Source organism: Salinicoccus siamensis, from assembly GCF_042429615.1.
GTDB classification, from domain to species: domain Bacteria; phylum Bacillota; class Bacilli; order Staphylococcales; family Salinicoccaceae; genus Salinicoccus; species Salinicoccus siamensis.
In genome coordinates this window covers 252,718-309,242 of sequence record NZ_JBHMAH010000031.1, presented here as the reverse complement: position 1 = coordinate 309,242, position 56,525 = coordinate 252,718, and the positions used below count along the sequence as shown (strand labels likewise).

The 56,525-nt window shown below is 50.4% G+C and carries 58 protein-coding genes, 2 pseudogenes and 1 riboswitch; of the genes and pseudogenes, 41 read left to right on the top strand and 19 right to left on the bottom strand.

The features are described 5' to 3' along the window. Positions 1 to 216 precede the first annotated feature (216 nt). Genes ACFFLE_RS10940 through ACFFLE_RS10915 form a run of 6 tightly spaced genes read left to right on the top strand, consistent with a single transcriptional unit; the run spans position 217 to position 5,777 of the window. Positions 217 to 1,164, top strand: coding sequence for a LacI family DNA-binding transcriptional regulator (locus ACFFLE_RS10940; protein ID WP_380572105.1), 948 nt, complete (start codon positions 217 to 219; stop codon positions 1,162 to 1,164). Between the two features lie 13 nt (positions 1,165 to 1,177). Next, positions 1,178 to 2,059, top strand: coding sequence for a ribokinase (gene rbsK / locus ACFFLE_RS10935; protein ID WP_380572103.1), 882 nt, complete (start codon positions 1,178 to 1,180; stop codon positions 2,057 to 2,059). Further along, entirely contained in the window at positions 2,052 to 2,432 is a 381-nt protein-coding gene (gene rbsD / locus ACFFLE_RS10930; RefSeq protein ID WP_380572101.1) for a D-ribose pyranase, read from the top strand. The genes rbsK and rbsD overlap by 8 nt, the downstream gene beginning before the upstream one ends. 8 nt (positions 2,433 to 2,440) lie before the next feature. Further along, on the top strand, positions 2,441 to 3,928 hold the full coding sequence (locus ACFFLE_RS10925) for a sugar ABC transporter ATP-binding protein (RefSeq protein ID WP_380572099.1): 1,488 nt from the start codon (positions 2,441 to 2,443) through the stop codon (positions 3,926 to 3,928). Further along, positions 3,921 to 4,862 (top strand): ABC transporter permease, encoded by a 942-nt coding sequence (locus ACFFLE_RS10920; RefSeq protein WP_380572097.1) that lies wholly within the window; start codon positions 3,921 to 3,923, stop codon positions 4,860 to 4,862. The genes ACFFLE_RS10925 and ACFFLE_RS10920 overlap by 8 nt, the downstream gene beginning before the upstream one ends. Positions 4,863 to 4,874: 12 nt before the next feature. Next, complete coding sequence (locus ACFFLE_RS10915; protein WP_380572095.1) at positions 4,875 to 5,777, top strand: D-ribose ABC transporter substrate-binding protein; 903 nt, start codon at positions 4,875 to 4,877, stop codon at positions 5,775 to 5,777. A gap of 231 nt (positions 5,778 to 6,008) precedes the next feature. Here ACFFLE_RS10915 and ACFFLE_RS10910 read toward each other — a convergent pair whose 3' ends face one another. Next, a complete protein-coding gene (locus ACFFLE_RS10910; RefSeq protein WP_380572141.1) occupies positions 6,009 to 6,599 on the bottom strand; it encodes a Na+/H+ antiporter NhaC family protein in 591 nt (196 codons plus the stop codon). A 38-nt stretch (positions 6,600 to 6,637) separates the two neighbouring features. Between ACFFLE_RS10910 and ACFFLE_RS10905 the strand changes: the two are divergent. After that, positions 6,638 to 6,823: pseudogene (locus tag ACFFLE_RS10905) on the top strand (M24 family metallopeptidase); the annotation flags it as partial. A 176-nt stretch (positions 6,824 to 6,999) separates the two neighbouring features. Then, entirely contained in the window at positions 7,000 to 8,934 is a 1,935-nt protein-coding gene (locus ACFFLE_RS10900) for an aconitate hydratase (protein ID WP_380572093.1), read from the top strand. 138 nt (positions 8,935 to 9,072) lie between these two features. Here the strand turns inward: ACFFLE_RS10900 and ACFFLE_RS10895 are convergent, their stop codons facing one another. After that, positions 9,073 to 10,386 carry a S8 family peptidase gene (locus ACFFLE_RS10895; protein ID WP_380572091.1) on the bottom strand — a complete coding sequence of 438 codons (1,314 nt, stop codon included), beginning with the start codon at positions 10,384 to 10,386 and terminating at the stop codon, positions 9,073 to 9,075. Between the two features lie 209 nt (positions 10,387 to 10,595). On the opposite strand from ACFFLE_RS10895, the gene ACFFLE_RS10890 reads away from it, so the two are divergent. Further along, positions 10,596 to 11,021, top strand: a complete 426-nt coding sequence (locus tag ACFFLE_RS10890) for a CBS domain-containing protein (protein WP_380572089.1) — start codon at positions 10,596 to 10,598, stop codon at positions 11,019 to 11,021. 50 nt (positions 11,022 to 11,071) lie between these two features. Here the strand turns inward: ACFFLE_RS10890 and ACFFLE_RS10885 are convergent, their stop codons facing one another. Further along, positions 11,072 to 11,521 carry a hypothetical protein gene (locus tag ACFFLE_RS10885; protein ID WP_380572087.1) on the bottom strand — a complete coding sequence of 150 codons (450 nt, stop codon included), beginning with the start codon at positions 11,519 to 11,521 and terminating at the stop codon, positions 11,072 to 11,074. A 120-nt stretch (positions 11,522 to 11,641) separates the two neighbouring features. Between ACFFLE_RS10885 and ACFFLE_RS10880 the strand changes: the two genes are divergently transcribed. The 3 genes from ACFFLE_RS10880 to ACFFLE_RS10870 all read left to right on the top strand — a co-directional run bounded on the left by ACFFLE_RS10880 (position 11,642) and on the right by ACFFLE_RS10870 (position 13,569). Next, positions 11,642 to 12,586, top strand: a complete 945-nt coding sequence (locus ACFFLE_RS10880) for a nucleoside hydrolase (RefSeq protein WP_380572085.1) — start codon at positions 11,642 to 11,644, stop codon at positions 12,584 to 12,586. A 39-nt stretch (positions 12,587 to 12,625) separates the two neighbouring features. Further along, positions 12,626 to 12,889 (top strand): hypothetical protein, encoded by a 264-nt coding sequence (locus ACFFLE_RS10875; RefSeq protein WP_380572083.1) that lies wholly within the window; start codon positions 12,626 to 12,628, stop codon positions 12,887 to 12,889. Between the two features lie 218 nt (positions 12,890 to 13,107). Further along, positions 13,108 to 13,569: a hypothetical protein gene (locus ACFFLE_RS10870; protein ID WP_380572081.1), complete on the top strand. Its 462-nt coding sequence runs from the start codon at positions 13,108 to 13,110 to the stop codon at positions 13,567 to 13,569. Positions 13,570 to 13,598: 29 nt separating this feature from the next. Here the strand turns inward: ACFFLE_RS10870 and ACFFLE_RS10865 are convergent, their stop codons facing one another. Next, positions 13,599 to 13,907, bottom strand: coding sequence for a monooxygenase (locus tag ACFFLE_RS10865; RefSeq protein WP_380572079.1), 309 nt, complete (start codon positions 13,905 to 13,907; stop codon positions 13,599 to 13,601). Positions 13,908 to 13,969: 62 nt separating this feature from the next. After that, positions 13,970 to 14,221, bottom strand: a complete 252-nt coding sequence (locus tag ACFFLE_RS10860) for a hypothetical protein (protein ID WP_380572077.1) — start codon at positions 14,219 to 14,221, stop codon at positions 13,970 to 13,972. Positions 14,222 to 14,444: 223 nt separating this feature from the next. Here ACFFLE_RS10860 and ACFFLE_RS10855 point away from each other — a divergent pair, with 223 nt between their 5' ends. From ACFFLE_RS10855 to ACFFLE_RS10830, 6 genes are all read left to right on the top strand, one after another. Beyond that, the gene (locus ACFFLE_RS10855; RefSeq protein WP_380572075.1) at positions 14,445 to 14,876 is read left to right on the top strand and encodes an RDD family protein; all 432 of its coding nucleotides are present in this window, start codon (positions 14,445 to 14,447) and stop codon (positions 14,874 to 14,876) included. A gap of 123 nt (positions 14,877 to 14,999) precedes the next feature. After that, positions 15,000 to 15,878, top strand: coding sequence for a LysR family transcriptional regulator (locus ACFFLE_RS10850; RefSeq protein ID WP_380572073.1), 879 nt, complete (start codon positions 15,000 to 15,002; stop codon positions 15,876 to 15,878). A 119-nt stretch (positions 15,879 to 15,997) separates the two neighbouring features. Then, positions 15,998 to 16,531, top strand: a complete 534-nt coding sequence (locus ACFFLE_RS10845; protein WP_380572071.1) for an acyl-CoA thioesterase — start codon at positions 15,998 to 16,000, stop codon at positions 16,529 to 16,531. Then, positions 16,531 to 16,893, top strand: a complete 363-nt coding sequence (locus ACFFLE_RS10840) for a hypothetical protein (RefSeq protein WP_380572069.1) — start codon at positions 16,531 to 16,533, stop codon at positions 16,891 to 16,893. The genes ACFFLE_RS10845 and ACFFLE_RS10840 overlap by 1 nt, the downstream gene beginning before the upstream one ends. Positions 16,894 to 17,092: 199 nt before the next feature. Next, a complete protein-coding gene (locus ACFFLE_RS10835; protein ID WP_380572067.1) occupies positions 17,093 to 17,605 on the top strand; it encodes a hypothetical protein in 513 nt (170 codons plus the stop codon). An 86-nt stretch (positions 17,606 to 17,691) separates the two neighbouring features. Next, a complete protein-coding gene (locus tag ACFFLE_RS10830) occupies positions 17,692 to 18,210 on the top strand; it encodes a hypothetical protein (protein ID WP_380572065.1) in 519 nt (172 codons plus the stop codon). A gap of 36 nt (positions 18,211 to 18,246) precedes the next feature. Here ACFFLE_RS10830 and ACFFLE_RS10825 read toward each other — a convergent pair whose 3' ends face one another. Then, positions 18,247 to 19,116 (bottom strand): YsnF/AvaK domain-containing protein, encoded by an 870-nt coding sequence (locus ACFFLE_RS10825; protein WP_380572063.1) that lies wholly within the window; start codon positions 19,114 to 19,116, stop codon positions 18,247 to 18,249. A gap of 164 nt (positions 19,117 to 19,280) precedes the next feature. Between ACFFLE_RS10825 and ACFFLE_RS10820 the strand changes: the two genes are divergently transcribed. The 5 genes from ACFFLE_RS10820 (at position 19,281) to ACFFLE_RS10800 (ending at position 26,446) form a co-directional block, all read left to right on the top strand. Then, positions 19,281 to 20,900: a glycosyltransferase gene (locus ACFFLE_RS10820; RefSeq protein WP_380572061.1), complete on the top strand. Its 1,620-nt coding sequence runs from the start codon at positions 19,281 to 19,283 to the stop codon at positions 20,898 to 20,900. After that, positions 20,887 to 23,022, top strand: a complete 2,136-nt coding sequence (locus tag ACFFLE_RS10815) for a bifunctional glycosyltransferase/CDP-glycerol:glycerophosphate glycerophosphotransferase (protein ID WP_380572059.1) — start codon at positions 20,887 to 20,889, stop codon at positions 23,020 to 23,022. The genes ACFFLE_RS10820 and ACFFLE_RS10815 overlap by 14 nt, the downstream gene beginning before the upstream one ends. 214 nt (positions 23,023 to 23,236) lie before the next feature. Then, positions 23,237 to 23,488 (top strand): GlsB/YeaQ/YmgE family stress response membrane protein, encoded by a 252-nt coding sequence (locus ACFFLE_RS10810; protein WP_380572057.1) that lies wholly within the window; start codon positions 23,237 to 23,239, stop codon positions 23,486 to 23,488. 129 nt (positions 23,489 to 23,617) lie between these two features. Continuing rightward, entirely contained in the window at positions 23,618 to 24,301 is a 684-nt protein-coding gene (locus ACFFLE_RS10805) for a copper homeostasis protein CutC (protein WP_380572056.1), read from the top strand. 264 nt (positions 24,302 to 24,565) lie between these two features. After that, positions 24,566 to 26,446, top strand: a complete 1,881-nt coding sequence (locus tag ACFFLE_RS10800) for a glycosyltransferase (RefSeq protein ID WP_380572055.1) — start codon at positions 24,566 to 24,568, stop codon at positions 26,444 to 26,446. Between the two features lie 94 nt (positions 26,447 to 26,540). Here ACFFLE_RS10800 and ACFFLE_RS10795 read toward each other — a convergent pair whose 3' ends face one another. The 4 genes from ACFFLE_RS10795 to ACFFLE_RS10780 form a co-directional block, all read right to left on the bottom strand. Continuing rightward, a complete protein-coding gene (locus tag ACFFLE_RS10795; RefSeq protein WP_380572054.1) occupies positions 26,541 to 27,713 on the bottom strand; it encodes an NAD(P)/FAD-dependent oxidoreductase in 1,173 nt (390 codons plus the stop codon). Further along, a complete protein-coding gene (locus ACFFLE_RS10790) occupies positions 27,706 to 28,038 on the bottom strand; it encodes a (2Fe-2S)-binding protein (RefSeq protein ID WP_380572052.1) in 333 nt (110 codons plus the stop codon). The genes ACFFLE_RS10795 and ACFFLE_RS10790 overlap by 8 nt, the downstream gene beginning before the upstream one ends. Next, positions 28,035 to 28,301, bottom strand: coding sequence for a (2Fe-2S)-binding protein (locus ACFFLE_RS10785; RefSeq protein ID WP_380572050.1), 267 nt, complete (start codon positions 28,299 to 28,301; stop codon positions 28,035 to 28,037). The genes ACFFLE_RS10790 and ACFFLE_RS10785 overlap by 4 nt, the downstream gene beginning before the upstream one ends. A gap of 93 nt (positions 28,302 to 28,394) precedes the next feature. Then, entirely contained in the window at positions 28,395 to 29,759 is a 1,365-nt protein-coding gene (locus ACFFLE_RS10780) for a sigma-54 interaction domain-containing protein (RefSeq protein WP_380572048.1), read from the bottom strand. A gap of 134 nt (positions 29,760 to 29,893) precedes the next feature. Between ACFFLE_RS10780 and ACFFLE_RS10775 the strand changes: the two genes are divergently transcribed. The 5 genes from ACFFLE_RS10775 to dapA are packed head-to-tail and all read left to right on the top strand — an operon-like array spanning position 29,894 to position 35,128. Further along, entirely contained in the window at positions 29,894 to 31,072 is a 1,179-nt protein-coding gene (locus tag ACFFLE_RS10775; RefSeq protein WP_380572046.1) for an NAD(P)/FAD-dependent oxidoreductase, read from the top strand. Continuing rightward, positions 31,069 to 32,070: a proline racemase family protein gene (locus ACFFLE_RS10770; protein WP_380572044.1), complete on the top strand. Its 1,002-nt coding sequence runs from the start codon at positions 31,069 to 31,071 to the stop codon at positions 32,068 to 32,070. Before ACFFLE_RS10775 ends, ACFFLE_RS10770 begins: the two co-directional genes overlap by 4 nt. 13 nt (positions 32,071 to 32,083) lie before the next feature. Beyond that, entirely contained in the window at positions 32,084 to 32,809 is a 726-nt protein-coding gene (locus tag ACFFLE_RS10765; protein WP_380572042.1) for a hypothetical protein, read from the top strand. A 17-nt stretch (positions 32,810 to 32,826) separates the two neighbouring features. After that, a complete protein-coding gene (gene nhaC, locus ACFFLE_RS10760) occupies positions 32,827 to 34,263 on the top strand; it encodes a Na+/H+ antiporter NhaC (protein ID WP_380572040.1) in 1,437 nt (478 codons plus the stop codon). Next, on the top strand, positions 34,241 to 35,128 hold the full coding sequence (dapA, locus tag ACFFLE_RS10755; RefSeq protein WP_380572038.1) for a 4-hydroxy-tetrahydrodipicolinate synthase: 888 nt from the start codon (positions 34,241 to 34,243) through the stop codon (positions 35,126 to 35,128). Before nhaC ends, dapA begins: the two co-directional genes overlap by 23 nt. 12 nt (positions 35,129 to 35,140) lie before the next feature. Here the strand turns inward: dapA and ACFFLE_RS10750 are convergent, their stop codons facing one another. Next, the gene (locus tag ACFFLE_RS10750) at positions 35,141 to 36,346 is read right to left on the bottom strand and encodes an RNA polymerase factor sigma-54 (RefSeq protein WP_380572036.1); all 1,206 of its coding nucleotides are present in this window, start codon (positions 36,344 to 36,346) and stop codon (positions 35,141 to 35,143) included. A gap of 113 nt (positions 36,347 to 36,459) precedes the next feature. On the opposite strand from ACFFLE_RS10750, the gene ACFFLE_RS10745 reads away from it, so the two are divergent. Beyond that, positions 36,460 to 37,938, top strand: coding sequence for an aldehyde dehydrogenase family protein (locus ACFFLE_RS10745; protein ID WP_380572034.1), 1,479 nt, complete (start codon positions 36,460 to 36,462; stop codon positions 37,936 to 37,938). 33 nt (positions 37,939 to 37,971) lie between these two features. Here ACFFLE_RS10745 and ACFFLE_RS10740 read toward each other — a convergent pair whose 3' ends face one another. Then, positions 37,972 to 38,160 carry a hypothetical protein gene (locus ACFFLE_RS10740; protein ID WP_380572032.1) on the bottom strand — a complete coding sequence of 63 codons (189 nt, stop codon included), beginning with the start codon at positions 38,158 to 38,160 and terminating at the stop codon, positions 37,972 to 37,974. 174 nt (positions 38,161 to 38,334) lie between these two features. On the opposite strand from ACFFLE_RS10740, the gene ACFFLE_RS10735 reads away from it, so the two are divergent. Further along, complete coding sequence (locus ACFFLE_RS10735; protein ID WP_380572030.1) at positions 38,335 to 38,538, top strand: hypothetical protein; 204 nt, start codon at positions 38,335 to 38,337, stop codon at positions 38,536 to 38,538. A gap of 44 nt (positions 38,539 to 38,582) precedes the next feature. Here the strand turns inward: ACFFLE_RS10735 and ACFFLE_RS10730 are convergent, their stop codons facing one another. Then, a complete protein-coding gene (locus ACFFLE_RS10730; RefSeq protein WP_380571984.1) occupies positions 38,583 to 39,656 on the bottom strand; it encodes a YkvI family membrane protein in 1,074 nt (357 codons plus the stop codon). 473 nt (positions 39,657 to 40,129) lie between these two features. On the opposite strand from ACFFLE_RS10730, the gene ric reads away from it, so the two are divergent. Beyond that, on the top strand, positions 40,130 to 40,822 hold the full coding sequence (gene ric / locus ACFFLE_RS10725) for an iron-sulfur cluster repair di-iron protein (protein WP_380571962.1): 693 nt from the start codon (positions 40,130 to 40,132) through the stop codon (positions 40,820 to 40,822). A gap of 90 nt (positions 40,823 to 40,912) precedes the next feature. Here the strand turns inward: ric and ACFFLE_RS10720 are convergent. Continuing rightward, positions 40,913 to 41,829 (bottom strand): annotated as a pseudogene (locus tag ACFFLE_RS10720) (DUF7916 family protein). 191 nt (positions 41,830 to 42,020) lie between these two features. Here ACFFLE_RS10720 and ACFFLE_RS10715 point away from each other — a divergent pair. Next, the gene (locus ACFFLE_RS10715; RefSeq protein WP_380571960.1) at positions 42,021 to 42,452 is read left to right on the top strand and encodes a VOC family protein; all 432 of its coding nucleotides are present in this window, start codon (positions 42,021 to 42,023) and stop codon (positions 42,450 to 42,452) included. Between the two features lie 37 nt (positions 42,453 to 42,489). Here the strand turns inward: ACFFLE_RS10715 and ACFFLE_RS10710 are convergent, their stop codons facing one another. Continuing rightward, entirely contained in the window at positions 42,490 to 43,068 is a 579-nt protein-coding gene (locus tag ACFFLE_RS10710; protein WP_380571958.1) for a YkoF family thiamine/hydroxymethylpyrimidine-binding protein, read from the bottom strand. Positions 43,069 to 43,130: 62 nt separating this feature from the next. After that, positions 43,131 to 43,229, bottom strand: a riboswitch (TPP riboswitch). A 153-nt stretch (positions 43,230 to 43,382) separates the two neighbouring features. On the opposite strand from ACFFLE_RS10710, the gene ACFFLE_RS10705 reads away from it, so the two are divergent. From ACFFLE_RS10705 to ACFFLE_RS10695, 3 genes are all read left to right on the top strand, one after another. Continuing rightward, positions 43,383 to 43,820 (top strand): SDR family oxidoreductase, encoded by a 438-nt coding sequence (locus ACFFLE_RS10705; RefSeq protein WP_380571956.1) that lies wholly within the window; start codon positions 43,383 to 43,385, stop codon positions 43,818 to 43,820. Next, a complete protein-coding gene (locus ACFFLE_RS10700; protein ID WP_380571954.1) occupies positions 43,814 to 43,984 on the top strand; it encodes an SDR family oxidoreductase in 171 nt (56 codons plus the stop codon). Before ACFFLE_RS10705 ends, ACFFLE_RS10700 begins: the two co-directional genes overlap by 7 nt. A gap of 179 nt (positions 43,985 to 44,163) precedes the next feature. Beyond that, a complete protein-coding gene (locus ACFFLE_RS10695; protein WP_380571952.1) occupies positions 44,164 to 45,615 on the top strand; it encodes a protein adenylyltransferase SelO in 1,452 nt (483 codons plus the stop codon). Positions 45,616 to 45,655: 40 nt separating this feature from the next. Here ACFFLE_RS10695 and ACFFLE_RS10690 read toward each other — a convergent pair whose 3' ends face one another. The 3 genes from ACFFLE_RS10690 to ACFFLE_RS10680 form a co-directional block, all read right to left on the bottom strand. Next, positions 45,656 to 46,234, bottom strand: a complete 579-nt coding sequence (locus ACFFLE_RS10690) for a pyridoxamine 5'-phosphate oxidase family protein (RefSeq protein WP_380571949.1) — start codon at positions 46,232 to 46,234, stop codon at positions 45,656 to 45,658. Positions 46,235 to 46,296: 62 nt separating this feature from the next. Continuing rightward, entirely contained in the window at positions 46,297 to 46,770 is a 474-nt protein-coding gene (locus ACFFLE_RS10685) for a glutathione peroxidase (protein ID WP_380571947.1), read from the bottom strand. A gap of 86 nt (positions 46,771 to 46,856) precedes the next feature. Continuing rightward, a complete protein-coding gene (locus ACFFLE_RS10680; RefSeq protein WP_380571945.1) occupies positions 46,857 to 47,072 on the bottom strand; it encodes a hypothetical protein in 216 nt (71 codons plus the stop codon). 256 nt (positions 47,073 to 47,328) lie between these two features. Between ACFFLE_RS10680 and ACFFLE_RS10675 the strand changes: the two genes are divergently transcribed. The 4 genes from ACFFLE_RS10675 to ACFFLE_RS10660 all read left to right on the top strand — a co-directional run bounded on the left by ACFFLE_RS10675 (position 47,329) and on the right by ACFFLE_RS10660 (position 52,043). Beyond that, positions 47,329 to 49,107 carry an SLC13 family permease gene (locus ACFFLE_RS10675; protein WP_380571943.1) on the top strand — a complete coding sequence of 593 codons (1,779 nt, stop codon included), beginning with the start codon at positions 47,329 to 47,331 and terminating at the stop codon, positions 49,105 to 49,107. Between the two features lie 26 nt (positions 49,108 to 49,133). Beyond that, positions 49,134 to 50,108: an LLM class flavin-dependent oxidoreductase gene (locus tag ACFFLE_RS10670; RefSeq protein WP_380571941.1), complete on the top strand. Its 975-nt coding sequence runs from the start codon at positions 49,134 to 49,136 to the stop codon at positions 50,106 to 50,108. Positions 50,109 to 50,209: 101 nt separating this feature from the next. After that, positions 50,210 to 51,547 (top strand): sodium/glutamate symporter, encoded by a 1,338-nt coding sequence (locus ACFFLE_RS10665; RefSeq protein WP_380571939.1) that lies wholly within the window; start codon positions 50,210 to 50,212, stop codon positions 51,545 to 51,547. A gap of 130 nt (positions 51,548 to 51,677) precedes the next feature. Continuing rightward, entirely contained in the window at positions 51,678 to 52,043 is a 366-nt protein-coding gene (locus tag ACFFLE_RS10660; RefSeq protein WP_380571937.1) for a PH domain-containing protein, read from the top strand. A 32-nt stretch (positions 52,044 to 52,075) separates the two neighbouring features. Here ACFFLE_RS10660 and ACFFLE_RS10655 read toward each other — a convergent pair whose 3' ends face one another. After that, a complete protein-coding gene (locus ACFFLE_RS10655; RefSeq protein ID WP_380571935.1) occupies positions 52,076 to 53,377 on the bottom strand; it encodes an acetamidase/formamidase family protein in 1,302 nt (433 codons plus the stop codon). 180 nt (positions 53,378 to 53,557) lie between these two features. Here ACFFLE_RS10655 and ACFFLE_RS10650 point away from each other — a divergent pair, with 180 nt between their 5' ends. Next, complete coding sequence (locus ACFFLE_RS10650; protein WP_380571933.1) at positions 53,558 to 54,745, top strand: amidohydrolase; 1,188 nt, start codon at positions 53,558 to 53,560, stop codon at positions 54,743 to 54,745. A gap of 127 nt (positions 54,746 to 54,872) precedes the next feature. Then, positions 54,873 to 56,486 carry an SLC13 family permease gene (locus tag ACFFLE_RS10645; protein ID WP_380571931.1) on the top strand — a complete coding sequence of 538 codons (1,614 nt, stop codon included), beginning with the start codon at positions 54,873 to 54,875 and terminating at the stop codon, positions 56,484 to 56,486. The last annotated feature ends 39 nt before the right edge of the window (positions 56,487 to 56,525 follow it).

Below are 56,525 nucleotides of genomic sequence, written 5' to 3'. Positions count from 1 at the left end.
TTCAGGCTGTTGAGACAGCGTATGCTTTATCGTCCACTATAAATTTAAAATTTTGGCTATGTTCATCACAATCTATATATAAGCATTCCCCAACTTAGCGTAAGAGCCATTTTAATACTGCCACTTACATAAGTGATAAGCATTCATTAATTCTTCATTGCATCCCATCCATTCTATGTTAAGATATGTGTAAACGTTTACACAGGTGATGCAGAAATGGTTACAATCAAAGACTTGGCTAAAGAGGTGGGGGTATCGGTGGCGACGGTGTCACGTGCGTTGACTGGATCGGGGTATGCGAGTCCGGATGTACGGCGGCGGGTGCTTGAGGCGGCGGAGCGTCTGGACTACAAACCAAATGAGGTGGCGCGTGCTTTGAACACGAGCCGCTCGAACGTTGTGGGCGTTTTAGTACCTGATATTACGAATCCTTATTTCCCAAAAGTGATCCGGGGGATTGAAGATGAGGCGATCAGAAATGATTATCGCGTCATCATCGGCAATACGGATAATGATCAGAAAAAAGAATCGAAGTATCTGGAGATCTTCCGCCAAAACAACTGTGCAGGCATCATTTCTGCGACATGGTCGATTGAACATAAAGCATATTCAGGAGAGCGGCCGTTGATTCTTTTGGACCGGGTGGCTGAAAACCTGCCTTCCATCGAAGCGGATAATTTGAAAGGCGGGCGGCTTCAGGCGATGCATCTGATTGAGCGGGGGGCGGATAAAGTCCTTGTCATAAAGGGGCACGAAGGGTATAGTTCGTTCGATGATCGCGCTGTTGGGGCACTCGAGACACTAGAGACACAAGGCATTGAATATGAAACGTTGGCGTATCGGCAGTTGGATAGCTTGCTTTCTAACGATAAGTTGGACGATTTCACCAGATTCAACGGCATCATCTGCCCAAATGATGTGACGGCCTACAAAGTGTTGAATGGCTTGCGGGCACTTGATATAGCGGTGCCTGATGCTGTCAAGGTCATCGGCTACGACAACTTGGATTTTTCGGAATACGTCCATCCAAGCCTGACGACCATCGGACAGCCGATCTACGAGCTTGGCAGGAACGCCTTCAGGATGCTGATGGATCTTGCGGCAGGCAAACCGGCGCCGAGTCAGGTGTTGAATGTGGCATTGGTCAGAAGGCAAAGTACATAAAGGAGTGGAAAGAATGGATATCGTAGTGGTCGGCAGCTTGTCGACGGATTTCATCGTTGAGGCTGAGCGGATGCCCTATAAAGGGGAGACGATTTTAGGCACGAATTTCAGTACTGCATTCGGCGGTAAGGGCGCCAACCAGGCGGTGGCGGCAGCGCGGCTTGAAGCTGAAACGGCGTTTGTCGGTGCCATCGGTGATGATGGCTTCGGGGAGAAACTGAAGACGAATCTGGAACAGAACGGTATTTTTTGCGGCAATGTGGAAACGTTTACAGGTGAAGCGAGCGGTACGGCACATATCAACATCTACGACAACGACAACTCGATCATTGTCGTACCGGGCACGAATCGCCTGCTGACGCCAGAAGTGGTGGCATCGGCGCATCCGCTTCTGGAAGAAGCTGACTATGTCATGCTGCAGAATGAAATACCGGTCGAGACCATCAAGCATGTCATCGACTTCTGCCATGAAAAGGGAATAAAGCTCATCTACAACCCGGCACCTTTCATCCCAATTGAGATTGAATACCTTGAGAAATGTACACTCATCACCCCGAACGAACTGGAATGCAATGCCCTTTTCGGGGATGATGTCTCCAGTGCGGTCATGAAGCACCCGAATCAGCTGATTGTCACAAGAGGCGAGCAGGGGTGTCTCTATCACGACGGAGAGACGGAAGTGCATGTGCCTTCCTTTAAAACCACACCTGTGGATACGACCGGTGCCGGGGATACATTCAACGGCGCATTGGCTGCATTCCTGGTCAAGGGCCTGGATCTTGGTGAGGCCATACGCAGTGCGAACATGGCGGCATCATTATCGATCCGTGCAATGGGCGCCCAAGGTGGCATCCCGACGTTGAAAGAATGGCAGGAGGCGATGGACCATGTATAAGTCGGTGGTTTTGAACAGTGAAATTTCGAAAGTGCTCAGTACACTTGGACATGGGGACGCCATCGTCATCGCAGACTGTGGATTGCCGATTCCTGACGGGGTGAAACGGATCGATATCGCCCTTAAAGCGGGTACACCATCGTTCGAAGAAACATATAACCTGTTGACCGACAGCATGTATGTGGAGCGACAAGTGTTTGCAGATGAGGTTTCGGATGCGGGAGTGAAGCAGGTACTCAGTAACGGCATTCCATCGGAACAGGTGTCGCATGAAACGCTGAAAGCCATGTGTGCAGACGCCAAGGCAGTGATCCGCACGGGTGAAACGACGCCGTTCGCCAATGTCATACTCTACAGCAATGTTTTCTTCTAGGAGGTTTGATGATGATCGAGATGAAAGATGTACACAAGGCCTTTGGGGCCAACAAAGTGCTCCTCGGGGTGGACTTTGAGCTGAAGGATGCGACGGTCCATGCCCTTATGGGGGAGAATGGCGCCGGCAAATCGACGTTGATGAAGATCTTATCAGGCGTGCATACGTATGACCAGGGCAGCATCATCCGTGACGGTACGGAAGTGAAGTACAGCAACCTAAAGGATGCGGAGAAGGCGGGCATCGTCTTCATCCATCAGGAACTGAACATCTGGCCTGAACTGACGGTATTGGAGAATCTGTTCATCGGCAATGAACATACGAAGTTCGGCTTGCTTGATAATAAGTTGATGCGGCGCAAGGCGGAAGCGGTCTTCGAACGGCTGAAGTTCAATATCAACCTCAATAGACGCGCGGGTGATTGCTCCGTCGGTCAGCAGCAGATGATCGAAATCGCCAAAGCCCTGATGATGGACACGAAAGTGCTGATCATGGATGAGCCGACGGCGGCGTTGACGGACAGGGAGATTGACGTGCTCTTTGACATCATCAGGAGCCTTAAGGAAAGTGGGGTCTCCATCGTCTACATCTCCCACAGGATGGAGGAGATATCGAAGATTTCCGATGAAATCACCGTGCTGCGTGATGGCCGGAGTGTGCTGTACAGCCGGACGGAAGAGACGAACTACAACGAAATCGTCCGGGCGATGGTCGGCAGGGACTTGAATGACCAGTTTCCGGAGCGTTCGCATGATCTGTCGGATGACGTAGTACTCACCGTCAGGCAGCTCGAAAACAAGGCACACCCGGTCCGGGACATTAATTTCGATCTGCATAGAGGAGAGATACTCGGGTTCGCCGGTCTGATGGGGGCGGGGCGCACTGAAGTCATGCGCACGCTGTTCGGCGCGGACCCGGGGACGAAGGAAATTGAAGTCGAAGGCAAGCGGGTGAAGATCGACAAGCCGTCCGACGCGATTGGACACGGCTTCGGTTTCATTACGGAAAACCGCAAGAGTGAGGGGCTGATACTGGACTTCAGCCTGGTCGACAACATGACGATGCCCTCCATGCAGAGTTTTTCAAAGGGTGGCTTCATGAAGCAGAAGGACGAGGATGATTTTTCAGACCTGATGATCAGGCGGATGAACATCAAGTCCGAAAAGCAATCGATCGTCGGGGACCTCTCCGGCGGCAACCAGCAGAAGGTCGTCATCGGCAAGTGGATCGGCAGCCAGCCGAAAATTCTGATACTCGATGAACCCACGCGGGGCATCGATGTCGGGGCGAAGCGCGAGATTTATCACCTGATCAACGAATTGACGGAGCGCGGCGTGTCGATCCTCCTCATTTCGTCGGAGATGCCTGAAGTCATCGGCCTGTCCGACCGGGTGGCGGTGATGCAGGAAGGCCGGCTCCGCGGCATTTTGGATAAAAGTAGAATCAACCAGGAAAATATCATGACACTGGCTACAGGGGGACAATTGGATGAATAGCAAACTCACATTGAACACTATGATAGATCGGTTTCTGCCGATCGTCGGCCTGACGCTGCTTGTCGTCGTCATCACCATCATGAACCAGCAGTTCCTGTCACCGGATAACCTACTGAATCTGTTGCGTCAAGTATCGATCAATGGCCTGATCGCCTTCGGCATGACGTTCGTCATCCTGACGGGCGGCATCGACTTGAGTGTCGGCTCGATACTGGCATTCTCAAGCGCGATGACGGCACTGATCATCACTTCTGGCGTCGATCCGATATTTGCGATGCTGCTCGGCAGTGTGGTCGGTCTCGTTGCCGGCGCTGTCAACGGCCTGCTGGTTACCGCGGGCGGCATGGCACCCTTCATTGCGACATTGGCGACGATGACGATATATCGGGGCGCGACTCTGGTCGTGACGGACGGCAACCCGATTACGGGCCTTGGCGACAGCCTGCTGTTCCAGCTGTTCGGTAAAGGCTACTTCTTCGGCATTCCGGTGCCGGCGGTGACGATGCTCATCACCTTCGTCATCTTGTATATCATTCTGAACAAGACGGTCTTCGGCAGGGAGACATACGCCATCGGGGGTAACGAGACTGCCGCTGCACTCTCCGGCATCAAGGTCAACCGCAGGAAGATCATGATCTATGCGCTATCCGGATTGATGTCGGCGATCGCAGGCATCATCCTCGCTTCAAGGCTTGATTCCGCCCAACCGACCGCCGGTGAGACGTATGAACTCGATGCCATCGCCGCCGTTGTGCTTGGCGGCACGTCATTGATGGGCGGTAAGGGGCGCATCGTCGGCACATTGATTGGTGTGCTGATCATCGGTGTACTCAACAACGGGCTGAATCTGGTCGGTGTGTCATCATTCTACCAGCAGATCATCAAAGGGTTGGTCATCGTCGTTGCGGTGCTGATCGACAGAAAGAATAAGTAGGGGGTTTTACGGATGAAAAGAATACTGGTGCTCCTCAGTCTGTTTGTGTTTACTGCAGGGTGTTCGCTTGAGCCACCGGCTTGGAGCCAGAGCGGTGGGGCGGGTGATGATGATAATGTCGTCATCGGCGTCAGCATCTCGACTTTGAACAACCCGTTCTTTGTGACATTGAAGGATGGCATCGAGGCCACGGCCGAAGAGAAGGGCTATGAAGTCAAAGTGGTGGACGCCCAGGACGATTCCGCCAAGCAGGTCAATGACATTGCCGACCTGATGCAGCAGGGCATCGATTATCTGGTGGTCAATCCGACCGATTCCGCCGCGATTTCCAGTTCAGTCGAGTCCGCCAATGGCTCGGATATCCCAGTCATCACGCTCGACCGCTCAGTGGAGAGCGGGGAAGTGGCCGCCTTCATCGCGTCGGATAACGTGGCAGGCGGCGAAATGGGTGCGGCATTCATCGTCGACCAGCTCGGCGAAGGCTCCAAGGTGGCAGAACTGGAAGGCGTGCCGGGGGCCAGTGCCACACGTGAGCGCGGTAAAGGCTTCACGAACGTTGCAAAAGAATCCCTTGATGTGGTGACGAGCCAGACTGCGAACTTCAACAGATCAGAAGGGTTGAACGTCACGCAGAACATCCTCCAGGCGAACCCGGATATAGAAGCGATCTTCTCGCATAACGATGAAATGGCGCTTGGGGCTGTCGAAGCGGCACCGGACGATGTCCTGGTCGTCGGGTTTGATGGTTCGGAGGATGCGTTGAACTCCATCGAGAATGGCGCGCTCGATGCGACGGTCGCCCAGCAGCCGGACCTGATGGGCGAGACGGCCATCAATGCAGTCGAAAAACTGGAGAACGGTGAAGATGTGGAAGATGAAATCAAAGTGGAATTGATGTTGGAAACACAAGAATAGATTTGATTGAGGGAGCTGCATGAGCAGCTCCTGTTTTTTATTATGCCTATGCTATCGCAGTTTCATTATTTGAAGGTTCAGCACTTGCGAATCTAGAACATAGATAAAAAAGTAACTAAAAATGCTTCCTTGGATCTCCGGGACTCCAAGGAAGCATTCTCATATTCTTATTGAGGCATTGAACATATGAAAAGAAAATAATAAGTGTGCTGGTTTTATTGAGTAAAATTCTCAGTCAGCATTCTTTGAAATCCTGGTAATGCCGATGCCTGTGTAACCCAATATTATCGCAAAAATGAATCCGAGATAACAGAATATGGCCCACGGTGCGTAACTTAAAGTTGAAACGCCAAGCACTCCTGCCATATAGACGCCGGCAGATGACCATGGAATGAGGGGGACTACTACGGTGCCTGAATCCTCCAATGTACGGGAGAGGTTTTTGGCATGCAGATTCTTCTTTTTATAAGTCTCTTTGAAGAGATCCCCAGGTACGATGATGGACAGGTATGAGTTACCGGTTACAAGAGCCATGGTAATACATGAAACGACAGTGCTTAAAATGAGGTCGCCGGTCCTTTTGACGAATTTCAGCAAGGCGCTCATGATCACTTCCAAAGCGCCAGCTTTTGTAATGATGCCTGCAAAGGCACTGAAGGCGATGAGGATAACGCTGGTCATCGACTGCATGCCGCCTTGTGTCACTAATGAAACCACTTCTTCAGGGATCGCGCTTATGTCCATACCCGTAATCATCGATACATAAAATCCAATGACCAGGGCTGCATCAAATCGGGGGTGACGGCAAAAGCAGTCAACCAGGTGGCCTTGGATGCCATCGAAGCGACCAACATGAATAGCCTTCCTTGCGTTTCGACAACGACTTGGTGTTGGAGACCGGCATGGTCTTTTGTGTAGAACCAGGACTCTATATACCCGGGGTCGGTGGCTTCAGGCATTCCGACACAGTCGTCCTGACTGAAGACGGGGACGAGATCATAACGGAATATCCAAGAGGTCTTGGCAGCATGATCATCAAACCATGACAAGTAACATTTATCAGCTATCTGCATCCTGTTACCAAGAAATCTTTGGTCACAGGATGCTTTTTTATCGTAAAACGATATAATCGTTCAATTCTCCAGTTTAAATGTAAGTTTTTAGTGAATAGTACTATATAAAGTGTTTTTAATACATCAAATCAGTTGAGGGGGAAACATGCATGAAGATGAATGTTGCACAGAAGCTGATCAAGGATCATCTGGTGTCAGGGGAGATGACCCCTGGAGAGCAGATCGGCCTGAAAATCGACCAGACGTTGACGCAGGATGCGACGGGTACGATGGTGATGCTGGAACTGGAAGCGATGGATATTGACGAAGTGAAGACGGAAGTCTCCGCGCAATATGTCGACCACAACCTGATACAGGATGACCACCGCAACCCGGATGATCATCTGTTCCTGCGCAGTGCAGCGCAGAAGTTCGGCGTGCACTACAGCCGACCGGGCAATGGGGTCAGCCACCCGGTGCATATGCAGGAGCTATCGATTCCAGGCAAGACGCTGCTCGGTTCCGACAGCCACACGTGTGCCAACGGATGTATGGGCATGCTTGCGATGGGGGCCGGCGGCATCGATGTGACGATGGCCATGGCCGGCGAGCCGTATTACGTAGAGATGCCGCGGATCATGGGCGTGAAGCTTACAGGCAAGCTGCCTGACTGGGTCAGTGCCAAAGATGTCATATTGGAAATGCTCCGTAGACATACCGTTAAAGGCGGCGTTGGCAAGATCATCGAATACTACGGACCAGGGCTTGATGACCTGTCCGCCATGGACCGCCATGTCATCGCCAATATGGGCGCGGAACTGGGTGCCACCACGTCAGTCTTCCCGTCGGACGAGGAAGTGAAGCGCTTCATGAAGACGCAGGGGCGTGAAGATGACTGGGTAGAACTGAAGGCGGATGAGGGCGCAGAATATGATGATTATGAAGAGATCAACTTGTCTGAACTGGTACCGCTGATCGCGAAACCGACCAGTCCGGATAACGTTGTGCCGGTGGAAGAGATTGCCGGCCAGGAAATCTACCAGTCCTACATCGGTTCTTCAGCGAACCCAGGGTACCGTGACTTTGCGATAGCGGCGGAGATCGTCAAAGATAAAGTGATTGCGAACGGCATCTCTTTCGACATCAACCCGACATCCAGATTGTTGCTGCAGCAGCTGGTCGAAAACGGCCATATTGCGAGCCTATTGTCTTCCGGTGCCCGGATGCACCAGGCGGGCTGCAACGGCTGCATCGGCATGGGACAGGCACCAGCTACCGGCCAGAACAGCTTGCGGACGACACCACGGAACTTCCCGGGGCGTTCCGGCACGAAAGAAGACAGTGTCTTCCTATGCAGTCCGGAGACAGCAGCCGCTTCTGCCTTGTTCGGTGTCATCACCGACCCACGGACACTGGAAATGGACTATCCGGAAATTCCGGAGGCGGCTGCCGTCAAGAAAGGCGAAATGCTGGAAGCACCACCGAAAGATAAAGAGAACATCGAGCTGGAAAAAGGACCGAACGTATCATCCATCCCGAACTTCGATCCGATAGAAGATAATTTCGACTTGCCGGTCATACTTAAGATGGCAGACAACATCTCTACGGACGAAATCCTGGCAGGCGGTTCGAGGGTGTTGCCGTTCCGCAGTAACATTCCGAAAATCAGCTCCTTCGTCTTCGAAGGCGTGGATGAAGGCTATACCGAACGGGCGGCGGAAAAACGCGACGAAGGCGGCCATATGGTCGTCGCCGGGCACAACTACGGACAAGGGTCCAGCCGTGAACATGCGGCGCTCGCACCACGTTACCTCGGCCTGAAAGTCGTCCTGGTCAAAGATTTTGCGCGGATCCATCTGCAGAACCTCATCAACTTCGGTATCCTGCCGTTGACATTCGATGATCCGGCCGATCACCAGAATATTGGTCAGGGGGATGTATTGGAATTCCGCAATATCCATCAGACCATCCGGGATACGGATACATTCACCATCCGACTGAAAGACGCAGATGAAGAAATCACCGTCCACCATAGTCTGACAGGGCGCGACCTTGACATCCTGCTCGCCGGGGGCATCATCAACTGGGCGAAGCAGCGACAATAGAAGAAGAGGTAGAGGCGGGTGTGCTAGTGCACACCCGTTTTTTTACATAAAAGGCATTGCAATTCTATGACATGACGAAGCCGGCTGAGAGCGAGTGCCTCCAACCGGCTCTATTTCTATATCATAATATTATGCGCCTTAAGCTGAATCAGTGTCAGGCACCGGCGCCTTCATATCCTTCTGGTAGCGTATGGCCGCATCGACTGCACTTTGGGCGTTGATGTAGCCCCACTGATGGTTGAAGACGGGCTCACCGATGACCTGCAGGATGCTTTTGACATCGTTTGGACTGAGGTTCGGGTTCGCCTCCAGCATCAGGGCGATGACACCCGCACAGATCGGCGTCGCCATGGAGGTGCCGGACATCTGGACATAATGTTCACCGATGATCTGATCGGCGAGTTCCGTCTCGGTGGTCGATCCGGGTGCAAGCAGCGAAATGATGTTGGTGCCGGGTGCGTAGATATCCGGTTTGACGAATTGATCGATTGTCGGTCCACGGCTCGAATACTCCGCAATTTCATCGTCGGCCCGCTCCAGGGTATCCTGGTCATCCGCTGCCCCGACGGTGATGACGAAGGGGTTGATGGCCGGCGTGCCGATGGTCGACGGGGTCGGGCCGCTGTTGCCGGCGGCGGCACAGACGATGAGGCCTGAATGCCACGCTTCCTCTACAGCGAGCGATAGCGGATCGAGCCGGAAGGACTCCTGGGCTGGTGCGCCCAACGACAGTGACAGGATATCGATGCCATGGATGTCCTTGTAGTCGACACACCACTCGATGCCCTGGATGATGCTTGAGAGGCTGCCTGCTCCGGCGGCGTCAAGCACTTTGACACCAACCAGGGACGCTTCTGGCGCCGGGCCGATATACTTGCCGTTCGACATCGCCCCGTTACCTGCAGCATCTCCGGCGCAATGGGTGCCGTGTCCATTGTCGTCATACGGTGCGCTTTCGCCGTTGATGACGTCATGGAACCCAACGATGCGGTTACCCGGCGTCGTCAGATCTTCATGGGGATGGATGCCCGTATCGAGCACGGCGATGGTCACCCCGGCACCGCTGATCTGAAGCCGTTCCCTGATGGCGGCGCTGCCAATCTGTTCATTGGTGATGTCCAGGTAGGCGGAAACGGGCCGGTCATAATAGATGCGCTCAACGGCTGAGTGATCTTTGATTTCCTTTATCTTGTTCGGGGTGAGTTGGCTTTTCACACTGTTGATGAGGCGCATTTCCTGATCGAGATGGCTGTGGGCATCTTCAGCGCATTGCTTGAGCAGCTGATCCATCTCTTCATTGGCCGTGTCTTTCCTGCAGCGGATGATGATCGGAATCTTTTCGGTGCGTGCCGTGCGGTAGGTCTTCCGTTCACTTTGGCGCAGCTGTTCAATGAGCGCGGGGTCCAGTCGGCTGTTGTTTTCTTCGAACCAGACTCGTTTACGTTCACTCATATCATTGCCTCCTTTAATCGTATTGATGGGGCGTTGCTGTCACTCTCCGGCGCTTGATGGTGCTCTTACTATACTCAATTTCCCCTGGTTATTTATTTAAACATTTAGAATGTTTTGGATTCCCCCATGATGATTAATATCCGTCCCATGCGGGTAGTGGATATATGTAAGATGAATGCAACATTAAGATTGAATAGGAGGCATTATTGATGAAAGTCAAAGATATCATGACGACTGAAATCGAAACATGCGGACCTGAAACGACAGTGCAACAAGTGGCATCCAAAATGATGGAACTTGATGTCGGAAGCATCCCTGTTACTGAAGACGGCAATCTGCGCGGCATCATCACAGACCGTGACCTGGTCATCCGCGGCATTGCGTCCCAGTTCTCATTGGAGACGCCGATCAACCGTATCCTGTCTTCAAGCTACGTCACCGGCACGCCGGATATGGACGTTGAAGAAGCGGCCAACATCATGGCCCAGGAACAGGTACGCCGCCTGCCGATTATAGAGGACAACAAAGTAGTCGGCATCGTGGCTCTCGGCGATGTTGCGGTGGATGAAGAAGATTCGGAGGATTCCGAAGAAGCACTTGAGGAAATCTCCAAACCGGCAGAGCCGGACAAATAAAGAAATGAAAAGTTCCGGAGCACTGCTCCGGAACTTTTTTATGGGCACTTTTAGAAATCGAATGATTCGAAATGAATATCAGCACCCCTGTTGCGGTTGTCATATTCGCCGATCAGTTCATCGTCCTTGGTCATGAACTTGACCATCGGCAAGTTCTTGCCGGAACTGTCGAAGAGGATGCCATCAGCGCCCTCACGCACCGCTTCCCCGAAGCCCTGGAGTTTGCCTTTGGCATCAGACTCGTCGAGTTCATCGAACTTTTCGCTCGCCACGATATGGATGAGTGTATAATTCTCGTCCTGCGGCTCGATCGCATCGATATATGGGTCTTCAGCCATGCCATCGAATTTCCGTTCGAGTGCTTCGCGCTCCTCATCGGTCACCGCCACCTTCGGTTCCTCGGCCGACGCCTCCTCTCCAGTGGCGTCTTGTGTGCCGTCACTGCATGCGGCAAGGATCGCCATGGAGAAAATCAATGCCGCAACAAAATAGCGTTTCATAACTATCAGATGCTCCTTCTGTAATAAAGATATCCATTCCATTTTAGCATATCCTAGACGATCCGGGCTCGTCCGACCCCTACTGCTTCTGATATAATGGCGTAAAAAGGAGGGGCTTTCATGAAGAAGGTGATTATGGATGTCGATACGGGGGTTGATGATGCGCTGGCCATCATGTACGGCTTGGAAAGCGGTGCGCTTGAATTTTTAGGTCTCACGACGGTGGACGGGAACGTACCGCTCGAGATGGTCAACCGCAACACTCTGAAGGTGCTCAGCATATTGGGTCGGGACGATATACCGGTCTTCCCCGGGGCTGCGGGCCCTTTGATGAAACCGTCCCGGCATGTCCATCATATACACGGCGCGGATGGCCTTGGCGGCGCGCTCGCCGACTACCCATATGAGAATATGTGCGAGACGCAATTTGCGCCTGACTTCATCGTGGAGGCTGCCAGACGCCATCCGGGGGAAGTGACGCTGATTGCGGTGGGGCCGCTGACGAACGTTGCGCTGGCATTCAAGCAAGAGCCCTTGCTCGGTGAACTGTTGAAGGAGATCGTCATCATGGGCGGCATCGTCTCCAAGGCCGGCCGGGGCAACAGCGGGCCGAACTCGGAGTTCAATATATTTACGGATGCGGAAGCGGCGCGCATCGTCTTCCATGGGGGTGCGGATATTACGCTCGTGGGTCTGGACGTTACAAAACAAGCCGTGCTGACGGCCCGTGACATCGAAACATTGAAGGGCAGCAAGTATTATGATTTCATCAAGCAGTCGACAGAAATCTACCGTACCTTCAGCATGGATAAACTCGGGCTGGATGGTTGCGCGTTGCACGATCCATTGGCGGTCGGTTTCGCCTTGAACCGTGAATTTCTCCAGACCGAGCATCACTATGTCGATGTCGATACCGTCAGCCTATTGAACTACGGGCAGACCGTCTGCGACTTCGGGGATTTGTGGGGCGAAGCACCGAATGTCAACGTCAGCCTTGAGGTTGATGGGCAAGCATTCGTCGAGCATTTTTTGGCAGTGATGAAAAATGCGGAAGGCAAAGTATAACGTAAGCGTATATATGAGAAATGGAAGAGGGGATGCATTATGATGTCTATCATCGTCCTGTTGCTCGGGATCATTGTTTATCTGCTGTACACAAATTCAAAATTGAATGGCGAAGTCAGGCGACTTAGGAATGGACAGGAAAAATTCATTACGCCAGACGGTGAAGGCCACCCGGTCAATCATGAACTGCGCCAGATGGTCAGGGAAGGCGAGGAAATCAAAGCCATCAAGAAAGCCCGGCAGACATTTGGCTTATCCTTGGTTGAAGGCAAACAATATGTCGATCGGCTGAAGCAGGATTAACATGACTATACATTTCTGATAATGTCTTATTGGCCGGATGAAAAGCATGTCTGCGACGGCGACCGGGATTATGCATCAGAGCAAACCGACGCTAGAGTCCAAGTGATTTTTTTTCGAATAGGATTAGACATACAAAATATGGGTAATATGATGTATATTACATATGTTGTATGATTTTTTCTTTTTATATATGAGTACGGAAGCAAAGGGGTGCATCCATGAAGATGAACTGGGGGAAGGTACGGTCGAATGCACAGCGGGTGGCAGTCAGGATGGATAAAGTCAGAAAGTATAATGCCGGGCAGATGAAGTGGCTGGCAGGCGGCACTTTCTCGGCCATTAAAAAAACGGCCTCCCGGATCTATAGAGGGGGGCAGTATAAGATAGCGGTGGCGCGGGCACGCGAGGAAGCCCGCTGTGTATATTACCGCCAGTTCCCAAGCGACAGGCTGGTGAAGATGTATCTGCTGAGTGAACATATGCTTCATATGGGGACGATCAAACGTGTGATGGAGGAGCGTGGATACCAATATGACTCGCGGCGTGATCGGTTTGTCCCGCATGAGCCTGTGAAGGTGCGGGAACAGATGGCGCTTGATATGAAAAGACGGGGTGAAATGGAGACATACGAAGCCGTCGAAGCGGAAGTGTTTAAACAGCGTGGGCTTGGCAAACCATAAAAAAAGAAGACCATATCGGTCTTCTTTTTTTATGGCACAATCGGTCCGCCGTTGATGGTAGTAAGCGGTTCATTGACATTGAAGATCTTGCCGTTGACCGAGTCGATGCCGAATGAGCGGAGCCGTTCCGTATGTTTTTTCAGATAGGCTTCTGCCGCTTCTTTCGTGTCGAAGAGGTAGATGCCGCCAGCTTCCTTCTCTTCTGCGTTCTCCGTCCAGATCTTCCAGAGGAACCCGGACTCTTCATTGATGCTTTCGGCAAGCTCTCTGAACCCTTCGGCCATATCTTCGCCGAAAGGGCCGTCCATGTCGAAATCGACCTGCAGTATGACTGCCATTTCTCACGCCTCCCTTTACATTATCTGCTTCTACTATAATGGATATATGGGGGGCTGTCCGCTTACATGCCTATAGTCGTGCGGACGGTTGCGAATTTTTCGCTGAGGGACGGGCGTACCGTCTCCATCATGAAGCTGACTTCATCTTTTATCTCATCGACATCTTTCGGTTCAGAGGGTTCACCGAGTATCAGTGTGGCGATCAGATAGGCGATACCTGAGAGGACGACTGCCACTCCAATAAGTCCGAGACAGCCAAAGAGTAGGGCGGACCTGCTGCCTTCATGATTTTGTCGATTGTTTTCTTCAGCCATACGTTTCCTCCATTCTTATAGGGGCAGTTGCTGCCCGGCGGCTCCATATACATATAGAGTATTTTAACACAATCGACGGCGGCACGTTAACCCGTTCCCCGTTTTGCTCCCCGGTATACTGCCTGGGGAATGGCTGCTCAGTGAAGGGAATATGTAATCAGACATGCATTCTGTCACCGTGCAGTGCTACAATAGGGAGAGAAAAAAATTTTGAGGTGAAAAAATGTCCAATCCAGCAGGATTTTGGGTGCGGCTCGGGGCACGGGTGCTTGATGCGCTGCTTGTCGGCATGGTGGTCGCGACAGTCCTATTCATTTTCCAGGTCGATACCACAAGCGGGAGCACCCAGACGGGCGAGAGCATCGCAGGCTTAGCATATTTCATTCTGCTGCCTGCCTATTTCTACGGGTACACGATCGCCAAGCGCGTGCTGAATATACGGGTCGTCAAAGTGGATGGTTCAAAAGCGGGGCTGTGGCCGATGATCATACGTGAAGTACTCGGGTTCTTCATCTACAGCGTGACGTTCGGTCTCGCAGCCATTGCGTCAGCCATTATGGTCAGTGTGCGGAAAGATAAGCGGTCGCTCCATGACCTGCTTGCCGGCACTTATGTCACTTTCGACGAACCGGAAGCATTCAAACAGATGTCATAGCATACGTTGAAGTCTACCGCTGTTGCGGTGGGCTTTTTACGTGTCCGGATATCTGTCTTTCACATTTGAACGAAACCGCTGTATAATTAGGCCAATGAAACCCTAGGGGAGGAAATGACATCCATGGACATCAAGCATATGCGCTATTTCACGGCCATCGTCAAGCATGGCAGCATGACCGAGGCAGCAAACCAGCTCTACATATCCCAGCCGACGATCAGCAAGGCGATCAATGATGTCGAGGCGGAACTTGGCGTGCGGCTGTTCAACAGGAACCGTAAGCAATTTGAACTGACTGATGCCGGCCAGATGTTCTACGACCAGTCTGAGGAGATACTCAGGATGCATGAAGCGTTGGCATATGACTTAAAAAACATGGTCGGTGTACAGCACGGCCATATCCGCATCGGCCTGCCACCGATTATGGACGTCAGCCCGCTGATGGCGATCATGAAGACGTTTCACGACAAGTATCCGAAGATTACCTATCAGCTGATCGAAAGCGGCAGCGGCACAATCGAACAGCGCCTCAGGCAATATGATATCGACATCGGCATCACCGTACTGCCGACTGAAGGCGCCGATTTCGATTCTTTTACCTTCCTGTCTGAAACATTGTGCCTGGTCGTCCATCCGAACCACCCGCTCGCCGAGTCCCGCACCATCGGCCTCGATGCACTTAGGGATGCGGACTTCATCATGTTCAATGAAGACTTCTATCTGAATGAAATCATAAATTCCGCATGCAAAAATGCAGGTTTCACCCCAAAAGTGATCGCAAAGACATCACAATGGCATTTTATAGAAGAAATGATCCAGTCGGAGCTTGGGGTGTGCATATTGCCTGAGAGCGTAGCACGGCTGCTCGGCGCGCCGTCGGTGGCGGTCGAGATAACGGAGCCCGTCATGCGCTGGCGCCTCGGCATCGTCTGGAACCGGGACCGCTACATGAATTTCATCACCAAAGAGTGGCTGAAGCACTTCCAGGAGACGTTTGCCTGATTGCGAGGGACCGCTTTCATCGTTTTAGGCTATATGCGACATTTAATAAAACTATTGTTCAGAAAGGGTTTTCAGGTTCTACAATGGAATCATCAGTAAGACGAAAGGTGATTTCTTGAATGGTTGAATATAAAAATCCAAAAGACAGTAAAGTCATCAGCATCGATCAGGTGTTTGCGAATGACTTGAACAACTACGACACATTGTTCGGAGGCGTGCTGATGAAGCGCATCGACAACGTCGCCTCACTTGCCGCAAGGCGCCACGCGCGGGTCAGGGAATGCGTGACGGCATCCATCGACTCGATCGACTTCCTGCGCCCGATCACGCAATCCGAATCAGTATGCATAGAAGCATTCGTGTCATCGACCGGCAACCGCAGCATGGAGATCTTCTGCAAAGTAATCACGGAAGACCTGGTGACCGAGGAACGCAATGTCGCGGCAACGGCCTTCCTGACATTCGTGGCGCTCGATGAAGAGACGAAACGGCCAATCGCTGTGCCTGGCATCATACCGGAGACGGATGAGGAGAAGTATCTGTATGAGTCTAACAAGAAGCGGACGGCCATGCGAAAGGACCGCCGCATACACAGCAAGGAACTGACGACGAAGATCAGTGTCGACAAACCATGGGATGAGGTGAACCGATAATGTACGCGAGCACCAAAACAATACGTGAGATCGAAAGGGACCTGGCGCACTTAAGCGAAAACCATCCAATCCTGTACCATAGGCTCGAACACGTCACGAGCTTTGCCCGTCAGCTGCAGGTCAAATACAAGTATTTGGCCGACATGATGACAGGGGAGGCACACGAACCGACACCAAAATTCATCAAGTCCTCTGTGCTTGAGATATTGGCGGACGAAGTGGAGAAGCTCCGGCGCGTCGAAGGGTTTGAACTGTTCCTCGATATATTGAAGCAGAACCGCCATATCGATTCCCCGGAAATATTCCTGATGATACTCGGTGCGAAACCTGAAAAAGTGGTCAACAACGCCATCATAAGCTGAATAATCGAAAGTAGCGGTCCTGACCGAGGGCCGCTATTTTTTTGTAGGCCTATGTCTTTACTATAAATTTACATGAGGATGATATATAATTCCTTTAATATGTTGTATAATCAAAGTGAGATGCTTATCGGACACTTATACGTCATGCGCAATGCACTGAACTGCACCCGTTTCATTACAAATCAAGGGGGGGATCGAAATGATCCAGTATCATGTTGTAAATGCTTTTTTGGAAGAGCAGACCGACTGCAGAAGCATCAACGAATTGAAGGCTCTCGAAAACACGCTCCCTGGGGAGGAAGGCTGCTTCATCGACAGCGCACTCTCCTTCCTCATGACCCGCGCAGAACGCCCTCCTGAATGGGACCTTACTGTCCATTGTTTCGGGAGCTGCGTCATCAACATGTCCAAAATAGGCATCTATGCGTTACTGGATGACGGGATAACCGCCATACATACGCCCCTCTTGAAACAGTTCGGCAGCATCGCCCAGTGGCAGATGGTACGCTACTCATTCGATGATATGCAGACGCTCGATATGGAAAAGCTCGACCGTGATGATCTGGCGGACAAGGAGTCAGGCGTGCTGTTCATGAAAGTGAACAATAACAAGCGCCAGATCCGCAACTATACATTGCGTAACCTGAACCCTGCCCACCTCGAGCAATTCCAGCGCCTGCAGATGATACGTCAAGCCAGCCGCATGCACTAGTTGACATCGGGGTTATGAATGCATTTTAAAATATGCCTAAACATGGTATATTTCTGATACGACATAAGAGAGGTAGGAAACGCAACATGATCCATTACAATCTGGTCAATGAATATTTAAATGATATAGAATTACCGGAGCCCATGACAGAAGTCGTTGGTGCTTCATATGAATTGGAAGGAAAGGAACTGGATTTCATCACCCAGGCGAACAATTTTCTTGAACATGAGCCGATCTTCAGTTCATATCAGAAGAAGGACGTCCATTGTCTGGGTACATGCCTGATCAATTTGACACGTACCGGGCTCTACTTCCTGCTCGAGGATGAAATTATGGTGGTCCACCGTTCCATCCTAAAGGAAGGAGAAGGGGAGGCCGATTGGGAAATCAGCCATTTCCGTTTTACTGAAATCCAAAATCTGGACCACGAAGTGATAAATGGTCTGACCGAACCAAAGTATGAATCCGGGGCATTGTTCCTAAAGGTCCTGAACGAGAAGGGTGCAGTACGCAATCATACGCTGCGCAATATGAATCCTGCCCATTTCCAATGCTTTGAAGATTTCCACGTGGCCATCAAAAACAACAGGACGATATCAAAATGATACCTAAAAACCCAGGCTTTTGAGCCTGGGTTTTTTCTATCTTCTGTAGTCCGTATCGGTTTTTGGAAGGTTTTCAGTAACATCAGCCTCTTCGTAGCGCACAGGTTCCCTGATGTGCGCCACATCTTCGACGGTCTGCTTGCGGATGACGACCTCTTCAGTGACGACGCGCTCCTTGATGACCCGAACGCGTTCTTCGGTAATCGGAATACGCTCGACGCCAGCTTCTTTCGCCACTTCATAGGTCTCGGCCAATGGACTGCCCTCTACTGGAATGCGTTCGACCGTGACCTCCTCGCGGGTGACGGGCACATCAAATTCTTCCACCCGTATGTTCGTGGACTTATTGACCTCGACTTCTCCTGTCTGGACCGTTTCCTTATTAACATCCACACGTTCCTCACGCAACTCAATGGTCTCCTCATCGTGATCTGGAGAAGCGGTGCGCGCTTCTGCCTGGTGGTCTCTGGAAAAACGGGCCTCCCTTTTACGGCCATCATTTCCATTGTCTGTCCAATAGCTGTATTCACTGTCCGATGGATCGATGTAATCGGCCTTGTCCGCATCGTGGAAGAAACCGCCCTTGACGGGATCCGGCTCGTCTATATGGAGGAGCAGCTTGCCGTCCATCAGCGCCTGGCGGTATTCAGCCTGCTGGGCTTCACTCAGGCGGAGGCTGTTCATCGCCTGGGTCTCCGGATCCTCATCCGCAAACCATGAGACGATGCGGTCCCATGTGTCCACCTCCGTACTCCGCTGTTTGACGCCGAGGTGGTCGAACGCCCGCTCACCAGGATCTTCCTTGGTGATGACCGTCATGCGTGACGCATCGACCCCTTTCAGTTTCAGGTGTTCGATGCGCCCGAGCAGATCCTTGTCATTCGAAAAAGATTCTATAATCGCCATCTGTAATTCCCCCGTTCCTGATCGTTTAGGTAGTGATGCCCCAATCAATAGACTAATACCCATGGTACGCGCCGTTAAACGGTGGAAGGCATCGGTACCATTAATGTATAATAGATTGAGCATCGTAGATACATTTATCATAGACTAGAATAGGAATGATAAAGATGAAACCTAAAATTATTTTTTTACTTAACTCTGTAGATCTCAATCGGGGAGGATTGACCCATGCTTCCTTAAGGCAGGCGAGCACTTTTGCGGATGCGGGATACGATACAGATATATTGACTTTCAGGTACGAACCTCGTTTTCCAGAGATAGTCCGTAAATTAAAAGAGAAAAATAAAGTGAGCAAGAACGTGCGTATTCGCAGTTTATTTGATGAACGGGCTGGCTATCAAGATGAAAGAATACAGACAGATAGTATAAAGGTGGATATATCCGACTATAAGAAAGAATATGAAATTTCTAAACGGGGCTCTCGTAACGCGTATCGTCTATATAAAGAGGGCAAGTATGAGAAATACATTTCCTTAAGAGCCGATGACACACTAGATTTTATAGATTACTTCAATAATGAGGGTGAACGTACACACAGGGCACACTATAATTATTATGGTGATATGACCAGAGTAAAGTACTACAGCTCGGAAGAGAACAAGATGAGAAAAGATGTGTTTTTCGACAAGGATGGTGACAGTTTTCTGATTATGTGGTGGAATCCAGCCACGGAGGAGAGGGTACGTGTCACGAACCTTGCGAAAAACCACATGATTTTATCTGAGACTGATGGTGACACTAATCAGCATAAGGCAGAGTGGCTGAAAAAAGTGGTGGGGGAGACGAATACCCCGCCTGTTCTGATTTCAGATACACGTTCCACCGATGAGCTATTGATACTATTGGGTGATACTGAAGCAAAACGTGCCATCCGCCCTCACTCGAACCACCTTAAAGATCCGGATGACCCAAAATCGGAATTGAATATCCGAAACAGATCTGCCATAAAAAATATAGATAAGGTTGATGCCCTTATAGTGTTGACTGAAAAGCAGAAGATGGATATTGCCAAGCGTTTTGGTCATGAGGAAAAGATTTACGTCATTCCAAATTACTATGAAGCACACCAAAGTGAGAAGACAATAAAATCTTTTATCAAGACGACCTTTAGAGAAACTAAAAATCTCCTTCGAGGCAAGCCCCCCTCCTTTAAACGGGACATGAAGAAAGTAGTGATTATTTCACGATTTTCAAGCATCAAAAATATTGATCATGTAATCAAGGCATTCAAAAAGGTTGTAGAAGCTGTACCGGAAGCTCAACTTGAAATTTGGGGCGGAGGCGATAAGAAGAAGGATTATATTAATCTAATCGATGAACTCGAACTCAAAAAGAATGTCTTCATTAAAGGATATACTCAAGATCCAGCGAAAATCTACCGTTCTGGTGCGCTTTCTGCCGTTACTTCTAAAGCGGAGGGATTCTCCTTATCGGTAATGGAAAGCATGGTCAACGAGACGCCTGTCATCAGCTACAATATCCGTTATGGGCCTTCAGACATGATTGATGATGGACAGAACGGTTATCTAATTGAAAAAGGGGATATTGACACATTATCCGAAAGGATGATATCAATGCTCAAAGACCCTGAAAAAACAAGAGAGATGGGTAAGGCAGCACAATACAAGATGGACGACAAATTCAATATTGATAGCTATAGGGAGAAATGGTTTACTTTAATCGATCACTTAATGAAGCAGGACGAAAGTCGAGGTGCTAAAAAATAAAATGATTTCAATCATCACACCAGCAGAAAAAAATGAAAACTTTATAAATGAAACGCTTGAATCCATACACCGGCAGACATATGCAGATTATGAAGTGCTGATTCTCCATTCTGACACAGGCGCCCTCAAAAGAGCGGTGGGAGATAAATATACAGAAGACGAGCGGTTTAAATTCATAGAGACCGATCATGATATCAAAGTAGGGGAAGCACGTAATATAGGCATGGATATGGCTCAGGGAGACTATATCTACTTCCTGGATAGCGACGACTACATTTCAGAAAATACGCTGCAGCTGCTGGCGGAAAATGTAGGCGACTACCCCGTCATCAGAGCAAAGATGAAGCGTACAGATTTCGGTTCAAGTTTTGCCATCATCATGCCTGGAACCAACAAGTTGAAGATGTTCAGTCTTAGAAAATACAATCTGATTCGGAACCATTCAGCTTTGAACTTCCTGATTTCAAAGGCACAGGTCGAGCAATTAGGCCTCCGTTTTGACGGAACGGTCGAGGGCTTCTCAGACCTTACATTCATGATCCCTCTATTGGAATCGGTTGAAGTGGTGCCCTATGTCAGTGAAGCGATCTACTTCAGAAGAAGGCGGAACGATCCGATCAACCATCCTTCCCTAAGACAATTGCCGGTGGAGCAGCGCATGCAAGATCTGTTTACAGTCTACAACACGCTGAAAGAGAAGCCGCTCAGCCTCGAAGCGGAGATGTTTTTGGACAATACCTTGCTTAACTTCTATCGAAAACATCTTGTAGTGAAATTCAAAGATGATTCATTCATCGATGAATATTTCGATGACCTTGCTGCCAGCATAAATAAGATCAACCCAGCATCACTCGAGAATCGGGACAGGATTCTGCTGAACGATATCCGGGCGATACGCACCAATAAAGTCGGCATATTCAAACGGCTGAGTAATTTCCATCATCTGCTGAGGGATATACAAAAAGGAATCAGATCCAAGAAAGGCCGTAAAGAACTGATCTATAAGCGCATATTCAATAGGATGGCTCTGATGGATGACCTTGTGATGTTTGAAAGCTTCCAGGGCAAAGCCTATTCGGACAGTCCGAAATATATTTATGAATATATGCTTAAGAAACGGCCGGGTCATAAACTCGTTTGGGTACTGAACAAAAATCAGAAGATACCCGGCGATCCTAAGACGGTAAAGCGTTTTTCGTTAAAATATTATTATTATATCGCCCGGGCCAAGCATATCGTGAGCAACGTGCGCATGCCGAACAGCTACATCAAACGGAACGGCCAGAAATATCTGCAGACTTGGCATGGCACGCCGTTGAAACGACTCGCAGGCGACATGGAAGCCGTGCATATGCCGGGGACGAATGCTGTACGCTATAAGAGGAACTTCAACAACGAGACGGACAAATGGGATTATCTCATCGCCCCGAACCCCTATTCATCGGAAATCTTCAAAAGGGCCTTCTGGTTCAACAATACAATGCTCGAGACGGGCTATCCGCGGAACGATATATTGACGAATGACAACAATCCGGTCATCATCCGGAGCATCAAGGAGAAACTCGGCCTGCCGAGGGACAAGAAGGTCATACTCTATGCCCCGACATGGCGGGACGATGAATATTATAAGGTGGGGAAATACAGGTTTACCCTCCAGCTCGACCTAGAAAGATTGAGGGCGCAATTCGGCGAGGAGTACATCATCCTGCTCAGGATGCACTATGTCGTCGCCTCCAAGATGGATCTGACTGGGCTGGAAGGATTCGCATATGATGTATCAGGATATGACGATGTCAGTGAACTGTATCTCATTTCCGATATGCTCATCACCGACTATTCCTCCGTATTCTTCGATTATGCGAATTTGAAGCGGCCGATCCTCTTCTTCACCTATGATCTGGAGAAGTACAAGGACCAGCTGCGCGGCTTCTATATCGATATGGAGACCGAACTGCCCGGTCCGCTTCTCCGGGACAACGATGCACTTTTCGAAGCGGTTGAGAACATCGACCAGGTGGTCGCGGACTATGAAGAACGGTACGATGCCTTCTATGATAGGTTCTGCAGCTGGGATGACGGCAGGGCGGCCGAGAAGGTTGTGGATATCGTATTCGACAAGTGACATCAAGATTATCAGCAAGGCATGTCGGCGCGGCATGCCTTTATTTCATCGATTGAAGACTAGAGGATTGCATATCAACCGAATTGGGGTATAGACAAAACGGCTACTGCCGGTGGCAAAATTAAATTCCAGGAATTTGAGTTTAAAATTTCATTTAGGTGGTATCTGATATCTGTATCCAGTTATAATTCAAAGATATTCGGAGGTTTTGATAATGGGTTGGATTATTACATTGATTGTAGGTGGCATCATCGGTTGGCTCGCTGGAGTCATCATCGGTAAAGATGTGCCATTCGGCATCATCGGAAACATCATTGCAGGCCTTGTAGGCGCGGCCATTGCGAACGCAATCGGACTCAGCTTCGGTCCTACAGTCGGTGGCGTCAGCATCATCGGCGGATTGCTTGGTGCGATCATCCTCATTCTAGTCGTATCATTCATCATGAAGGCACTGAGAAAAGCGTAGAAGCATGAACGGAGCCATCCCGCCACGGGATGGCTTTTTTTTACATATTAAATTATATGTATGGTTTGAGGCGCCACAAAGCGCGCCTTTTGGTATGATGATAGCAACGATGATAATGAGGTGGAAAATGTGATTATAGAAGGCATCGCGGTAACTATGCAGGACGTACAGGATTTGAATGATTTCGGGGCGGACCGTATAGAGTTGTGTACAGATATGGAGCAGGATGGTCTGACGCCAAGCACGGACCTGATCCAGGAGGCCGCAGCGCACTCTAATATTCCGGTGAATGTCATGATCCGGCCACACGGCGAGTCTTTCTGTTACTCCAGGGAGGATATGGAGAAGATGCGGTCCTCAATCAGAACAGTCCGGGAGTGCGGCGCAGCTGGCATTGTCCTCGGGTGTCTCACAGACTCAGGCACAATCGATGAAGAAGCATTGGCAATCCTCCTGGATGAAAGCGGTGACTTGGATGTGACATTCCATAAAGCATTCGATGCGGTGGATGATCAGTTGGCGGCACTTGAAATCCTCATGCGGTACCCTAAAATCAAAACCCTCCTGACTTCAGGCGGACAAGGCGCCTCTGTAAATAATACAGCGACACTGAAGGAATTGATAGAGATAGTAGAAAGGCACCCTCTTACAATCATGCCTGGGGGCGGTTTGAACACAGAAAATGTTTCTCGGGTAATGGAGGCGCCCACTCGAGACGCACTCCATTTCGGTACCGGCATCAGAGAAGGGTGGTCCTACGAAGGGCGCATTTCAAAACAAGCAGTTCTGACGATTAAAAATCAGGTTAAGTAGGTAAATTATCTAAACCAACCTGCCGTGTGATTCAAAAACTATTGATGAACATGTGCCATCCGGGGAGGCCCCCTTATGGAATTTCCGTCCTATTGTCCTGATGAACCGATAATGATATCTGCTTTCGAAAAAAGATGATGAAGTAAATATTTGAGATCAGTCATCGTGTGGCTGTCAGCAGATGGTGTGGAAAATAAATATTAGGGTATAATGAACAGTAATGTAATTGTTGGGTGGACACAATACCATGTGAGGTGTTATGACTTGGAAAAACTAATAAGCATCGTAGTTCCAGTATATAATAAGGCGAAGTATCTTCATCAATGTCTAGATTCTTTAATAAATCTTGATATAGACAAGGAGACGCTGGAAGTAATATGTGTGGACGACCTGTCGAGTGATGGGTCACTTGAAATAATGAATGATTATTCCAGGGAGTATGACTTCATAAAGGTAATCCCATTAGAAGAAAATTCTGGGAGCCCTTCCCGTCCGAGGAATATAGGATTTGAAGAAGCTAAAGGGAAATACTTGGCTCTTTTAGATGCAGACGACTGGTTGGATAGTAAAGGATTCCCTAAACTTCTGTTACAAATGGAAGAAAATGGAGCGGATATCGGTTTTGGCCAAAGTTATAAACACACAAACAAAAATATTACTAAACTGGGCGCTTTCACTTCCTATAAAAAAGAAAATCAATTGGTTCCATATGAGATAGACAAAATATTCAGGGCAGTAGGACCACCCGGGAAAATTTTCAAACGTTCTATAGTAATAGATAATAATATAAAATTCGAACACATGGCGTTTGGCGAAGATAAATTATTCTTTACAGAGCTTATATCGAAGTGTGAAAATGCTTCCATGACGAATGAGGCGGTATATCATGTCAATCGTCACGCAGAAAATGTGTCCTTGGTAAGAGGGACAAGCATCCTTGAAAAAGCAGCAATTAATTTAACCTTGCTGAGAAAAATAATGAAACTTGAGATACCTCAATCAGCTAAAAAATCAATACTTTCCCGAATGGTCGAAGTTGATTTTATGCGTCGTTTTTTTCATACCAAAACTTTCCTCGCCAGCTTAGAAAAAGATAAATATTATAAGATCTTTGGGGAAGTTGTTCAAACCTTTTCGGAAAATGGCCTCAATATCGAAGATTATATTGAGATAGACAAGTTTAAAAATATTTATCGTCTATTTAATACCAACAAAGCAAATCTGGAGGAATATCTTGAATATTTGGTTGTAGAAGGGCATAAAAGTTTTTATGTTGAAAATGGTGTAGTGCATCAGAGGTTCCCATCCAAATTTTCTGGACTTAATGATGTTACAGCGGAATGCTTTGCCGTTTATGGAGGCACCCATTATCTTAACGGCGATTTTTACGAAATAATCCACTTCTATAAAGAACCGCAGGTTGATATTAATGGCGTATACATGTCAAAAATATCCGACGAATCAAAGCAGCAAAGTATAAAATATAAAATAGAGGACAACAAAATCTATATACGTACCAATGATTTGAAGTTTAATGAAGATGCAGGAATTAATCTGCGGATTGCATACGATGGTTTCAAGTCGATACTGGTGAACTCCTCGCTTCCAAATGCAAGTGAGACATACCAGCAGAAAAGACAAAATTTTAAAGTTGAATTTAAACAAAGATCCGAAAAATCGTTGCTACCAGCTGACAGTTACATTAGTGTGCTGCCTCAGTATATAGTCGCAGTAAAAGATATAAATACCTATCTTGATGAAGACTTCAAAAATATATCGCCAAAAAGATTTAAAGCGGGCACACGCATCTCCATTGATGATACTGTCAAATCTCAACGTGGCACCCCGAGGCTTAAAACTAAGGAAGGCTACATCATTTCAGCTAATAAGAAACTTGTGAAGGAACTAACTGATGACTTGATTGGCGGGTATGTCTTCGAGGTTCCAAAAGAAGTAAAGATAATTAGAAAATGCAAACTATACGAATCAGTTTCTTTTAAAACCGATCCATTAAGGACGTTGGAACCCGGAGAAATAATGAAGGTCAACGATATTGTATACACAAAGAAACTGACCCCGAGATTAGTAGTGGGAGAAAACATTTATATGACAGCGAACTTAGATTACGTGGAAGCAATATATTAATACTCATCTTATTAAATTACGCTTTATACCCGGTGAGAGAGTAGCTTCATTATTGAACGAGCGGACAGGCCTGAATCGGCCTGCCCGCTCGTTTTCATTTCATGTATTCGTACCATAGACTCTCCAGCTGTTCTTTGCCGCGGGTGAGTTCGGGATGGAACTTCACTTTAGCGTAATGGCGTTCATGGTTGATCTTCCCAAGAAGTGTGCGGCTGTTTGCCTCGTCCCCAAGGATTTGGGAAGCGGCGAGCTCTCCCTGCAGCATGGCGACTTTCGCGTTTTCTATGCCTGTGATGTTACCTGCCACATAAAGGTTTTCTATTTCGGTCCGCATCCTGCTGTCGTGGAGGGGGACGTAGCCGCCGAGTGATTCAATGTAGACATGCTTCATATTCAATAAGGAACATATTTCACTGAGCGGTGCGAGACCATCGGAAATGCACACGAAGTCGCATGGTATCGTCCGGCTTTTTTTCGATAAGGTACGCCCCTTTGAATCGACCTGCTGTACGGTGATGGATTCGACCTGTTCTTGGCCATTGATGCGTGTGACTTTCTCGCGTATGGAAATGGGCAGTCCCATGGCATTGACGCCGCTTTTTGGGAATAGTTTGACCGCAGCCTTATGGGAGGCTGGCAGTTTGGCACCGAACCGGCTGGCCGATGCGATGAACTTTGAAGGCGCGAGACCCCCGAGCGACAACAATGTTTCAAAGGCATCCATCGGGGACTGTTCGTTTAAAGGATTGTCCGGCGGCAGGCAGATCTTGGCCACCTCTATATCCGCATAGCCGAGTTCGAGTGCGATTACCAGAGATAGCGGGTTCATGCCGATGATCACACCTCTGTCGCCCGGGGCGACCCTCTGGAAGTTGGTCAGGACCTGTGCCGCCCCGACCGTCATGACCCCGGGCAGGTCCCAGCCCGGCAGGGGGAACGATTTCTCACGGGCGCCTGTGGCGACGATGACGTTATATGATTCGAATGTGCCTCTGGTCGTATGGATCGTGAAATGGGCATCCTTTTCTATATTGATGACGGAAGTGGATGGCCTGAAGGCCACCGCTTCTTTGACATCGCCAAAGAGGGAGTCGGCGATCTCCTGACCGTTCCACCACACATCCTTCTCTTCTTCGTAGAGCTGGCCGAGCAGCCTGCCGCCGGGATGGTAGTATTCGTCGATGATGAGGACGTTCTGCCCATCCTTCAATATGCCTGCTGCACTCAGGCCGGCCGGGCCGCTGCCGATGATTATCGTATCAAACATCGCGCTTCCCTCCTTCTGTGAGGTACGGAAGCATCCGTTGTGATTCTACGGCCATATTCGTTTCAAGCGGCGTCATGCATGCCCGCTGATTCCGGCGGCCGTCCACCGTCACCCGGCATTCCGAACAGTGGCCGATGTTGCAGTACAGGCCGCGCGGCTTTCCATCCTTTTCATGGCGCCTGAGTATGCGGACATCGTTTGCGAGCAGGGCGGATGTCAGGCTGTCGCGGCTGCTGCCATACAAGGTCCGGCCCTCCCAGCTGAACGGGACCTTGTCATCCTCAACCGGCCCGAGGATGGCGTGATGGGTGATCCGTCTCGTCATTCCGATCCCCCCTCTATCAGTTCTGAAAATGAAACCGTCCGTATCGGGGGCTGCGATTTGAGATTGATGAAGGTCGGTTCCGCACTATGGTCCCCGGTCAATTTTTCGATGAACGGGCCGCATGTCCGGGAGGTGCAGAAGCCCATTCCGGCACGGGATTTCAACTTCAGTTCCCGCGCGTTGGTCGCCCCTTCCTCGATGATGTTCTGTAATTCCGACATGTAGATGTTTTCACACCTGCAGACGATGAAATCTTCAGTCATTTGTGATCCTCCTATCGTTTCTGTGCTTCTATACCATTGATAAGAAATAATTGTGCCAGCCCAAAATGACTTGGCACTTAACCTGAGCGACGTCTACAGATCATACTTCCTGATCTTCGAGTAGAGTGTCGGGCGGCTGACGGACAGGGCGTTTGCGGTCTGTTCGATATTGGAGTCGAACTTGTCGAGCATGTGCCTTAAATATTCCGACTCAGCCTGCTCGATGAACCCCTTCAATGCGGTATCACCGTCTAGAGCAGGGTAGGTGTGCGGACGCGCTTCGTCCACTTCATCCAAATACTTGAGGAAAATGTCTGGATCGAGGTGGGAACCCCCGGAGAAGATGACGAGGCGTTCGACGATATTGATGAGTTCCCTGACATTACCGGGCCAATGGTATTCCTTCAGCAAGTTGACGAGCTGGCGGTCCGCGTAGCGCATCTCAATGCCATATTTCTGCGAAATCTGAAGCAGATAATAGAAGAACAAGGATTCCACATCGTCAGGCCGTTCCCTAAGTGGTGGAATATGTATATTGATGACATTGATGCGGTACAGCAGGTCTGACCTGAAATCGTCGCCTGCAAGCAGATCGGCAATCTTTCTGTTTGTTGCGGACACCAATCTGAAGTCCGCCGCTTCTTCGACTGTGCTGCCGAGTTTGAAGTAATGCTTCTCCTGCAGGACCCGCAAAAATTTGACCTGCATATCAATGGGCATTTCACCGATTTCATCAAGCAGCAGCGTGCCGCCTTTGGCCGCTTCTATCTTGCCTTTATTGCCTTGCCGGTTCGCGCCGGTGAAGGCCCCTTTTGCGTACCCGAACAGTTCGGATTCGAACAGGTGCGAAGGGATCGCCCCACAGTTGATCGGGATGAACGGCTTGTCCTTGAATGTAAGATCATGTACCGCCCGGGCGAACAGCTCCTTACCGACCCCGGTTTCGCCGGTGATCAATATGTTCGCTTTTGTGTTTGCCGCTTGGCGTATTTGATTTTTGACGCCTTCAATCTGTGCACTCTTATAGACGATGCTTTTAAACGGATCTTCGGAATGGATCTTTTTGACGCTGCTCGACAGCGTCTCCACCTGGCTCTGCAACTTCCGGATCTCTTCCTTCTGCCGCACCTCCTCCGTCACATCGACCTCGGATACTACCGCCCCCTGCACCGTTCCATCGATGATGAGCGGCACCGATTTGATGTCGACGAATATTTCCGGGGTGGCCTGATGCCCCTTCTTTTCTATGGTGCGCTTGTTGCGCAGCGATTGGAGGATGACCAGTTTATCCTTGTGGAATACATCGGAGATTTTACGCCCTGTGATGTCTTCTGCCCGCATATTGAATATCTCTTCTGCACGCCGGCTGAAATAGATGATTTCCTCGTTTTTGTTGATGATGGTAAACGAATGATGATGGAAGTTGATCAGTTCATCAATCAAGTGTGTTTCGAACATTGCACCCATCCTTTTATCAGAAATTTTAATAAATTATATGTTTCTTTACAGTTTATATTAAATGACAAAAGAAATACAGCCATTTAAATGTGGCATGCTTTTTTCTTTATAGACAGTAGAGGGGAGGCAAGACAATGAATCGACCACATTATGATGTCCTGATAATAGGCGGCGGCATCATCGGCGCAAGCATCGCCTACCATACCGCCGAAAAGGGATTCAAGGTGGCACTCCTGGAAAGCCGGGGGCTTGCATCCGGTACATCATCCAAATGTGACGGCAACGTGCTGCTGATCGACAAGGAGCCGGGCTTCGACAGCCGCATGGCGATAAAAAGCCAGGCGCTCATCCATGCGCTTCCCGATGAACTGGATATGCCTTTTGAGTACAGGCAGCCAGGCAGCATATTCCTGTGCGAGAATGAAGCGGAGCTTGAGCAGGCGTACAGTTGGGTGGACCAGCACAATGCAGTGAACGATAAGGCAGTATTTTTCAGGAAGCTCGACCGTGAGGACCTTAAGAATGATTCCAAACATTTTTCGGATCACCTTGTGGGTGGGATCGAATGCACAAATGATGCGACACTCAATCCCTATATGCTGACATATGCCTTCGCCCATCAGGCGGAAAAGAAGGATTGTGATATCCATGAATATACGCCGGTGACGGCTGTCGAGAAGGAGGGGGATGCCTTTACCGTCCGTTCGCATGAGAAGGCATTCACAGCCAAACACGTCATCAATGCAGCCGGCATATACGCCCCGCATGTCGGGCGGATGCTTGGAATCGACATTCCGATCACGCCGAGGAAAGGCCATATACTCGTATCAAGCCGCGCCGAGTTGATGGGCACGCGCAAAATCCAGGAATTCGGCTATCTGATGACCAAATTCGGCAAGGAGCGGACAGCGGATGCGGAGATGAATGCCTACGGCATCGCGCTGGTCCATGAGGCCACAGACAGCCAGAATTTCCTGCTCGGCAGCAGCCGTGAATTCATCGGGTACGACCATACAGTGGATCACAGTATCATCAAGCTGATCGCCAAGCGCGCAATACACTTCTTCCCCGGCATGAAGGACATGTCCATGATCCGCAGCTATTCGGGGCTGCGCCCCTGGACACCGGACCATCTCCCGATCGTATCGGAAACTGATGTAGATGGCTTCTATGTGGCAGCAGGTCATGAAGGGGACGGCATTGGATTATGTGCCGTGACGGGGCACTGGATGGCCGAGATGCTCGCCGGCACCCTAGAGGAAGACTTGTCGCCGCTTGACATCAACCGTTTCAAAGGAGGGATACATACATGAATGGCAGCAAACAATTCATCACCATCGATACGCATACAGGCGGCAACCCGACGCGGACAGTCGTGGCGGGGATGCCTGAATTAAAGGGTGAGACGATCCAGGAAAAGATGCTCGATATGAAGGAAAATCACGATCATATCCGTAAATTCCTGGTCAACCCACCGAGGGGGCATGACGTCATGAGCGGCACGATTCTGCTGCCGCCGCTGGATGATGCAGCAGATTTCAGCGTCATCTTCATCGAGACGGGCGGCTACCTGCCAATGTGCGGCCATGACACGATCGGCACATGCACGGCGTTGGTCGAGCTCGGATATGTAGAACGCCAGGAACCACTCACCACCATCGTCCTCGACACGCCAGCCGGCATGGTGGAGGCGACATGCACCGTCAGTGATGGCAAAGTCGAATCGGTCAGTTTCGTCAGCACCGATTCCTTCCACCTCAAAACCGTGCATGTCGATGCCGGCGGCTACACGGATGTCCGCTGCGATGTGGCGTATGGCGGCAACTTCTACGGCATCATCAAGGCATCTGACATTGGGGTGGCACTTGACGTGGACCGTTCCGAAGAGATTGTGATGAAGGCCATGGCGATCCGGGACATCATCAATGACACGCATGAAGTCAGGCACCCGTCATTCTCCTTCATCAACAAATTGACCCATATGGAACTCTACGAAGAAGGCGACCCGGTCAGGAATGCCGTCGTCGTGCCACCTGGGGGCATCGACCGTTCGCCGTGCGGCACCGGCACCTGCGCCAAGGCAGCGACATTGCATCAGGCAGGGCGCATGCAGGTCGGGGAGTCCTTCATCCATGAAAGCATAACAGGGTCGAAATTTTCAGCGCAGATCTTGTCTGTGGCGGCGCAGGATGGGGTGGATTATCTGAAGGTCAGGATAACGGGTTCAGCCTGGCTGATGGCGAGACACGACTTCTACATGGATCCGGATGATCCGCTCAGCCAAGGCTATCTGCTCATTCCGGAAATATAAGGGGGTAGGATTGATGATTAAAGTGATAGACAGTTACGACGTACATGTCCATGGCCAGCTGATGCGCATTGTGCAGAGCGACCAGCTTGACTACGGCCCGGACGGGTTCGATATGAGGCAGCTGATGGCCCGGGAGCCCCGCGGCAGCAAATATGTCAACGTGATGGGCTACCATCTGTCTGGGGACACGATCCACACCTACATCGACAGTTTCTCAGGCGTCCACAACCAGGCAACCATGCTGAAGACGCTGGTCCGGACATTGATCGACCGCGGCCGACTGCCGGAGCGGGCGTCGTACAGCGTCATCTGCGACGGCCGCACATTCGATTTGAAGCATTCACAACTTGCCTATACCCCTCTTGCCGAGGTGGCTGAAGCGGGCAATTCCTTCCGGTCGGGTGATAAAACGATTACGCTGCTTGAAACGGATATCACATTGGAGATAGACCGCCTCGCTGAAATCAAGGAGACACTCGGCAGTGACGGCCAGCATGACTATACCGTGTACCTCAATCGGGGCCGTCATCTGGTGTTTGATGCAGAGGGTGATATCGTGGCCCATCCGGTCCATGAAGTGATCTCGCTGCTCCACTGCAGCCACGAAACCACCGCCTTCAACGGCGCAGCAGTCGAAGTGGCTGGAGGCATGTATCACCATCCATATTTCTTCATATCGAATTCACAATTCTATATTGATGAAACGGATATATATACGCGCGGCTTCGTCATCAAATAAATTAAAGGGGTTTTTATATGACAAAGGGGACAAGGAAAAGGAAACTTCCAAGCGGCAAAATATTGGCTTTTATACTGGTGATGTTCGTCATCATCATGTTTTCGTTCATCCTCGTACTGGAACTGCCGATACAGCTCGCCCTGCTCACCATCTGGTTCATGATCATGGGCGTCGGCATCTATCTCGGAAACTCCTACCTGCATATGGAGCGCGGCCTGCTCCAGGGCATACATGAAGGGATGGGGGCCATACTGATCCTTATCGCAGTCGGCGCACTGATCGGCTCATGGATCGCCGGGGGTGTCGTGCCGACCTTGATCTACTACGGCTTGAACATCATCAGCCCGAGCATCTTCCTGATGGCGGCGATGATCATCTGTACGATTACGGCCTTATCGACTGGCACATCTTTTGGTGCCGCCGGGACGGCTGGCATCGCGATGATGGGCATCGGCGAGAGCTTCGGATTGCCCCTCTACCTGGTGGCAGGCGCTGTCATCTCAGGATGTTATGTCGGGGATAAGATGTCACCGCTATCCGATACTACGGTCATGACCGCATCCTTATCGAAGGTCGATCTGTTCCGGCATATCAAGTCGATGTTGTACGTATCGGTGCCGGCATTCATCATTTCAGCACTTTTGTACTGGGTGGTCGGGGCGATACTGTCCCGGGGCAGTGGGGACCTGACGGTTGCCAAAGAGACGATGGCAGGGCTCTCACAGACCTTCAACATCTCATGGGTGATGCTCATTCCTGCAGGTGTCGTCATCGCGCTGTTGATACTGAAGATGCCTTCAGTGCCAGTCATCATGTTCGGCGCACTGCTCGGCAGCCTGTGGGCGACATGGTTCCAAGGGTATGAATTCATTGAAGCCATACAGACGCTCTACAGCGGCAGTTCCCTGGAGACAGGCATACCGTTCATCGACAATCTGCTTAACCGGGGCGGCGTCACCTTCATGCTGGAAGTGATCCTGCTGATCATACTGGCACTCGGGGTCGGTGGGCTGCTGCAGTCGATCGGTGCCCTTGAAGTGATCGGCAACATTCTGGCCAACTGGGCGACCAATACGGGCAATGTCACTTTGACGACGATGATGGCGTCATTCTTCGGTGTCTTCTTCGGTGGTGCGGCCTATGTGTCGCTCCTGACGGGTACCAAAATAACGGAGGAGAACTACGACAGGCTTAATCTTGACCGGTCGCTGCTGTCGAGGAATACAGAAGCCGGGGGCACCATAACGACACCGATGGTCCCATGGTCTGACGGTGGGGTGTTCATGGCGACCACGCTCGGCGTCTCGACGCTCGTATACTTGCCGTTCTTCTGGTACGGCTTCCTGGTCATGATCATTACACTCATTTACGGCTATACAGGCAAGTTCATATTGAAAAAGGAAGACAACAAACAATTGGAGGAGATTGAAAATGGTCAAGAACAAACAACTTAAAGGGGTTTTCCCAGTACTTATCACACCGATGCATGAAGATTATTCAGTGAACTATGAAGGGTTGAAGGAGAACGTTTCCTATTATCTGGATCAGAAAGTATCCGGTCTGGTCATTGTCGGCAGCACCGGGGAGTTCGTCTCACTGGACGATGATGAAAAGGCGCAGATTGTGGAACTGGTCAGCGAAATGGTTAAAGGCACCGATACCCAGCTGCTCGTCGGCGTCTCCGATGAACGCACGGATAAGATGTTGAAATACGCAGAACATGCAGAGCAGCATGGTGCAGACGGACTGCTTGTGATCAACTCATACTACGGGGGTCCAACATCAAACGAAATCTACCACCAGTTCAAGGATGTCAACGACCACGTATCCACTCCGGTCATGCTCTACAACAATCCCTTCACTTCAGGCATCGACATCGATCTTGAAACGATCTATAAGATCGATCAGACACTCGACAACGTGACGCACATCAAAGAATCGAGCGGAGATATAAGGAAGCTCAGGGACATCGCAAGAAATACGAATTTCAATATCTTCTGCGGCTCCGATGACCTGGCATTGGAATCATTCCTGCACGGTGCTACAGGATGGGTATCGGTAGCCGGAAACATTGCACCAAACAGCGCGGCGAAAATGCTTGAACATGTCGAGGCCGGGGACTACGAAGCGGCGAAGGAAATAAACAAGGATCTATTGCCGCTATGCGAGTTCCTCGAGAACTCCGGGAAATTCGTCCAGATCGTCAAGAAAGCGATGGACCTAAAAGGGTTGAACGGTGGCCCTTCCAGGAAGCCGAGACTTGGGCTGACTGATGAGGAAACGGCACAGTTGAAGGCATATATGGAAAAGTTGAATTAAAAAAGAGGCGTTCTACGCCTCTTTCAAACCAGACAGTATCTCATTTTTATATTTATTGACGGTGCGCCGGGAAATGTGGATGTCGCGCTGTTCGAGAATTTTGGATATGCGGGCGTCCGGCATTCCTGGGAACCCTTCAATCTGGCGGATCATATTGATCACTTTGCTCCGGGAGACGCCCGACACGGCTTCTTTTGACAGCAGGGCCTTAAGTGGCATCGTGCCGAGCGGGGTGGAGATGTACTTATTGACGAGAAGCCGGCTTACTGTAGCCGGGCTCAGGCTGGTATTATCCGAAATGATGGTCTGATCGAGCGTCTCAAGGTAACTGCTCCTGCCCGACAGATAGTCTTTCTGTACGGTGGCGATGACGCTCAGGACTTCATGCATATACCGGCTTCTGGCATTCATTATGGAGACGAGCTCTTCGTACTCTCTCTGGAACCCATCCATCAGCTTGTCGAATTCGGGGTCATCTGCAGACAATGCCAGCGGCTCGAATGTGATGCTGCCCATCAGATGGTCGGGGATTTCGATTTGGATGTCACCGTCCGCACCGAGGGTGATGAAGGCGTCGGGCTCGATTGACGCGTTGTCACGAGAAGATAACGGCGATAACCCGAGTGATCTGATATGGTCGAGATAGTCAAGGAACGCATCGGTCGAGATAGAGGCGTCGGCCAGGAAGCTGAAATCATCATGGGCGATCGATGACAGATGGCTCGCAAACAATTGGAACAGTGCTTCATCATAGTGGTCGTCATTTATAAGCTGGAAGCGCAGGTAATCCATCGCATCACTGCAGCCGACACCAAGCATGTCGTAGGCCTTCAATCGTTCGAGGTTTGAATGCACCCGCTCAAGCGGGACGCCCTCCATCTCTGCGATATGGCATGGATCCGCTTCCAAAAACCCATTTGAATCCAAAGAGTATATCAGTGTGCGGATGATTTTGAAGTCATCTTGTGGGAGGGTGCATCTGAAATCGAGAAGCATCTCACTGAGGGTGTCCGGGCCACATGCGTCGTGATGGTACGCCAAGACATCGAGCGGCATCTTCTCCTCGTCGATCAGGAGGAGGGGGTTGGCAGCGCATTTATCTTTTATGTAACGGTTCAATTCCTGCTGGTTGAATTTAAACAGTTGGATGCCATGAAAAAGGTAATGGTTCAAAGCCAGCGTCTGATCGTTTGAAATATGAGTGTCGAGAGTCAGCATATTCATGCCTCCTAGTATGATATGTCTGGTTCAATTATACATCCTTTAAAAAGATATGTATAATCAATAATGTGAGTATTAAGAAATTTATAATAGTACAAGGAGTGTCATAGATGATGGAATTGAAAGACAATGTCACACGATTCATTGACAATGCAAGCGGACAATACATCAACGGCGAATACAGGCAGTCGAACAGCGGCAATACATTCGATGTGACCAATCCAGCGACAGAGGAGAAGATAGTGTCGCTGGATGCCGGCACAAAAGATGATGTCGATCAGGCAGTCAAGGCAGCGCGTGATGCATTCGACAATGGCGAGTGGACGCGTATGGAACCGGCCGACAGGGAGCGCCTGATCTATAAATTCGCCGATCTGCTGGAAGAGAACCGTGAAGAACTTGCCCAATTGGAAGCGTTGGATAACGGCAAACCCTACAAGGTTGCCCTTGAAGATGATGTAGACGGCACCATCCAGCACTTCAGGTATTACGCGGGGTGGGCGACGAAAATATCCGGCAAGACGACGAATGTCTCTACAGAACATATCACCTACACCCTCCATGAACCGGTAGGGGTCGCCGGCCAGATCATCCCATGGAACTTCCCGCTTGCCATGGCGGGATGGAAGCTCGGATCAGCTCTTGCGGCAGGCTGCACCGTGGTCATCAAACCCGCTTCCGAGACGCCGCTGTCACTGCTCTATACAGGCAGATTATTCAAAGAGGCCGGCTTCCCGGACGGCGTGGTCAATATCATCACCGGTTCCGGCCGTGAAGTGGGCGGTGCTTTGAACACGCATCCTGGCGTCGATAAACTCGCCTTTACAGGCAGTACGGCAACGGGCCGGACGATAATGGAGAAGGCGGCTGAGAATATCACCGGCGTCACGCTTGAACTCGGTGGGAAATCGCCGAGCATCGTCCTTGCCGATGCGGACCTCGAAGCGTCACTGGACGGCATCTTCGACGGTACGATGTACAATCATGGGCAGAACTGCAGCGCAACGACGCGCGTCTTCGTCCAAAGGCCGATCTATGAAAAGGTCATTGAAGAGATGAAGAAGCGGGCTGAATCATTGAAGCTCGGCGCGGGACTCGACGCCGACACCGATATGGGGCCGCTTGTGTCCAAAAAGCAGCTCGAGACGGTAATGGGCTATATCGAAAAAGGAAAAGAAGAGGGTGCACGCCTGGTCACCGGCGGCAACAGTCCGGAAGGTAAGGGCTACTTCGTGGAACCAACGGTGTTCGCCGATGTGGAGGATGACATGACGATAGCGCGCGAAGAAATATTCGGACCGGTCATGTCCATACTGCCTTTTGATACAGTGGATGAAGTGATAGAACGTGCAAACGACAGCGAATACGGTCTGGCTGCGAGCGTCTGGACGGAGAACATAAAAGCGGGCCATTATATCTCAAGCAAGCTGGAATCTGGAACCGTGTGGATCAACGACTTCGGTCTGGAACTTGAAACGATGCCTTTCGGGGGCTATAAAAACTCAGGTATCGGACGTGAAATGGGCGGAGATTACGGCATTTCAAACTATATAGAAGTCAAAAGCGTCTTCGTCAACATGAAGCAGTAGTAATATAAGCATGAAACCCCACTCAAAATGAGGCTATTTTGAGTGGGGTTTCTTCTGTTCATCTGTACTACGCTTTGGCCTGTCGTCCAAAAACTGCGGCCTGCCTTCGGCATCGCGGTATTGGCCTAAAGTGTGCTCGTACGTTGAGACGGGTGGGTTATGGCGCTCGGCATACAGGTAGGGGATGGTCGGAAACTCCTGCAGTCTGGTCGAGTTCTTCATGCTACCACTCCTTTTAGGACATGGGTGCGCCCTTTGATGTAATTATACACTAGAAACGCGGATGATGCTCTCTTGAAGTCCTCATTATATAGGTATATATGAAAATGAAGAACTATATCTGAGTCCTGGAATCTGATAGAGTAATGGATATACCAACCAGAAAGTGAGATTTCCATGACAGATCTACTCATCATCCTCTCGTTTATGCTGTTTGGCATCGGCGGCATCGCTTTTTCCGCAGCAACAATCACTACGGTACTAAGAAAGCTTGGCGTGACGGAGTATCCAAGCCGTGAATATTGGCGCTTCACCATCATATTCGTCTTAAGCGCGATAGTGGTCTACATCATTTCCGTACTGATCCGCAGCATAGGATAAAAAATATCCCCATCGGTGGCTTTTGTCCACTGATGGGGATATTGCTATTGTGCAGGTTGTTTGCTCGATACTTTGCTTGCGACCCATCTTACGGTCAAGGCCGCCCCGAGCAGCAGTCCGACATAACCTAAGATCGGATAGAAGAAATTGACGAGGCCGACGAAGCCGACCAGGCTCAGGAAATATCCTAAGATCAGTCCGCCGCCGAGCAGCAGACGGTAACGTTTCGTATAAGGCTCGGAAAACCTGGAAAGGAACGGATAGAACATGCCGACTGCGGTATTATAGATGACCAGCAGCATGACGATCGACAGTCCGATTCCAAGTATAGGATGGATTTCGCGTGCCAGGACGAGCGATGGTATCTCAGAAGGATTGGTGATGTCAATCCTTGCGAGCAGTCCACCGTTCATCAGCACGAGCAATAGGATCAGCATGATGCCGCCGAACAACCCGCCTTTACGGGCTGCTTTAATGCCCGATGCCTGGGCGCCCATGATGGACAGCAAACTGAATGCCATCGCAAGGACGATGCCGCTGTAGGTCAGGGCGTCCCACCACCAGGCGGCTGAAGGCGTCTTCGTCACGTCAGTATATTCTTCCACTTGTGTAAATGGGACGCTTGGATTGAAGAAGCTGTAGGCTGCGATGATCATGACGAAAGCGATCAGGAAAGGTGTCACTGCACCAAGCGCCACAAGAATCTTATTGAAGCTCATGTTCAATGTAATGAATACTCCGATGGCCAAGATGAGCGAGCCGAGCCATGACGGCACGCCGAAACTTTCATTGAAGGCCGAACCGGCACCTGCAAGCATGATGACCATGACGCCGTACAGGAAGAAGACGAGTATGTAGTCGATGACCTTGCCAAGTTTTTTCCCAAACAGTTCGTTGATCGGTTCAAGATGCGAATCTGCATCCAGACGATTACCGAGCTTCGATGCCTGGCGCCCGATGAACATCGTGACCAGCCCTGAGAGCAGGACCGCCCAATAACTCATCATGCCGTAGTTGGTGAAGAACTGCAGGATCTCCTGACCTGTAGAAAAGCCTGCTCCGAGCACCACCCCTACATAGGCGAACCCGATTTTCAGCGGTTCTTGTTGATTACTCAAACAAATCTCTCCTTCTTGAAGTTGCAGGTCATTCTGGAAATGCACACCAGAATGACAGAATTTAAAATATTATTCTGAAATATATTTCAACAATACTATACTAAACATAGAGCACACCACAGTGTCAAACGGTCATAGAGTATATTGCTATGAAATTTATTTTAATGATAAATGAAATAATATTTCTAGAAAGTGAGTGGAAGCGCTATCACGATATACTTGTAATCCCAGACCGTACAAGGGATAGGACGTGATTTTTTTATCAATGAAACTATGTGAATGAATATGCTGTGAGACGAGAATAATACAAGTGTAAAAATATATTATTTAATTGGAAATCTTATGGGCATTTCGTTGACTTATCACCGTCACTAAACGTTCAATGAATCACATTAAAAACGCAATCACGACTGAAAATTGTGTGTTATATTAAACATGTATAAAAAATGTATGTTTAAAACAGGAGGGTTATCATGACAACTGTAAATCACGGAATGTGGGTGCGGGATATCGTTAATGAAATTCCAAAAAGCGCTGATATATTCAGGAAAAATAGAATCGACTACTGCTGTGGCGGGAAAATTTCACTATCAGAAGCAGTGGCGGCACGCGGCCTTGATCTAGAAGGCGTGATGGCGGAGATAAACGCAATAGAGACGCGCCAAGAGGCCGGCATACAGCCGAAATATCTTGATGAGAAAGGGATCATCACCTTCATCCAGAACAGATACCACCAGGAGCTGATGGACGAATTCCAGGCGCTCAGTCCGTATGTCACAAAGCTTGCACGGAAGCATGGTCCGAACGAACCCCATCTCGTCCGTCTGCAGGCACTCTATAAGGAGCTGCGCAATGAGATGATGATCCATACAGAAGAGGAAGACCATGTCGTTTTCCCGATGATCATTCAATATATGGAAAATCCATCATCGGAAATAGGCGATAAACTCCAGCCGCACGTCAGTGAATTGGAAGGCGAACATGAAACGGTAGGCAATATACTAAAAGAACTGCGCCAGGTCACTTCAGATTTCACACCACACAGCAATGCGTGTGGCACATATCGTCTCGTCTATACACGACTTGAAAAGATTGAGAAGGATACATTCGATCATGTCCATCTTGAAAATCATGTCTTGTTTGAACGCGTCAGAAAGGCAATGTAGAAAAAACGAGTGATATTATGCATACCCCCAACAATTAGACCCTGACGCTAAATGTTGGGGGGTATTCATTATATTTATTCTCAGTTTCCCTCACCGGTTTATGGAGCGGGCCATGCGCACATAAGTATGGCGGCGGCCGCGGATGGCGATCGAGTAGGCCATAATATTTTCCGGCACCGCGATGCCATAGAAGCCCGCGTCTCCGATGTGATGGATGTCGGCCCCGGCCATCTTGGCGTTTAAGGCAATCTGGCGGATGGTCGCGTCATCGGCACCTTCCTGGCTGGTCCCGATCGTGGACATCACAAGTGCACCTTGTGAATGGATATGGGTGATATATTGCTGGGCGTCTTCCACGGTGATGCCGGGGACCGTGCCGGGTGCCGGCATCAGAATGACATCGGCGCCTGCACGGATGAAGGTGTTGAGGGCTTCATTGGTGATGATCGTACTGCCTGTTTCATTGGCGACACCAGCGCCATGCATTTTGCCGGCGATGATCAGTGTATCTTCGCCGAATATCTCCCGGGCACGCGCTATGGCGAGGGCAATTTCATCATTTGAGACGCCCGTTTTTGGATTGCCGGTAAGGCAGATGAAATCAAAATCGAGCGTCTGGGCAGCCGTTAATGCTTCCTTGGAGGCGATGCGTCCGCGATTGATGGTGTCGAGCGCTTCAATCTCTTCGGCATCGAGGTCGACCGGTTCAAGGTTGAGTCCGATCGGCCGTCCTGTAAGCTGTTTGATTTCCTGCATGACCTCTGTGCGGACAGATGGGACCAGTCCTTCTACTGTTGGATCGAAGACATCCAGCAGGTTGAACAGCAGCATATCCGCTCCGAATGAAGCGGCCAGTTCTGCATTGGTGATGTCCGGGTAGAGTGGGGCACGGTGGCCATCGTCTCTGCGAGCATCACCCGGCCTTCACTTGCCTGGATGGATTGTTTCAGATCCCGGCCGGACATGCCTTTGAAATCAGATGCATTACAGTCCAGTAATCGTTTCATAATGGATCGTCTCCCTTCTTTGCCCTCATTCTATATAAAAATGACGCCGCTGACCAGTTTGAAGCGGATGGCGGAGAGGGTGGACCGAAAATATATTTCGAATCATATTCTCCGGATGTCAAATACATATGATATATTTAAAGTGTAAAAATACATCTTATATACTAGCTTATCTGAAAAGGGGGATGGCCATGGACAGAATCAATCTGATTACACTTAGCGTCAAAGATATTTCAGTTTCAGTCGACTTCTATAGGAAACTCGGATTGGAGTCGATCATAATGGGTGATGAGGACGAGATGGAAATCATCTTTTTCAGGATGAAGGGATCGAAACTGGCGTTGTACCCGCTCGACACACTTGCGACAGAGACCGGAGCGGATGCGATGGACATGACACATGGCTTCAACGGCATCACCTTGGCATTTAATGCGAAGTCTGAAGCGGAGGTCGATCACATACTGGAGCGGGCCAAAAAATCAGGGGGCATCGTCACCAGGGAAGCGAGTCCAACCTCATGGGGCGGCTACAGCGGATACTTCAAAGATCCGGACGGCTACTACTGGGAAGTCGCCTATGGTGCTGACTGGGAGTTTGATGATGACGATATGCTGATCATATAGAAATACGGCCCGCCTCTTTGAGGTGGGCCGTAGTCAATCAGCGGTTGGAAGGGCTGTTTGATGAGAGGGTGAAGGTCATGGCGGTATGTCCTGCCGCTTCCTGTACTTTCAAAAACGCGGATTCCAAGGCATTGAAGATGTCACGGACGTCCCCATCCAGTCGTGTGGCACCATGACCGGCGCTCACCTTTACACCTTCATCCGCTGCTGTATTGATGCGGGATTGGATAATCTCCATGTAGTCCCCAGTACCCAGCGGATAGAGCGCGAATTTGCATCGGGCCTGTTGCGCCACATCTCTACGCGGCGCTGTCGAACCGGCCGGTGTTTTGGAATCGTCCTCCTCTTGAGCCCCGGGGCACCCGGCTGAAAATGTGCCGCTCATCGCCACGTGCCTACCGGTCTGTGCGGCGTTTAAGTAGATCAACTCCACGACAGCAAAAACGTCGGATATCGGGCCGTGCACCCAGGATGACACGTCATCCGTCTCCATCATGACTTCAGCAGTTTCGGTCTTCTCCAAAGCCGATAGGATGACATCCACGAAGTCATCGCTCATCACACTCAAATTGAATTGACAGCCTACAGGCTGTCTTGAACCGTATGCGTTTCCCATAATGCCATACCTCCTGAATATTGATATAAAAAGACTGCAGTCCGATGGGAATGCAGCATGAAGGTATATCAGCTGCACTTCCCCACGCTGGTGTTATCCAGATCGGGTCGTAGGGGTCCGGTGATCCGTCTCAGCTTCATATAGCGCCCCCAGTGCATCGGTATGCAGTTTCACCCTCATCATACATGTGATCGGCCATCGACTACAACTGACAGCTTCAGATGATTAAAAATAAATGGCGCTTAAAAGTTTGAAAATTGAAACAAATGGGTATCTGTATCGTGAACGGATACGGTCATTAAAAGAGATGCGCTTTGGGACTTAAGGACAAAGTAGCACAAACGTTCCTGGGAAAAGGAGTCAAAGTCGCAATTGCAGATGATGATGGAAACGCAAGTAGGAAAGCAGAAGGAAATTTGGCAGGCCATGGTGACGTCGCATTTCAATGGATCGACGTATCAGTGGAAGAGGATTTTAAAAAAGGCGTTGCTCCCGCCGTGGAAAAGTTTGGACATCTGAATATTATGTTCAACCATGCCGGAATCGGTCTCCGGGGCGAGACGCACAAGCTTTTCTACGAGGACGCTCAGAGAGTAATCAAAGCCAATCGAGACAGCGTATTCTACAAACTTTCATACACTCCTCCCAGGAGTGCAATAAACTTAATGACGAAATCCGTTGGATTACAGTATGCCAAGAATAACCCACGCGCTAGTGCAGTACTCCAGGCTATGTCGATGCCAGTATGGTGAATAAGGACGCATTAGGAGAGTTTTATGATGCTCTCGTCGACAAGCACCCGATCGGCAGGTTCGGCAAGCCTGAAGAGATTGCACACGCAGTGGTATTCCTGGCGGAGAAAGGGTTTACGACTGGCACGACCCTCCTTGTAGATGGCGGCTATACCGCCCAGTAGTTTTGCAGGGGCAAGGCATCAGACATATGGTCTGGTGCCTTTTTTGGTTGGTTATTTTGTAAAGATTATGACTATAGAAGTCAACTGTCAGCACAAAAGGCATGTTCCCATCGTTATTAATGTTGTATGAACTCTGATAAAATGGATAGACAGAATACCACGTAAAAGGGGCGAATATTATGACTGAGAGCGGATGGCAATTGAAGCACACTTATACAGAACTCCCGGAAGTCTTTTATAGAGAAACACAACCGGAGCGCGCGGCGTTTCCAGAGATGGTCCTATTCAACTGGAAATTGGCTGGTGAATTGGGTCTCGATGCGGCAAACCTTCAGATGGAAGCACCTGATGTCTTCTCCGGAAATGCACTGCCAAAAGGCAGTAGACCGATTGCCCAGGCTTACGCAGGGCATCAGTTCGGCAGTTTTACGATGCTCGGGGACGGCCGTGCAGTACTGCTCGGTGAGCAATTGGCGCCGTCAGGCAAACGGATGGACATCCAGCTGAAAGGCTCCGGGCGTACACCATTCTCCCGTATGGGGGACGGGCGCGCGCCACTTCGGCCGATGCTTCGGGAATATATGATCAGTGAAGCGATGCATGGGCTTGGCATACCGTCGACCCGTGCCATGGCACTCATTACGACAGGAGAAGCCGTGAGCCGGGGCAAGATGCTCCCGGGTGCGGTATTGACCCGTGTGGCATCGAGCCACATCCGTGTCGGCACATTTGAGTATGCAGCCCGCGCCGAGGGGGACGGTAATGTGCGGCTGCTTGCGGATTACGCAATCCGCCGCCATTACCCAGAACTTGCAGCGAAGCCGGACAAGTACCGAGAATTTCTGGATGCCGTCATAGAACGTCAAGCTGACTTGATCAGCAAATGGCAGCATGTGGGCTTCATCCACGGCGTGATGAACACCGACAACATGACGATCAGCGGGGAGACCATCGATTACGGCCCGTGTGCCTTCATGGATGTCTACCACCCGGAAACATGCTTCAGTTCGATAGATGCACAAAAGCGCTACAGCTACCAGAACCAGCCGGGAATCGGGCAGTGGAACATCGCACGGTTTGCAGAGACGCTGCTGCCACTGCTCCATGAGGATAAGGAAGAGGCGGTGAAGATCGCCCAGCAATCGCTCAGCCATTTCGGCCAGCTGTATAATGAAAAATGGCAGAAGGGCATGCGCGATAAACTCGGCCTCGATGGCAGCGGAAGCCAGGATGACGCGCTTGGCATGGAACTGCTCGATCTCATGAGCCATCACCAGGCTGATTTTACGAAAACGTTCCGCACGCTGTCACTTGATGGGTGGAATGATGATGCGCTTATGGCCAGTGAACGCTTCAAAGATTGGCGCAGGAGATGGCAGGAGAGGCTTGAGGCACAAGGCTTGGTGGTCGAATCGGCATATGAACAGATGCGGCAAGTCAACCCGGCAGTCATCCCGCGCAATCATCTTGTGGAGGAGGCGTTGAACCTTGCGGTCGAGCAGGGGGACTACAGCAAAGCCACAAAACTGATAGAGGTGTTTGCGACGCCGTTCGATGACGGGCATGACAAGGAATATAAAGAGCCACCGGAAGATGATGAAAAAATCACGATGACATTCTGCGGTACGTGAATTCAAAAGGCATCCCTTCTGTGAGGATGCCTTTTTTCTTCTACTTATCATTTTTTCTTCTGGCGTTGAAGAAGTCGCCGCTTTTCTTTTGGTCCAAGGGGCCTGAACGCTTCTCCAAGTGTGGTATATGCTTGGAACAGTGGATATAGGCTTCGTCGACCCGGATGACTACAAAGCGTTCGGCACGCCCGTCCGCTTCTTCCATGATGTTGGAGAGTGTTTTCGCATCACAGTAACCGTGGATCTGATCACTCTCGATTATGTCGGCTCGGCCATTGACGTGCAGACCGATATGATGGGTGAAGAAGTCGATGAACAGTAAGCTGATATGGGGATTCTCATAAATGTTCCCAAGACTTGCCATAACACCATTCCCGCGGTACTCCGGGTACATTAAAGTCGTCTCATCGAGTACACGGACGAATCCTCTGTCGCCGGCGCGGAATGAATTGTCGCAGTTGCCGCCTGCATCGGCAGTGGCGATGAACATCATCTCCTGGGCGGCTATGAAATGCTGCATTTCTTCATTCACATGGTCGAGCATCTGGTTGTCATAAAAAGCGAGGGCACGCCTGGTGGTGCCGTACATATCCTGAAGGATGTGTTCGCCGTGAGACATCTGTATCTTCCTTTCATGCATATAAATAGCGGGCGCGGTTCCAGACCTGAGCCCACTATATGTTATAGCACATTTTCGATATCTTTTTTCATTTTAAGGGGTGAGGTCGTGGGTGCAACCCGTGAGACGACATTGCCTTCCCGGTCTACCAGGAATTTTGTGAAATTCCATTTGATCTTATCGCCCATCATACCTTTTGACTCTTCTTTAAGATGTTTGAAGAGGGGATGGGCCGCATCGCCATTGACATCGATGATTTCATGGATGTCGAATGTGACACCATGGTTGATGCGGCAAGCCTCTTCCGCATCTTCATCAGAGCCTGGCTCCTGGTTGTTGAACTGGTTGGAAGGGAATCCGAGGACGACCAGGCCCTGATCCTTATATTCGTTGTGCAGAGTCTCCAATTCGTCGTACTGGCCACGAAGTCCACATTTACTTGCGGTATTTGCGATAAGCATTGGCTTTCCTTTGTAGTCCTCAAGTGAATAACTTTCGCCATTCGCCTTCTTTACTTCTATATCATATATATTCATATGGATGCTCCTTTTCCGGAAGATATCTATCATTATATGTAATACGAATTATGAGCGCATCCTTTTGGCTCATAACCGTATTTACGTTATCCCATTTGCTGATCTGTGTTGATCTGTGCGAAAAAAGCGGCACGATTCTTGTCGGCATAGCCGCACTCCATGCATACATAGCGATGAGCTTCTCCGTCTTCGTAGCATTTGACGATATCTGCATGCATGCATTGGGACGGATCCTGCAAATCACCGCTTGCCTTTTTCTCTTCAAGCAGAGATCTGATCTGTTTGCCTGAGAATTTATCCATATCCGGTTATCCTCCATTCATATGAATATACTGTTCCTGAATGACCATCATATTGTGACTGTAGCCATTCGGCTGATACTTGTACATAACCGCATTTGGGGTGTTTTATTCATGATAAATTGAATTATTACAATTAAACCGTTTTCGGTGTACAATAATTAGACACATTTGTTTTTAGACGGAGCTTATTCCGTTTAACATTTTATGGCTGTGAAATATGCTATCATATTGCTAATACCATATGGGGGGTGACCTGATGACTGCTGAAATGATCTTTGTTGCTGTAATGCTCATCATCATGCTGCTTGCACTGGTGTTCGAGTTGGCACGGGCGGACCTCATAGTGTTCTTCTTCCTCGTCGTCTTCCTGCTTACCGGCGTCATTTCGACCGACCAGGCTTTGGACGGCTTTTCGAATGAAGGTCTCCTGACTGTACTGCTGCTCTTCATAGTGGCAGGTGCGATCCAAAAGCATGGCATCATCGAAGGGTATGTCGACCGCCTGCTTGCCGGCAATAAGACGCCGAAGCGCTCGATGCTGAAGCTGCTGGCTCCGGTGTCCATCATTTCCGGGTTTTTGAATAACACACCGATTGTCGTGACATTGACGCCGGTATTGAAGGAATGGTGCCAGAAGAATGGCATCGCCCCATCCAAATTCCTGATACCCTTATCCTACGTCACGATACTCGGCGGCACGATTACACTCATCGGCACCTCGACCAACCTGGTGATCCATGGCCTCCTGATCGAAGCGGGCTATGGCGGCTTCTCCTTCTTTCAGATGACGATTGTCGGGCTGCCGATTGCTGCAGCAGGATTCTTCTATATCGTGACCATCGGCTACCGGCTGCTGCCGGATACGCTCGGCGCCGGGGAACAGATCCGTGAAGAAGTGAAGGAATTTTTGGCGGAAGCCGAGATAGGGAAGACTTTCGAATGTGTAGACCGCTCCATCATGGATGCGACGGAAGCTGTCCTGAAGGGTGTCTACATCATTGAAATCATCCGCGGGGACGACCGCATATTTCCAGTGGATGCCAAGACGGTCATCAGGGAAGGCGATCATCTCGTGTTTTCCGGTACTTTGAATACGATCGCCGCCATCCAAAAGCAGAAAGGCGTCACTCTGAAGACGGGGTCGGATAAGACGCTCGACAGCCTGAAAGATGAGCAATTCCACCTAGTCGAGGGTGTCATATCCCATGAGTCATCACTGCTCGGCAAAACGATAAAATCAGCGCGCTTCCGTTCCAGATACAACGCGGGCGTCATCGCGGTCCACCGCAATAATGAGCGCATCAAAAGCCGGGTCGGCGACATCATCCTCAAACCGGGTGATACCATCCTGATCCTAGCGGACAAGACATTTTTACAGCGTCATGCGCATGCAAGGGACTTCTACGTCATGACCACCCTTACACCACCGGAAGTGCTCAAGCAGAGCAAGGCCAAAGGATTCGGCGGGCTCGTGCTGCTGCTTGGCATGATCGCTGCAGTGACACTCGGCTTCCTGTCGATGTTCGAAGCGATGCTGATTACGGTCGTATTGCTGATGATCTTCAAGCTGATCAATCCGGATGAGATGTTATCCTACATCCAGTTCAACGTCATACTGCTGATTGCGAGCGCGTTTGGAGTCGGTGCTGCAATGACGGAGTCAGGGTTGGCACAGATGATTGCAGGAAACATGCTGGAGACTGCGCGCCCGTTCGGGGTGCTCGGCATCATCGTCATCCTCTATCTCATGACAAACATATTCACTGAACTGATCACCAACACCGGGGCTGCCGTATTGATGTTCCCGATCGCGATGGAGATGGCTGAACAGATGGCCCTTGAGCCCATCGGACTCATGGTGACCATCGCAATTGCGGCTTCGGCGAGCTTCATCACACCGATCGGTTACCAGACCAATCTGATCGTCTACGGCCCCGGAGGCTATAAATTCACAGACTACATCAAGGTCGGCGCGCCACTGTCGGCGATGACGATGGTGATTTCGACGCTTATAATCTACACGGTATGGTTTTAGATTACTGAAAGAGAGGATACAGAGTAATGCAACTAGGAATATTGGAACAGATGGCAAAACCAGTCGGCGTCAGTGCAGAAGAGATGGCGCGTCACACGCTCAATATGGTGCAGCGTGCTGAAGCACTGGGGTATACCAGATACTGGTTTGCAGAACATCACGGCACACGTGGCATGGTATCAAGCGCGCCCGAAATCATGATGGCGGCGGCCGCTTCACAGACTTCACATATAAAAGTGGGGAGCGGCGGCATCCTGCTGCCCCAATACAGTCCATTCAAGGTCGCCTCCCAACTTGCCCAGCTCGAGGCGCTCTATCCAGGGCGGATCGAGGGTGGGATGGGGCGCTCGCCAGGTGGGGCTGAGTTCATCCGCACACGGCTCGCGGACGATAAACCCAACCAACTCGCGGATTATCCCGATAAGTTGGACGCGCTCATCCATTATCTGGACGGCAGCGCCAGGGTCAAAGCGGCACCGCGGACCATAAGCCGGCCGTCGCTCTATTCCCTAGGCCTCGGCACAAACAGCGGGGTGCTTGCGGGTGTTCTCGGCATCGGCTACGTGTTCGGCCATTTCCTGAAGCCGGCAGGAGGTACTGCAGCAATCCGGGCCTATCGGGATGCGTTCCAGCCGGGTTTCATGGAACAGGATGATGTGAAGGCATGCGTGTTCGTCATCTGCGGGGAGGATGATGCCCATGCAGAACATCTGGCCAAGACGCAGGACATATGGCTTTTGAATACGGAAAAGGGTTTGGACAGCCAAGTGCCGACTCCAACACAGGCGGCTGAGAAATATAGTGCGCTCAATAAGAAGGAACAACACAAGATCGAACAGAACAGGCAACGCATGATCATCGGCGGCCCGCACACGGTGAAGCATAAGCTTGATCAGCTGCGGACAGACTACGAGTGTGAAGATTGGCTTATTTTATGCAATATACATGACTTGGACGAAAAACGGCGTTCATACGAGCGTGTAGCGGCCCTCTATCTATAGCTTATATTCATAAATCATGAAATTTATGATGAACCGCTTCCAATTTCAATTGGATTCATGATATATTACAGAAGCTGATTTTAGAAAGAGGTGTTGAAAAAATGGAATTTTCAGTATGGAATCTTGTGACCGATGTCGGTCTCATCGCCATGCTGCTATTGGTGGGCATGTTCCTCCGCGCACGCATCGGTTTGCTGCAGCGGTCCTTCATGCCGGCAAGCATCATAGCAGGTATTTTGGGATTGATACTCGGTCCCAATATGCTCGGATGGCTACCGTTTTCCGATTTCATCGGAGATTATCCGGGTGTACTGATTACAATCGTCTTTGCTTCAATCCCGTTGACGACGGGCCGCTTCAATATAAAAAAGACCATCAATAAAGTGGGCGGGCTATGGTCATATTCCCAGATTGCGATGCTCCTCATGTGGGGCCTCGGGCTGGTATTCGCACTTGTGCTCCTTGGTCCGGTGTTCGATCTACATAATGGATTCGGCCTGATACTCGCTGCCGGCTTCGTCGGTGGGCACGGTACTGCCGCAGCCATCGGCGGGGCATTCGAACAGCAGGGATGGGAAGAGGCAACATCACTTGCGATGACTTCTGCAACACTTGGGGCGATACTCGCAATCAGCGTTGGTCTATTGCTTATAAAGAGGAGTGCCGACGCCGGCTATGCCAACTACATTTCGAAATTCGATGACCTGCCCGAAGAGTTGAGGACAGGCCTCGTTCCTGAAGATAAGCGCGAGTGGATGGGCAAGGATACGGTGTCGGCCATTTCGATCGATCCGCTCCTGTTCCATATCGCACTCGTAATGTTCGTGAGCATGATCGGCTACTACTTGAGCAAGTTTGGCGAGTCGCTATATGCTGGCCTGTCGATTCCTGCCTTTTCAATCGCCTTTCTGATCGGTCTGATATTGAGCCTGCTGATGCAGTCGGCTGATATGGACAAGTACATCGATAAGAGCGTCGTGTCCAAGATAAGCGGCAGTGCAACTGATGTCCTGGTGGCGTTCGGTATTGCTTCCATCAACTTGACTGTGGTGGCCCAAAACATCGTGCCGTTCAGTATATTGATGGCGTTTGGCATATTGTTCACGTACGTCTTCTACCGCTTCGTCTCCCAGTACTATTTCCAGGAAAACTGGTTCGAGAAGGGCATATTCACATTCGGCTGGATAACGGGCGCGGTTGCGATGGGCATCGCATTGCTGCGCATCGTTGACCCACGCCTCGAAAGCAATACGCTCGAGGACTATGGGCTCGCCTATATTCCAATTGCGCCGGTTGAGATCGCTTTGATCACTTTTGCGCCATTGTTCATTGCGAGCGGCCAGCATTGGCTGTTTGCCCTGATTACAATCGGAGCGAGTGCCGCCATCCTGATCTTCTCCTATACGAGAGGCTGGCTGCACGTGAAACGCCAAGGCTAAGACAGAGAATATCCCCGCTTCCTTGAAGCGGGGATATTTTTTTATGCCATTAAAAATTGGAGCATATGGGTTAAAAGGCATAAAACGATGGTATAGATAGGGTGAAACACCATTAAAATGGAGGGATAGGATGGAAGCGGCACATATATTTGCCTGGACATTACAGTTTGAGACTGAAATTCCCGAGGATGCTGAAGACATACTCGTTGACGGGGAACGTGCGATAACTGCTTTTAAGACGTTGCGTGACTCGGCCATATTCACGGACCGAAGGATCATCATGAGGGATGCGCAAGGATTGACGGGGAAGAAAGTTGAAATGTATTCCCTCCCGTACAATGCAATCCATATGTGGTCGACGGAGAATGCCGGTGGCATGTTCGATGCGAACGCCGAGGTGGAACTTTGGACGAAAGTCGGCAACATCAAAATCAATCTGGGCCGCAAAGTCGACATCAGACGGTTCGATCGCCTGATTGCCCAAGCTGTTCTATAAAATGATACGCACCCTAGTAGGGTGCGTATTTGTCATTTATACATGTATTCTGTTTGCTTGAGCAACTTCGCGTGTTCAAGATATCTCTTTGGCGCCAAGAAGGTGACGGTCACCACCCCGGGATTACGCCCGATATCAATGCTGCCCGTGATGGTGGCACGATTCATGATCTCGGGGACATCCGTCCGGAACAGCTTCGCTGCGCGTTCCATGCCGTTCAATGTAGCGGCATTGAGATCGGCGCCTGTGCCGATGAAGGATACGGGATAGCTCTCTTCAAGTTCCGGCACGTGCCAGGCTTCGGCCATCCGGTGCACTTCTTCCTTCTCTTTATCGGTAAATGGTTTGGCCAATGCCGGTAGATCTTCTGTAAGGGGCAGTAGGATCGGGCCTTCAATGGCGAGGTTCTTGATGACGTCGACTTGAAGGTCGACGATACCGGCTACATCGGTCGTATGGCCTGCGATTTCCCCATTGCCCTGCATGGCGTGCATATCCCCGAGATAGATACCGCCCCCTGCTACTTTGACTGGACAGATGACAATAGTGCCTTCGCGGACCCGGTTGACGTCCATATGGCCGTCGGTCCGGTCGACAAGCTGCGCTTCAGTCAATCCATAGTCGTGCGGGGCATCGATCAGGAACTGTCCAAAATCCCCCGCATTATGGGAGTCAGGCATCGGGCGGGCTGGGGTGGTTCCGAGCTGGCCAAGGAAAGGGATCACCCGTGCCATGACGCCTGGTATATCATGCGGGGCGAATGTTACGACCGGATGCTGGATGGAATCTTCAGGTGTGGCCATGTAATGCCTGCCTGCGTGGGCCACCTTTTCAGCACCCGACTTATCGAGTGTCAAACCGACAGAGCGCTTTTCATCGAATACCATCGTGTAGGCGTTGGTGAAGGTGAATGGGGTGACATCTTCACCGCATTCTGCACACCGGACGGCGCCCTGGCCGATGCCTTCTGTGACGGATTTGGGGTTTTTGGCACCACAGTTCGGACATACGCCTGCAATGAACGGATCGCCGTTGAACCGGCCTTCCATGGGCTTATCGTTGCCTGAAGCGGTCGCTGTGGCCGTGACCCGTATCGAATTGATGCGGATGGCGACCGCATCCCCGACCTCGGCCCCTTCCACGAACACCGGCTTCGTCACCTCATGGCCACCCTTCAGTTCAGGGGTGATCATCGGGCCCCAGCACCCTGGTGCCGTATTGGCGATGATATGGCCGCCGTTTTTGACTTTGTAGTACATATCTTCCGTCGGATCCAGGATGCCATCTGTAAATTTGTCTACATAGACCGTCTGCCTAGCTGATTGCTTCGTCATCTTAGACACATCCTTTCATATTGTCCCCTCCATGATACCATCAAAATGGCATGTACACGAACGATTAGTGTGTCAATTCAGAAAACTTCAGCTGATTATACTCTGCCACTAAAAGGCATTCCTTCCAGGTATGCTTTATGGAATAATGTGAGTATCAACGATGTGAAAAGAGGGGAACCGATGAAAGACATTCTATTTGCACAGCTCGAATCACTGTATCCCGAGATGGTCGAAATACGTCGTCATCTCCATATGTATCCAGAATTATCATATCAGGAAAAGGATACACCGGAATATATCATTGCACACCTTGAAACACTCGGCATAGAATATAGGCGTGATGTAGGGCTGAATGGCGTCGTCGGCTATCTGAAGGGGGCATATCCGGGACCGACCGTGGCGCTACGGGCTGATTTCGATGCCCTGCCAATCCATGATGAAAAAGATGTCCCGTACCGCTCGAAGTATGATGGCATCAGTCATGCGTGCGGTCATGATGCCCATACGGCCACACTTATGGCCGTTGAAAAAGTCATGGCGGGTCACCGGAGCCAGATGCATGGGAACATTGTCTTCATCCATCAGTTTGGAGAAGAATTGCTGCCGGGCGGGGCGTCGTCGATGATCGACGACGGTTGCCTGGAAGGAGTCGATTACATATACGGTGCCCATGTATGGACGGACGATCCGATCGGCACGCTCGGCTTCAGGTCAGGGGGGACGATGGCTGGCGATGATAACTTCACCATCACCGTCCAGGGCAAGGGGGGGCACGGTGCATTGCCCCATCTGGCGATTGATCCATTGGCTACAGCGAGCCAGCTCGTCATGAACCTGCAGCAGATCACCCGTCGCCGGACCGGGCCGAATGACCCGGGCGTCATTTCAATAGGAAGTTTCCATAGCGGTGACGCCCCGAATGTCATCCCGGATACTGCACAGATTACAGGTACGCTACGTGCCTTTGATATCCAATCCAAATATGAACTTGCCGAAGAAGTGAAACATGTTGCAGACCTTACCGCCAGGATGAGCGGTGCCTCTGTCAATGTCGACTTTACCTACGGCTGCATCCCGCTGATCAATCCGACTGAGGAGACGGAAATGCTCAAGTCGCTCTCCGTCAGGCATATGGAAGATGTGACGATTATTGAAAAGGGGCGCATGATGACTGCAGAAGACTTCGCCTATTACCTCCAGCATGTCCCTGGGACGTTCTTCTTTGCAGGTGCACAAAATCCGGCAGTGGATGCAGTCTATCCGCATCATCATCCGAAATTCGACATTGATGAGCGTGCGATGCTCGAAGTCGGCAAGGTCTTCATCTTGGCGCTTTTACATCACCTCGGCCCTGAATCGGCACTGTAATTGGACCGGAATCTCTGATTCCGGTTTTTTTAGTTACAAAAGTCACATCGCTATAGCGAGTATTCAGAGAATGTGTTATTTTCAATCAATACGGTTGAAACCGTTTTCCATTAAAGGGGGAAGTAACATGTCAAAATTAAGGCGTACGTACCGCAATATGTGGCGGGAATCGAAGCGGACAAAGTCCTTGCTGAAGTTCTTCAGTGTCGATGAGGCGAAGAAGCACGCGGATGGGGGTGGCTCCTCGCATGGCTCGGAAGGGCCGGAGAAATCCTACGGGCGCATGCAGCTCACAGGACTCATATTGGGGCCTCTGCTGTTTATCCTGACACTTCTGCTGCTCGATACGGAGGGGCTTGAAGAGGGCGGCGTCTTTGTCGTCGCTTCAACATTATGGATCGCCACATGGTGGATTACGGAAGCGATTCCGATTCCCGCAACATCACTCATGCCACTGTTTCTGTTTCCGATGGGTGGGGTCATGGATAGTGGGGCCGTCACGAGTGCCTACGGCAACGACATCATCTTTCTGTTCCTCGGCGGTTTCCTGATTGCACTCGCGATGGAACGCTGGAATCTACATACCCGCATCGCATTGACGATCATCAATGCGATCGGCACGCGCACATCGATGATACTGCTTGGCTTCATGATAGCAACCGCGGCCCTGTCGATGTTCGTCAGCAACACTGCTGCCGTCATGATCATGATACCGATCGGGATGGCCATCATAAACGAAGCCCAGTCGCTCTCTTCATCTGCACTAGAAGATGATCTGATGCGCTTTGAAAAATCACTCGTTTTGGGCATAGGATATGCCGGTACGATCGGCGGTTTGGGTACACTGATCGGTACTCCACCGCTTATCATAATGGCAGGACAGCTGAAGGAGATCTTCGGCTATGATATGAGTTTCGCACAATGGATGATGTTCGGTGTACCGATTGTCATCATCTTCCTGGCGCTCGCCTGGGCGTTCATGAACTTTTTCGCCTTCCGGCACAATATGACTGAGCTGCCGGGTGGGCGCAAGATCATTACGGATGAATTGAACAAGCTCGGCAAGATCTCCCGGGAAGAAATGCTTGTACTCATCGTCTTCCTGTTTGCTGCATTCATGTGGATCACGCGCGGATTCATCTGGAGCAAGATCGAATTCACAAGCATGCTGACCGACGGTGCCATCGCTATGCTCGCATCGGTCATACTGTTTCTGCTGCCGACTGCCAAAAAGTCGAAGCGCATACTGGACTGGTCGGTTTCACGCGAACTGCCGTGGGGCGTTCTGCTGCTGTTCGGTGGTGGTCTGGCGCTCGCTGCGGCGATTGTCGAGACAGGTGTCGACCAGTGGCTCGGTGAGATGCTGGAGGGTGTCGAAGGCATCCATATCATCCTAGTACTGGTCGTTGTTTCCGTAACGATACTGTTCCTCACGGAAATCACCTCCAATACGGCGACGGCGACGATGATACTGCCTGTACTGGCTGGATTGTCGATTGCACTTGAAGTCCATCCACTGACGCTCATGGTGCCGGCTGCAATGGCGGCGAACTGCGCATTCATGCTGCCTGTCGGGACACCACCGAATGCGATTGTCTTCGGGACGAATAAGATCAGCATCCAGGAGATGGCGAAGACCGGGTTCGCCCTGAACATCATCGGGGTCATCCTGATAGTGGCATTCGTCTATGTGGTGATGCCGCTCATCTTCGGCATCAATCTGCTCGACTATAAAGGGTGACATCTGGAAATCGCAGTAGAACATCAGAAGAGGCCCGGA

Excerpts from the sequence above, each read along its gene's own strand:
- ACFFLE_RS10940 (WP_380572105.1), top strand. The coding sequence starts at position 217 with ATGGTTACAATCAAAGACTTGGCTAAAGAGGTGGGGGTATCGGTGGCG.
- rbsK (WP_380572103.1), top strand. The coding sequence starts at position 1,178 with ATGGATATCGTAGTGGTCGGCAGCTTGTCGACGGATTTCATCGTTGAG.
- rbsD (WP_380572101.1), top strand. The coding sequence starts at position 2,052 with ATGTATAAGTCGGTGGTTTTGAACAGTGAAATTTCGAAAGTGCTCAGT.
- ACFFLE_RS10925 (WP_380572099.1), top strand. The coding sequence starts at position 2,441 with ATGATGATCGAGATGAAAGATGTACACAAGGCCTTTGGGGCCAACAAA.
- ACFFLE_RS10920 (WP_380572097.1), top strand. The coding sequence starts at position 3,921 with ATGAATAGCAAACTCACATTGAACACTATGATAGATCGGTTTCTGCCG.
- ACFFLE_RS10915 (WP_380572095.1), top strand. The coding sequence starts at position 4,875 with ATGAAAAGAATACTGGTGCTCCTCAGTCTGTTTGTGTTTACTGCAGGG.
- ACFFLE_RS10900 (WP_380572093.1), top strand. The coding sequence starts at position 7,000 with ATGAAGATGAATGTTGCACAGAAGCTGATCAAGGATCATCTGGTGTCA.
- ACFFLE_RS10895 (WP_380572091.1), bottom strand. The coding sequence starts at position 10,386 with ATGAGTGAACGTAAACGAGTCTGGTTCGAAGAAAACAACAGCCGACTG.
- ACFFLE_RS10890 (WP_380572089.1), top strand. The coding sequence starts at position 10,596 with ATGAAAGTCAAAGATATCATGACGACTGAAATCGAAACATGCGGACCT.
- ACFFLE_RS10885 (WP_380572087.1), bottom strand. The coding sequence starts at position 11,521 with ATGAAACGCTATTTTGTTGCGGCATTGATTTTCTCCATGGCGATCCTT.
- ACFFLE_RS10880 (WP_380572085.1), top strand. The coding sequence starts at position 11,642 with ATGAAGAAGGTGATTATGGATGTCGATACGGGGGTTGATGATGCGCTG.
- ACFFLE_RS10875 (WP_380572083.1), top strand. The coding sequence starts at position 12,626 with ATGATGTCTATCATCGTCCTGTTGCTCGGGATCATTGTTTATCTGCTG.
- ACFFLE_RS10870 (WP_380572081.1), top strand. The coding sequence starts at position 13,108 with ATGAAGATGAACTGGGGGAAGGTACGGTCGAATGCACAGCGGGTGGCA.
- ACFFLE_RS10865 (WP_380572079.1), bottom strand. The coding sequence starts at position 13,907 with ATGGCAGTCATACTGCAGGTCGATTTCGACATGGACGGCCCTTTCGGC.
- ACFFLE_RS10860 (WP_380572077.1), bottom strand. The coding sequence starts at position 14,221 with ATGGCTGAAGAAAACAATCGACAAAATCATGAAGGCAGCAGGTCCGCC.
- ACFFLE_RS10855 (WP_380572075.1), top strand. The coding sequence starts at position 14,445 with ATGTCCAATCCAGCAGGATTTTGGGTGCGGCTCGGGGCACGGGTGCTT.
- ACFFLE_RS10850 (WP_380572073.1), top strand. The coding sequence starts at position 15,000 with ATGGACATCAAGCATATGCGCTATTTCACGGCCATCGTCAAGCATGGC.
- ACFFLE_RS10845 (WP_380572071.1), top strand. The coding sequence starts at position 15,998 with ATGGTTGAATATAAAAATCCAAAAGACAGTAAAGTCATCAGCATCGAT.
- ACFFLE_RS10840 (WP_380572069.1), top strand. The coding sequence starts at position 16,531 with ATGTACGCGAGCACCAAAACAATACGTGAGATCGAAAGGGACCTGGCG.
- ACFFLE_RS10835 (WP_380572067.1), top strand. The coding sequence starts at position 17,093 with ATGATCCAGTATCATGTTGTAAATGCTTTTTTGGAAGAGCAGACCGAC.
- ACFFLE_RS10830 (WP_380572065.1), top strand. The coding sequence starts at position 17,692 with ATGATCCATTACAATCTGGTCAATGAATATTTAAATGATATAGAATTA.
- ACFFLE_RS10825 (WP_380572063.1), bottom strand. The coding sequence starts at position 19,116 with ATGGCGATTATAGAATCTTTTTCGAATGACAAGGATCTGCTCGGGCGC.
- ACFFLE_RS10820 (WP_380572061.1), top strand. The coding sequence starts at position 19,281 with ATGAAACCTAAAATTATTTTTTTACTTAACTCTGTAGATCTCAATCGG.
- ACFFLE_RS10810 (WP_380572057.1), top strand. The coding sequence starts at position 23,237 with ATGGGTTGGATTATTACATTGATTGTAGGTGGCATCATCGGTTGGCTC.
- ACFFLE_RS10795 (WP_380572054.1), bottom strand. The coding sequence starts at position 27,713 with ATGTTTGATACGATAATCATCGGCAGCGGCCCGGCCGGCCTGAGTGCA.
- ACFFLE_RS10790 (WP_380572052.1), bottom strand. The coding sequence starts at position 28,038 with ATGACGAGACGGATCACCCATCACGCCATCCTCGGGCCGGTTGAGGAT.
- ACFFLE_RS10785 (WP_380572050.1), bottom strand. The coding sequence starts at position 28,301 with ATGACTGAAGATTTCATCGTCTGCAGGTGTGAAAACATCTACATGTCG.
- ACFFLE_RS10780 (WP_380572048.1), bottom strand. The coding sequence starts at position 29,759 with ATGTTCGAAACACACTTGATTGATGAACTGATCAACTTCCATCATCAT.
- ACFFLE_RS10775 (WP_380572046.1), top strand. The coding sequence starts at position 29,894 with ATGAATCGACCACATTATGATGTCCTGATAATAGGCGGCGGCATCATC.
- ACFFLE_RS10770 (WP_380572044.1), top strand. The coding sequence starts at position 31,069 with ATGAATGGCAGCAAACAATTCATCACCATCGATACGCATACAGGCGGC.
- ACFFLE_RS10765 (WP_380572042.1), top strand. The coding sequence starts at position 32,084 with ATGATTAAAGTGATAGACAGTTACGACGTACATGTCCATGGCCAGCTG.
- nhaC (WP_380572040.1), top strand. The coding sequence starts at position 32,827 with ATGACAAAGGGGACAAGGAAAAGGAAACTTCCAAGCGGCAAAATATTG.
- dapA (WP_380572038.1), top strand. The coding sequence starts at position 34,241 with ATGGTCAAGAACAAACAACTTAAAGGGGTTTTCCCAGTACTTATCACA.
- ACFFLE_RS10750 (WP_380572036.1), bottom strand. The coding sequence starts at position 36,346 with ATGCTGACTCTCGACACTCATATTTCAAACGATCAGACGCTGGCTTTG.
- ACFFLE_RS10745 (WP_380572034.1), top strand. The coding sequence starts at position 36,460 with ATGATGGAATTGAAAGACAATGTCACACGATTCATTGACAATGCAAGC.
- ACFFLE_RS10740 (WP_380572032.1), bottom strand. The coding sequence starts at position 38,160 with ATGAAGAACTCGACCAGACTGCAGGAGTTTCCGACCATCCCCTACCTG.
- ACFFLE_RS10735 (WP_380572030.1), top strand. The coding sequence starts at position 38,335 with ATGACAGATCTACTCATCATCCTCTCGTTTATGCTGTTTGGCATCGGC.
- ric (WP_380571962.1), top strand. The coding sequence starts at position 40,130 with ATGACAACTGTAAATCACGGAATGTGGGTGCGGGATATCGTTAATGAA.
- ACFFLE_RS10715 (WP_380571960.1), top strand. The coding sequence starts at position 42,021 with ATGGACAGAATCAATCTGATTACACTTAGCGTCAAAGATATTTCAGTT.
- ACFFLE_RS10710 (WP_380571958.1), bottom strand. The coding sequence starts at position 43,068 with ATGGGAAACGCATACGGTTCAAGACAGCCTGTAGGCTGTCAATTCAAT.
- ACFFLE_RS10700 (WP_380571954.1), top strand. The coding sequence starts at position 43,814 with ATGGTGAATAAGGACGCATTAGGAGAGTTTTATGATGCTCTCGTCGAC.
- ACFFLE_RS10695 (WP_380571952.1), top strand. The coding sequence starts at position 44,164 with ATGACTGAGAGCGGATGGCAATTGAAGCACACTTATACAGAACTCCCG.
- ACFFLE_RS10690 (WP_380571949.1), bottom strand. The coding sequence starts at position 46,234 with ATGTCTCACGGCGAACACATCCTTCAGGATATGTACGGCACCACCAGG.
- ACFFLE_RS10685 (WP_380571947.1), bottom strand. The coding sequence starts at position 46,770 with ATGAATATATATGATATAGAAGTAAAGAAGGCGAATGGCGAAAGTTAT.
- ACFFLE_RS10680 (WP_380571945.1), bottom strand. The coding sequence starts at position 47,072 with ATGGATAAATTCTCAGGCAAACAGATCAGATCTCTGCTTGAAGAGAAA.
- ACFFLE_RS10675 (WP_380571943.1), top strand. The coding sequence starts at position 47,329 with ATGACTGCTGAAATGATCTTTGTTGCTGTAATGCTCATCATCATGCTG.
- ACFFLE_RS10670 (WP_380571941.1), top strand. The coding sequence starts at position 49,134 with ATGCAACTAGGAATATTGGAACAGATGGCAAAACCAGTCGGCGTCAGT.
- ACFFLE_RS10665 (WP_380571939.1), top strand. The coding sequence starts at position 50,210 with ATGGAATTTTCAGTATGGAATCTTGTGACCGATGTCGGTCTCATCGCC.
- ACFFLE_RS10660 (WP_380571937.1), top strand. The coding sequence starts at position 51,678 with ATGGAAGCGGCACATATATTTGCCTGGACATTACAGTTTGAGACTGAA.
- ACFFLE_RS10655 (WP_380571935.1), bottom strand. The coding sequence starts at position 53,377 with ATGACGAAGCAATCAGCTAGGCAGACGGTCTATGTAGACAAATTTACA.
- ACFFLE_RS10650 (WP_380571933.1), top strand. The coding sequence starts at position 53,558 with ATGAAAGACATTCTATTTGCACAGCTCGAATCACTGTATCCCGAGATG.
- ACFFLE_RS10645 (WP_380571931.1), top strand. The coding sequence starts at position 54,873 with ATGTCAAAATTAAGGCGTACGTACCGCAATATGTGGCGGGAATCGAAG.